The organism is Streptomyces sp. NPDC037126 (assembly GCF_055605965.1).
The window spans coordinates 1-57671 of record NZ_JBVJTD010000007.1; the positions used below are offsets into that span (position 1 = coordinate 1).

45 protein-coding genes and 2 pseudogenes (1 of these 47 running past the window's edge) are annotated in these 57671 nt (G+C 68.7%); 16 read left to right on the top strand and 31 right to left on the bottom strand.

Features of this window, described 5'->3' with window-relative positions:
* Positions 1-92 precede the first annotated feature (92 nt).
* Positions 93-269, bottom strand: a pseudogene (locus ACZ7FF_RS17570) (IS5/IS1182 family transposase); the annotation flags it as partial.
* Between the two features lie 140 nt (positions 270-409).
* Here ACZ7FF_RS17570 and ACZ7FF_RS17575 point away from each other — a divergent pair.
* Positions 410-613, top strand: a complete 204-nt coding sequence (locus ACZ7FF_RS17575; RefSeq protein ID WP_470813098.1) for a hypothetical protein — start codon at positions 410-412, stop codon at positions 611-613.
* A gap of 129 nt (positions 614-742) precedes the next feature.
* Here the strand turns inward: ACZ7FF_RS17575 and ACZ7FF_RS17580 are convergent.
* Positions 743-898, bottom strand: a pseudogene (locus tag ACZ7FF_RS17580) (IS5/IS1182 family transposase); the annotation flags it as partial.
* Between the two features lie 850 nt (positions 899-1748).
* On the opposite strand from ACZ7FF_RS17580, the gene ACZ7FF_RS17585 reads away from it, so the two are divergent.
* From ACZ7FF_RS17585 to ACZ7FF_RS17595, 3 genes are all read left to right on the top strand, one after another.
* Positions 1749-1943, top strand: coding sequence for a hypothetical protein (locus ACZ7FF_RS17585; protein ID WP_470813099.1), 195 nt, complete (start codon positions 1749-1751; stop codon positions 1941-1943).
* 391 nt (positions 1944-2334) lie between these two features.
* Entirely contained in the window at positions 2335-4800 is a 2466-nt protein-coding gene (locus tag ACZ7FF_RS17590) for a beta-L-arabinofuranosidase domain-containing protein (RefSeq protein ID WP_470813100.1), read from the top strand.
* 102 nt (positions 4801-4902) lie between these two features.
* Positions 4903-7542, top strand: coding sequence for a PA14 domain-containing protein (locus ACZ7FF_RS17595; protein WP_470813101.1), 2640 nt, complete (start codon positions 4903-4905; stop codon positions 7540-7542).
* A 233-nt stretch (positions 7543-7775) separates the two neighbouring features.
* Here ACZ7FF_RS17595 and ACZ7FF_RS17600 read toward each other — a convergent pair whose 3' ends face one another.
* A complete protein-coding gene (locus ACZ7FF_RS17600) occupies positions 7776-8900 on the bottom strand; it encodes an SMI1/KNR4 family protein (RefSeq protein ID WP_470813102.1) in 1125 nt (374 codons plus the stop codon).
* Positions 8901-9160: 260 nt separating this feature from the next.
* On the opposite strand from ACZ7FF_RS17600, the gene ACZ7FF_RS17605 reads away from it, so the two are divergent.
* Positions 9161-10228, top strand: a complete 1068-nt coding sequence (locus tag ACZ7FF_RS17605; protein ID WP_470813103.1) for a DNA polymerase III subunit beta family protein — start codon at positions 9161-9163, stop codon at positions 10226-10228.
* A 107-nt stretch (positions 10229-10335) separates the two neighbouring features.
* Here the strand turns inward: ACZ7FF_RS17605 and ACZ7FF_RS17610 are convergent, their stop codons facing one another.
* Complete coding sequence (locus ACZ7FF_RS17610; RefSeq protein WP_470813104.1) at positions 10336-11130, bottom strand: 4-hydroxybenzoate octaprenyltransferase; 795 nt, start codon at positions 11128-11130, stop codon at positions 10336-10338.
* Positions 11131-11820: 690 nt separating this feature from the next.
* Here ACZ7FF_RS17610 and ACZ7FF_RS17615 point away from each other — a divergent pair.
* On the top strand, positions 11821-12417 hold the full coding sequence (locus tag ACZ7FF_RS17615; RefSeq protein ID WP_470813105.1) for a GNAT family N-acetyltransferase: 597 nt from the start codon (positions 11821-11823) through the stop codon (positions 12415-12417).
* A 53-nt stretch (positions 12418-12470) separates the two neighbouring features.
* Positions 12471-13478, top strand: coding sequence for a glycosyltransferase family protein (locus ACZ7FF_RS17620; protein WP_470813106.1), 1008 nt, complete (start codon positions 12471-12473; stop codon positions 13476-13478).
* A 277-nt stretch (positions 13479-13755) separates the two neighbouring features.
* Here the strand turns inward: ACZ7FF_RS17620 and ACZ7FF_RS17625 are convergent, their stop codons facing one another.
* Both ACZ7FF_RS17625 and ACZ7FF_RS17630 read right to left on the bottom strand, forming a co-directional pair.
* On the bottom strand, positions 13756-15204 hold the full coding sequence (locus tag ACZ7FF_RS17625) for a pyridoxal phosphate-dependent decarboxylase family protein (protein ID WP_470813107.1): 1449 nt from the start codon (positions 15202-15204) through the stop codon (positions 13756-13758).
* A gap of 229 nt (positions 15205-15433) precedes the next feature.
* The gene (locus ACZ7FF_RS17630; RefSeq protein ID WP_470813108.1) at positions 15434-16180 is read right to left on the bottom strand and encodes an SDR family oxidoreductase; all 747 of its coding nucleotides are present in this window, start codon (positions 16178-16180) and stop codon (positions 15434-15436) included.
* A 99-nt stretch (positions 16181-16279) separates the two neighbouring features.
* Between ACZ7FF_RS17630 and ACZ7FF_RS17635 the strand changes: the two genes are divergently transcribed.
* The 4 genes from ACZ7FF_RS17635 (at position 16280) to ACZ7FF_RS17650 (ending at position 21594) form a co-directional block, all read left to right on the top strand.
* Positions 16280-17200 carry a LysR family transcriptional regulator gene (locus tag ACZ7FF_RS17635; RefSeq protein WP_470813109.1) on the top strand — a complete coding sequence of 307 codons (921 nt, stop codon included), beginning with the start codon at positions 16280-16282 and terminating at the stop codon, positions 17198-17200.
* Between the two features lie 354 nt (positions 17201-17554).
* On the top strand, positions 17555-18553 hold the full coding sequence (locus ACZ7FF_RS17640) for a DUF1259 domain-containing protein (RefSeq protein WP_470813110.1): 999 nt from the start codon (positions 17555-17557) through the stop codon (positions 18551-18553).
* On the top strand, positions 18553-19758 hold the full coding sequence (locus ACZ7FF_RS17645; protein WP_470813111.1) for a cytochrome P450: 1206 nt from the start codon (positions 18553-18555) through the stop codon (positions 19756-19758). Before ACZ7FF_RS17640 ends, ACZ7FF_RS17645 begins: the two co-directional genes overlap by 1 nt.
* 816 nt (positions 19759-20574) lie before the next feature.
* Positions 20575-21594, top strand: a complete 1020-nt coding sequence (locus tag ACZ7FF_RS17650; RefSeq protein ID WP_470813112.1) for a cytochrome P450 — start codon at positions 20575-20577, stop codon at positions 21592-21594.
* 289 nt (positions 21595-21883) lie between these two features.
* Here the strand turns inward: ACZ7FF_RS17650 and ACZ7FF_RS17655 are convergent, their stop codons facing one another.
* From ACZ7FF_RS17655 to ACZ7FF_RS17670, 4 genes are all read right to left on the bottom strand, one after another.
* On the bottom strand, positions 21884-22711 hold the full coding sequence (locus tag ACZ7FF_RS17655; protein ID WP_470813113.1) for a ZIP family metal transporter: 828 nt from the start codon (positions 22709-22711) through the stop codon (positions 21884-21886).
* Positions 22712-23150: 439 nt separating this feature from the next.
* Positions 23151-24101 carry an SDR family NAD(P)-dependent oxidoreductase gene (locus tag ACZ7FF_RS17660; protein WP_470813114.1) on the bottom strand — a complete coding sequence of 317 codons (951 nt, stop codon included), beginning with the start codon at positions 24099-24101 and terminating at the stop codon, positions 23151-23153.
* A 203-nt stretch (positions 24102-24304) separates the two neighbouring features.
* Positions 24305-24742, bottom strand: a complete 438-nt coding sequence (locus ACZ7FF_RS17665; RefSeq protein ID WP_470813115.1) for a DUF2267 domain-containing protein — start codon at positions 24740-24742, stop codon at positions 24305-24307.
* A gap of 326 nt (positions 24743-25068) precedes the next feature.
* Entirely contained in the window at positions 25069-25500 is a 432-nt protein-coding gene (locus tag ACZ7FF_RS17670) for an Hsp20/alpha crystallin family protein (RefSeq protein WP_470813116.1), read from the bottom strand.
* A 124-nt stretch (positions 25501-25624) separates the two neighbouring features.
* Between ACZ7FF_RS17670 and ACZ7FF_RS17675 the strand changes: the two genes are divergently transcribed.
* The 3 genes from ACZ7FF_RS17675 to ACZ7FF_RS17685 all read left to right on the top strand — a co-directional run bounded on the left by ACZ7FF_RS17675 (position 25625) and on the right by ACZ7FF_RS17685 (position 29441).
* Entirely contained in the window at positions 25625-26281 is a 657-nt protein-coding gene (locus ACZ7FF_RS17675; protein ID WP_470813117.1) for a type III effector protein, read from the top strand.
* Between the two features lie 225 nt (positions 26282-26506).
* Entirely contained in the window at positions 26507-28417 is a 1911-nt protein-coding gene (gene htpG, locus ACZ7FF_RS17680) for a molecular chaperone HtpG (RefSeq protein WP_470813118.1), read from the top strand.
* Between the two features lie 877 nt (positions 28418-29294).
* Entirely contained in the window at positions 29295-29441 is a 147-nt protein-coding gene (locus tag ACZ7FF_RS17685; RefSeq protein WP_470813119.1) for a hypothetical protein, read from the top strand.
* A 214-nt stretch (positions 29442-29655) separates the two neighbouring features.
* On the opposite strand, the gene ACZ7FF_RS17690 is transcribed toward ACZ7FF_RS17685, so the two are convergent.
* Complete coding sequence (locus ACZ7FF_RS17690) at positions 29656-30234, bottom strand: TetR/AcrR family transcriptional regulator (RefSeq protein WP_470813120.1); 579 nt, start codon at positions 30232-30234, stop codon at positions 29656-29658.
* A gap of 130 nt (positions 30235-30364) precedes the next feature.
* Between ACZ7FF_RS17690 and ACZ7FF_RS17695 the strand changes: the two genes are divergently transcribed.
* Positions 30365-31324 carry an NAD(P)H-quinone oxidoreductase gene (locus ACZ7FF_RS17695; protein WP_470813121.1) on the top strand — a complete coding sequence of 320 codons (960 nt, stop codon included), beginning with the start codon at positions 30365-30367 and terminating at the stop codon, positions 31322-31324.
* Positions 31325-31370: 46 nt separating this feature from the next.
* On the opposite strand, the gene ACZ7FF_RS17700 is transcribed toward ACZ7FF_RS17695, so the two are convergent.
* The 14 genes from ACZ7FF_RS17700 to gap all read right to left on the bottom strand — a co-directional run bounded on the left by ACZ7FF_RS17700 (position 31371) and on the right by gap (position 50941).
* On the bottom strand, positions 31371-31853 hold the full coding sequence (locus tag ACZ7FF_RS17700; RefSeq protein WP_470813122.1) for a hypothetical protein: 483 nt from the start codon (positions 31851-31853) through the stop codon (positions 31371-31373).
* A 285-nt stretch (positions 31854-32138) separates the two neighbouring features.
* The gene (locus ACZ7FF_RS17705; protein WP_470813123.1) at positions 32139-33113 is read right to left on the bottom strand and encodes a hypothetical protein; all 975 of its coding nucleotides are present in this window, start codon (positions 33111-33113) and stop codon (positions 32139-32141) included.
* 212 nt (positions 33114-33325) lie between these two features.
* A complete protein-coding gene (locus tag ACZ7FF_RS17710; protein WP_470813124.1) occupies positions 33326-33685 on the bottom strand; it encodes a DUF6300 family protein in 360 nt (119 codons plus the stop codon).
* A complete protein-coding gene (gene dnaE, locus ACZ7FF_RS17715) occupies positions 33682-37281 on the bottom strand; it encodes a DNA polymerase III subunit alpha (RefSeq protein WP_470813125.1) in 3600 nt (1199 codons plus the stop codon). Before dnaE ends, ACZ7FF_RS17710 begins: the two co-directional genes overlap by 4 nt.
* Positions 37282-38864: 1583 nt before the next feature.
* On the bottom strand, positions 38865-40259 hold the full coding sequence (ptlI, locus tag ACZ7FF_RS17720) for a pentalenene oxygenase (protein WP_470813126.1): 1395 nt from the start codon (positions 40257-40259) through the stop codon (positions 38865-38867).
* Positions 40260-40314: 55 nt separating this feature from the next.
* Positions 40315-41328 carry a pentalenene synthase gene (gene ptlA, locus ACZ7FF_RS17725; protein ID WP_470813127.1) on the bottom strand — a complete coding sequence of 338 codons (1014 nt, stop codon included), beginning with the start codon at positions 41326-41328 and terminating at the stop codon, positions 40315-40317.
* A gap of 124 nt (positions 41329-41452) precedes the next feature.
* Complete coding sequence (locus tag ACZ7FF_RS17730; RefSeq protein WP_470813128.1) at positions 41453-42466, bottom strand: polyprenyl synthetase family protein; 1014 nt, start codon at positions 42464-42466, stop codon at positions 41453-41455.
* Positions 42463-43362, bottom strand: coding sequence for a neopentalenolactone/pentalenolactone F synthase (gene ptlD, locus ACZ7FF_RS17735; protein WP_470813129.1), 900 nt, complete (start codon positions 43360-43362; stop codon positions 42463-42465). The genes ACZ7FF_RS17730 and ptlD overlap by 4 nt, the downstream gene beginning before the upstream one ends.
* A gap of 44 nt (positions 43363-43406) precedes the next feature.
* On the bottom strand, positions 43407-45161 hold the full coding sequence (gene ptlE / locus ACZ7FF_RS17740) for a neopentalenolactone/pentalenolactone D synthase (protein ID WP_470813390.1): 1755 nt from the start codon (positions 45159-45161) through the stop codon (positions 43407-43409).
* A 17-nt stretch (positions 45162-45178) separates the two neighbouring features.
* Complete coding sequence (gene ptlF / locus ACZ7FF_RS17745) at positions 45179-45979, bottom strand: 1-deoxy-11-beta-hydroxypentalenate dehydrogenase (RefSeq protein ID WP_470813130.1); 801 nt, start codon at positions 45977-45979, stop codon at positions 45179-45181.
* 128 nt (positions 45980-46107) lie between these two features.
* Complete coding sequence (locus ACZ7FF_RS17750; RefSeq protein ID WP_470813131.1) at positions 46108-47562, bottom strand: MFS transporter; 1455 nt, start codon at positions 47560-47562, stop codon at positions 46108-46110.
* Between the two features lie 57 nt (positions 47563-47619).
* Positions 47620-48471 carry a 1-deoxypentalenic acid 11-beta-hydroxylase gene (ptlH, locus tag ACZ7FF_RS17755; protein WP_470813132.1) on the bottom strand — a complete coding sequence of 284 codons (852 nt, stop codon included), beginning with the start codon at positions 48469-48471 and terminating at the stop codon, positions 47620-47622.
* A gap of 76 nt (positions 48472-48547) precedes the next feature.
* Complete coding sequence (gene penM, locus ACZ7FF_RS17760; protein WP_470813133.1) at positions 48548-49786, bottom strand: pentalenolactone synthase; 1239 nt, start codon at positions 49784-49786, stop codon at positions 48548-48550.
* Between the two features lie 150 nt (positions 49787-49936).
* Positions 49937-50941, bottom strand: coding sequence for a type I glyceraldehyde-3-phosphate dehydrogenase (gene gap, locus ACZ7FF_RS17765; protein ID WP_470813134.1), 1005 nt, complete (start codon positions 50939-50941; stop codon positions 49937-49939).
* Positions 50942-51079: 138 nt separating this feature from the next.
* Between gap and ACZ7FF_RS17770 the strand changes: the two genes are divergently transcribed.
* Entirely contained in the window at positions 51080-51541 is a 462-nt protein-coding gene (locus ACZ7FF_RS17770; RefSeq protein WP_470813135.1) for a MarR family winged helix-turn-helix transcriptional regulator, read from the top strand.
* Between the two features lie 126 nt (positions 51542-51667).
* Here ACZ7FF_RS17770 and ACZ7FF_RS17775 read toward each other — a convergent pair whose 3' ends face one another.
* From ACZ7FF_RS17775 to ACZ7FF_RS17800, 6 genes are all read right to left on the bottom strand, one after another.
* Positions 51668-52084, bottom strand: a complete 417-nt coding sequence (locus ACZ7FF_RS17775) for a hypothetical protein (protein ID WP_470813136.1) — start codon at positions 52082-52084, stop codon at positions 51668-51670.
* Between the two features lie 195 nt (positions 52085-52279).
* Positions 52280-52945: a hypothetical protein gene (locus ACZ7FF_RS17780; protein ID WP_470813137.1), complete on the bottom strand. Its 666-nt coding sequence runs from the start codon at positions 52943-52945 to the stop codon at positions 52280-52282.
* Positions 52946-53173: 228 nt separating this feature from the next.
* Complete coding sequence (locus ACZ7FF_RS17785) at positions 53174-54028, bottom strand: SDR family oxidoreductase (protein WP_470813138.1); 855 nt, start codon at positions 54026-54028, stop codon at positions 53174-53176.
* 417 nt (positions 54029-54445) lie between these two features.
* The gene (locus ACZ7FF_RS17790; protein ID WP_470813139.1) at positions 54446-55825 is read right to left on the bottom strand and encodes a glycosyltransferase 87 family protein; all 1380 of its coding nucleotides are present in this window, start codon (positions 55823-55825) and stop codon (positions 54446-54448) included.
* 501 nt (positions 55826-56326) lie between these two features.
* Positions 56327-57373, bottom strand: a complete 1047-nt coding sequence (locus tag ACZ7FF_RS17795; RefSeq protein WP_470813140.1) for an ABC transporter permease — start codon at positions 57371-57373, stop codon at positions 56327-56329.
* On the bottom strand, positions 57370-57671 hold the 3' end of the coding sequence (locus ACZ7FF_RS17800) for an ABC transporter ATP-binding protein (protein WP_470813141.1). Its footprint extends 622 nt past the window's final position; 302 of the gene's 924 nt are visible here — the last part of the coding sequence; its start codon lies off the right edge, out of view — the gene reads right to left on this strand; it ends in the stop codon at positions 57370-57372. The genes ACZ7FF_RS17795 and ACZ7FF_RS17800 overlap by 4 nt, the downstream gene beginning before the upstream one ends.

Below are 57671 nucleotides of genomic sequence, written 5' to 3' on the forward strand. Positions count from 1 at the left end.
GACGTGCACACACCCAAGAAGACGCAGCCAGCACAGGGACAAAAGAAGAGGTCAACAACCCCGAAACCCCGCCGCACAGGTTAAAGATCAAGCTATGGCTTGTCCCGTAAATGACCTATGACTGGTACGGACGTAGTGGTGATCAATCCAACCGCTCGCCTGTCGGGCGAACTTGAGGGGTACAGCCGGGCGATGCCGAGCATGGCGTAGTGAACGCCATCCCCCTCGAGGCGGAAGTCACGGAGGATCTTCCAGGCCTTCATTCGGGCTAAAGCTCGTCACAGAATGAGCCGTTCGCAACCGGCCCGGTTCCCCAGCCTCGTCCTTCTCTTCCAGGTCCGGCAACCTACCCATCGCCGAGCGCCAGCCGCTTGGATAGGCTCCGCGGGAGCCCTTCCGAGGAGGTGTCATGGCGAAGGTCACCATCAGCCTGGACAGCGATCTGGCCATCGAGGTCATGCTGCTGGCTGGTACCAGGAGCCCGCAGGACGCTGTCGAGTTGATCGTGCGGGACTACCTGGAACGGGGTCACCGCACCGAGGCTCGTACTGGTAACGCCGCCGACCAGGATCGCCTCGCCGACCGGCGGTCAGCGCCGGAAGAGGGCCGATGAGCACTTGAGGTGAGATCGGCGTGTCGACTGGTGGTTGAAAGGCCTTCTGGGCAGGGTCCGGCTGGTGTCTACCGATCTTGTCTCCGACGACCCGTGGGAGCGAATAGCTCCACCCCTGCCAGAGCGGCCGGCGTCGATGACGGCCTGGTGGTTCGTGGAGTACCGGTGATTCTTGGACTGCTCAGCGATGACGAGGTCGCGGGTGGGCACCGGGGTGCCGTCCGCAATGAGCATGGTGTCCCTACGGAACCGCCTGCGGGGCCATAGGGCAAGTGCGGGACCAAGGGTGGCCGCGCGCATGGTCGCCCGCCGCCGGGACTCGTGGCCCGAACATGCCCCGGTACTGCGATCAACTACGGGCTCTCCCCCAGCGACCACCCTGATCGGCATCACGGGCGGGCGTAACGCACGCCGCTCTCCCGGGGCGGTTGGGTCTCGCAGTTCAGCCCTCCCGCTCAACGGGAGCCGCTATGGCGCCACGGCGGTGCCGCCGGTGGAAGGACCACCCCCGGCACGATTCGAGACGGCTCGTTACGGGCGCAGGCCCAGCAGAGCCCGCCTGGCCGGCCTTGTCGCTTCTCAGGGTCATTCGGTTCTCCTGGAGAGCCGCCCAGGAAAGCGGTGAAGGGCAGGGAAGCCGCGCGCGCTGGACAACTGCCGGAGGAGCCATGGGGGACGTGCGGAGGCCCGGCATCGACCACACGACAGATTCGAAGGCTGTTCCTACAACGATGGAAATCGGAGCCAGGACGATGACAGCACAGCCGTGATGTCATGTCCACCCTCCGGAGCCCACGTCTTTCCAGGACGCTTCAGACCCCTCCCAAGACGATTCGCACCATCGAAAAGCCCTTATGGCCTGCGCATTTGTGACGGACGAGGCGCCCAGCCGACCCGCTGGCGTCAGTCTCAGAGACCCATTTCCCGCCGCACGCACGTGACTTACGCATCTGCCACCCAAGTCGTCCTCCTCGAAGACCGTCTGATCCCTTGACAGCTTTCACGACCGTCATCCACTGTGCTTCTACATCGTTGTACGAACCCGTCAGGCCAGGTCGCCCCCAAGTCCGTCCGGTCGGTTCCCTCTTCGCTCTTCAGCCGGAGCTCCGTGTGCCCAGACTTTTTCGACGAAGATGTGATCGGCCAGAACGTCGCCGCCGGCCGGGCCGTCGCCGACATCGAGACCAACCCCCGCTTCGGGCCCCTCGCCTTCCAGTCCCTGCAGGACTTCTACGGCACCACCGGCGTCCAGCCCAAGGTCATCATCAAGGACGGTCACTTCACGTCCGACAACGCCGAGCAGGCCCTGTCCCAGGGCCTGGTGCACTGACCGAGCCGCCAGGTCCGGCGGGCCGCGGGCCCACACCCCGCGGCCCCCGGACCCGCCGCACCGGCTGCCGCCCCGCACCCCGCCCCCGGCAGCCCCCTTCGAGGAGGCAGACGTGGTCCAGCAGGACCCGCACCCCGACGCCCACCCCAGCCCCGTCCTGGAGGTCAACTTCGTCCCAAGCTGACGGACCGACACCAGCCCATCCAGGCACGGGCCGATCATCGGTCGCGCCTTCGTCCCGCTCCCACCCACGCCTGACGCGAGCGAACGGCAGAACCACACCTCCGCGCGACTTCACGGCCCCCCGCGACTCCTCGTACCAACCGCCTCATGCCCCTGCACTGTTCCGCACGACCGCTGGACGCGGTCCTTGACCAGGAGGGACACCCCCGTGGAACGCCGCACGTTCCTGACCAGATCCATGACTGCCGCCGGTGCCGTCGCACTGACCGGCACCGCCGCGCCCGCGCAGGCCTCGTCGTCCCCGGGGCCGGTCGCCCCGGCTGCCGGCTCCCTCCCCCACTACACGGCCAACCGCGCCCCCCTGCAGCGAGAGGCGTTCCTGCGGCTGCCGCCCGGCAGCATCACCCCGAAGGGCTGGCTGCGTGCCCAACTGGACCTGCAGCTCGACGGTCTGAACGGGCGCATGCCCGAGATCTCCGACTACCTGGACGACAAGACCAGCGGGTGGGCCGTTCCGGAGCGGGAGGGATGGGAGGAACTCCCCTACTGGCTAAGGGGGTTCGGCGACCTGGGCTACGTCACCCAGGACAGCCGTACCCTCGAACTCACCCGCACCTGGATCGACCGCATCCTCGCCACCCGACAGCCCGACGGCTTCTTCGGCCCCGTCGGCCTGCGCACCTCACTCGACGGCGGACCGGACTTCTGGCCCTACATGCCGGTCCTGGATGCGCTGCGCACCTGGCAGGAGTACAGCGGCGACGATCGCGTCGTACCGGCTCTGACCGACTGGCTGAAGTACCTCCACGCCCAGCCCGGCACGCTCTTCGGGCGGGGCTGGGGCTCGGCCCGCGTCGGAGACACCATCGACACCGCCTACTGGCTCTACAACCGCACCGGCGACGACTGGCTGCTGGACCTGGTCCGCACGATGCACACCCACAGTGCCGACTACACACACACGATCCCGACCTGGCACAACGTCAACCTCGCCCAAGGCTTCCGGGAGCCCGCCCAGTACGGCGTCCTCGCCGGCGACCCCTCCTTCCTCGCGGCCACCCACCGCGTCTACGACACCGTCATGGGCGGCTACGGGCAGTTCCCCGGCGGTGGCTTCGCCGCGGACGAGAACGCACGCCCCGGCTGCCACGACCCCCGCCAGGGCTTCGAGACGTGCGGCATCGTCGAGTACATGCACAGCCACCAGATACTCACCCGTATCACCGGTGACACCCTGTGGGCCGACCGCTGCGAGGACCTGGCCCTCAACATGCTGCCCGCCGCCTTCGACCCGCGACAGAAGGGCACCCACTACGTGACAGCGGCCAACAGCGTCCAACTGGACAACGTTGCCAAGTCACACGGCCAGTTCAACAACTCCTTCGCCATGCAGGCGTACATGCCCGGCATCCACCAGTACCGGTGCTGTCCCCACAACTACGGGATGGGGTGGCCGTACTACGCCGAGGAGATGTGGCTCGCGAGCATCGACGGCGGTCTGTGCGCCTCCCTGTACGCCGAGTCCTCCGTACGTGCCAAGGTGGGTGACGGCACCACGGTCTCCGTCACCGAGCGCACGGACTACCCCTTCGACGACACCGTCACCCTGACGGTGTCCACTCCGCGAGCCGTCGACTTCCCGCTCTACCTGCGGGTTCCAGGATGGTGCGAGGAGCCCTCGGTCCGGCTGGGCGGGCGTCCCGTGCCCGTCCGGCGCAGCGGCGGCCACCTCGTGCTCGACCGCCGGTGGCACGACCGCGACCAAGTGGTCCTGCGGTTGCCGATGCGCACGACGGTGCGCACCTGGAGCGGCAACGAGGATTCCGTCTCGGTCTACCACGGCCCTGTCAACTACTCCCTGCGCATCGACGAGGAGTGGCAGCAGTCCGGCGGCAGCAGCACTTGGCCGGAGTACGAGGTGCGCCCCGCCTCGCCGTGGAACTACGCGCTGGAACTGGACCGACAGAATCCTGCCCGATCCTTCACCGTGGAACGCACTCGCGCTCGCGCCGCCAACCCCTTCACCCATTCCGGCACTCCGGTGTCCATGCGGGCCAAGGGCCGGCGCCTGACCGGCTGGGTGAGCGACGACCAGGACGTCGTGGCACCGTTGCAGCAGAGCCCGGCCCACACCAGGGAGCCGGTCGAACAGCTCACGCTGGTCCCGGCGGCCGCCGCGCGGCTGCGCATCACGTCCTTCCCGGTCGCCTCCGCCTCCGGCAGGGCACTGGAGTGGGCGGCGGTCACCGCCTCCTTCAGCGGCGTCGACAGTCCTCAGGCACTGCTCATGAACTCCGTCGCCGAGCCGTCGAGTTCCTACGACCAGACGATTCCGCGCTTCACATGGTGGGGCCACACCGGGAGCGAGGAGTGGGTCCGGTACAGCTATGCCGAGCCCGTCCGCGTCAACGCGGTGTCGGTGTACTGGTACGACGACACCGGCCACGGTGCCTGTCGCATCCCCGAGTCCTGGCGGCTGGAGTACCTCTCCACGGACGGCCAGTGGCACCCCGTGGACGGCGCCCCCGACTACGGCGTCGCCACGGACCGGTTCAACCAGGTCTCCTTCCCCGCCGTCTCGACCACGGCGCTGCGCATCACAGCGCGGCTCCGCACCGGGTTCTCCGGCGGCCTGCTGGCCTGGCGCACCGAGCCGGACGGCCCGCGCGCCTGACAGCCGGCAGAACCCGAAGGGCAGCCACCGACGCCGTGAACGGACGGCGGGCGTGCCGAATGCATCACTGCAACGCAACCCCAATGAAAGGTGAGGACCCCCTTGAGTCCCGGAAGACACCGCATGACCCTCCTGCGCAGACTGGCGGCCGTGGCTCCGCTGCTGCTCGGCGGCGCACTTCTCGCGCCGGCCTCCCTCGCCCACGCCGAACCGACGAGCGAGGCCGCTTCCACCGTCACCCCGCAGGGGCTGCGCAGCGACTGCTACCTCAGCTCCGACAGCACGTCGCTGGACTTCGCCACCTACGGCAGCACCGGGGTGCAGTCCTCCCTCAGCGTCAAGGACCTGCTCCCTACGCTGCGCGACTGCGCCGGGTCCACCCTGAACGACGCCGTGCACTGGACGGGCATGCTGGACGTGCCCACCAGCGGTTCGTACACGTTCTACATCAAGGGCGACAACGGCTTCCGCATGTCGCTCGACGGTACGAGCGTCATCAACCACTGGACCACCGACTGGGACGTCCAGACCACCTCGCAGCCGATCACGCTGACGGCCGGAATGCACCAGCTGTCCTTCGACTACAACCAGGGCAACGGCGGCGCCTACATCCAGACCGAGTGGTCGGGCCCGGGCATCGCCCGGCAGCCCGTCCCCGACTCCGCCCTGCACGAGCCGGCCGGCTTCGCGCCCCTCGACCTGCACAGCATCGTGGACTCCACGGGCCGAAAGGCCGTCGTACAGCTGCCCGCCGCGGTGGACTCCGTGCCGGCGGACGTGACGAAGCACCTGTCGGTGATCGCCGGTGGCCACCGCTGGACCCCGACCGTGACCACCGACCCGGCCGATCACTCCAAGCTGGTCTTCACCGCGGCGGCGTCGGACACCCCGGCGGCCATGAAGTCCCAGGTGCGCATCAGCTACGACGGACAGGGCGGCCTGAACACCGCCACCGGCCCGCTGGACGTGTTCTCCAGCGTTGCCCAGAACAACTCCACCTGGTACTTCGCCACCAAGTGGGCCAAGGACGTCTCGCCGTCCAACGCCTTGCCCGACTACCCGCGTCCGCAGCAGACGCGCAAGCAGTGGGCCAACCTCAACGGAACCTGGCAGTTCCAGGGAACTACACAGGACGCCGCGCTGCCGACGAGCAGACTGAGCGGGAAGATCCTCGTCCCGTACCCGATGGAGGCGCCGCTGTCCGGCGTCGCCGAGCACCACGACTGGTCGCTGTACCAGCGTACGTTCAAGGTGCCGGCCGGCTGGCGGGTCGGCTCGGCCAACCGTCTCCACCTGAACTTCGGCGCGGTGGACTACGAGGCCTGGGTCTACGTCAACGGCAAGCAGGTGGCCCACCACACCGGCGGCTACCAGGCGTTCACGGCGGACATCACGGACGCCGTCACGGGCAAGGGCGACCAGACCGTCCTGCTGAAGGTCAAGGACACCACCGACTCCTCGCAGCAGGCGACCGGCAAGCAGTCGCGCGACCCGAGCGGCATCTGGTACACCCCCACCTCGGGTATCTGGCAGACGGTCTGGATGGAGCCGGTTCCCGAGGAGAGCGTCGACTCCCTTGTCCTCACCCCTGACCTCAAGGACGACTCCCTGTCGGTCACCGTGCGCCCCAGGGCCGGAACGAACGCCTCGGCCCGCGTGACCGCCACCGCGTTCGACGGCGACGAGCGGGTCGGTTCCGTCACCGGCGCCGCGGGCGTCCCCCTGCGGCTGCACATTCCGCACCCCAAGCTGTGGAGCCCGGACCACCCGTTCCTCTACAACCTGAAGGTCACCCTGGCCGACGGTCGCTCGCACGACAGCGTGGGCTCCTACTTCGGCATGCGATCGATATCCGTCGCCAAGGTCGGCGGGGTGAACAAGATCGAACTCAACGGCAAGCCCACCTTCCTCCTCGCCACTCTCGACCAGGGCTTCTGGCCCGACGGCATCTACACGGCCCCGACGGACGCCGCGCTGAAGTCGGACCTGCAGCTGCACAAGCAGCTGGGCTTCAACGCCGTGCGCAAGCACATCAAGGTGGAGCCGGCCCGCTGGTACTACTGGGCCGACAGGCTCGGGCTGATGGTCTGGCAGGACATGCCCAGCCGCAACACCGGCTCCGCCAGTGCCGCGAGCAACGCGGAGTTCGACAAGGAGGTCCACGAGATCGTGGACCAGCACATCAGCAGCCCCTCCGTGATCATGTGGACCATGATGAACGAGGGCTGGGGCGAGCAGAGCAAGCAGTCCACCGGTGAGCTCGCCGACGCGGTGAAGAGGCAGGATCCCTCGCGCCTGGTCGATGCGCACTCGGGAGTCAACTGCTGTGCCTCCAAGGGCGATTCCGGCCGCGGTGACGTCATCGACTACCACCTCTACCACGGCCCGGCGAACCCCGCGCCCGACGCCACTCGCGCAGCCGTCGACGGAGAGCACGGCGGCTACTCGCTGACGATCCCCGGGCACATCGCCGGCGTCGCGGGCGGACAGGACTACGGTGGCGGCCCCGCCGACATCGCCGAGATGACCAAGACGTACGTGGACAACACGAGCCAGCTCCTCGCGAACGCGTCCACCACGCTTTCCGGCTCGGTCTTCACCCAGATCAGCGACGTCGAGGGTGAGCTGAACGGTCTGGTGACCTACGACCGGGCGGTCCTGAAGGTCGACCCCGACCAGGTCAGGGAGATCAACCGCAAGGTCATCGCGGCCGGCGCCGCAGCCGGCGACACCACTCACTGACGGCAAGCCTGGTACCACCAGTACCGCGCAACCTCGGCTCTCTCAGGCCCGGCCACCCCGGACCTGAGAGGGCCGCCGCCTGCACCGCGATCACCCGACAGCACGGGACGATGAACCTCGGCCGGCCTGGGGGACGGCACCGACCTGCGCGCCAAAACCCAGGCAGCCCCAATGCCTAGGGTGAGTCGGCTGATGGAGTCGGTCATCTCGAACTCCACCGGCAACGCGCCGAGTCAGTGGTCATCAGCGGGCTGTTCTGCGTTGCAGGGCTCGAAATCGATGTAGTCGAGCGGGTCCTCGTCGCGACGTCCCAGTGAGGGCAGGCCCTCGGTGGCGAACCGGCCGCGCAGCCACTCCAGCAGGGTGTCGGTGAGACCGGTGCCCAGCGGTGGGCCCTGGTCGGCATGGCGCGGTAGGACGATCAGTGGCCACTCCTCCGGCGTGGCGCCTTCGGTCAGCCAGCAGAGTTGGTCGCCGTCGACGGAGTCGGCGAAGGAAAGGAATCCCCCGGTCTCGGGGTAGACAGCCAGGGGATAATTTTCCGGGAACTTGGCTCGCCTCCCCCGGTAGGTGTCCGCGTACCACTCGGCCCAGGGTGCGAGCGCGTACGGGTCCTCGCCGAGTGGACTCTTGAAGCGCAGCCAGCCGACCCAGGAGCCGGCTCCGTACCGCTCCATCAGTCGCACGTACTCGTCGGGCAGCCGTGTACCCAGCCGTCCGTACAACCAGTCCCAGTCGTGCTCACCAAGCGCGGGCGCCTTGGGCGGTGGCACGAGTACGGTCGGCGCCTCCAGCCCGCCGCCTGTGGTGAGCGCCGCCCGCTGCCGAGCGGTCGGCTCCGGTCGCCGAGGCGGTGGTGTCCACGGGGTGCGCTCCAGTTCTGTTTGCATACCACTTCGCGCGGCCACCGGGCGCATGCCGTCGGCCACGAACTGGGCCAGCGTCGGCACGAGCGGGGTCGCGAAGCGCCGCCAGGGGTCGCGACCCGCGTTCTCGTCGTCCTGACAGCGCATGACGACCGGCCATTGGTCGGGGTTGTCGGACGCTGTGGTGTCCCAGTAGAGGGTGTCGGCGGTACGGGTGGCGCCGAAGGGAAGGACGCCAGGGGCGTCACGCCGAGCCTGCTGCACCCAGGCCCCGTAGTCGAACCACCCGCGGTTGACGCATGGCATGTGGAGCCAGAGCCACCCGCCGATGTCGAGGGGGCCGTACGCAGCGGTGACGGCCTTGTAGTCAGCGGGCAGACTCATCCCCGACCGGGTCTCGACCGCTGCCCAGTCGACAGGCACGGCGAAGTCGGCCGGCGGTTCGCCGAAGATCTCGGCGAAGGCGTTGACGTGTGGGTCTGCAGCATTCACGGGTCTCTAGACCTTTGCCGCGAGCGAACGGTTGCGCTCGGACGACGGCCCCGGCTCAGCAAGCACGGAGGTAGCTTTTCCCAACCTGCACTGCAGGCTGGCGGTCGAGCTGCCTGGTGGGACAGCTCCCTCTGCCAACAGTCTCGCTTCAGCGCCGTCGAACCGCAGCACCCGCCCTCCGCTGTCGCGAGATTCGCCTCAGGACCCGGGTTGACCCTCGACCTGGTGCAGGGCCCAGAGTGCTGGGTGTGGAGAACGACATGCACAGCATTGGCGAGATGGCCCGCGACAGTGGCCTGGGCGTGAGCGCCCTGCGGTTCTACGACCGTGCCGGTGTGCTGGTCCCGGCCTGGGTGGATCCGGTGAGCGGATACCGGTGGTACGAACCCCAACAGCTCGAAGAGGCCCGGCTGCTGGCCCGCTTGCGTCGGGCGGGAATGCCACTGCCGGACATCAGGCTGGTGCTGGCCAGCTGGTCCGGCGCGGACACCGATCTGGTCCGAAAACTGCTCAAGGCGCACCTGTGCCGTCTCGAACAGGGACTGTCCGATGCCCGCAGCCAGTTCTCCGCACTCCGAGCACAACTCGATCACCGGGAGAACGCCATGACTTCGCTCCGCACCGCCACCGTCCGGGTGCCCAGCGCCGCACCCGAGTTGGCAGCCGCGCTGGACGCGGTCCGTTTCGCCGCGAGTACCGACCCCGAACTGCCGATGCTCGGCGGGGTCCTGTTCGACATCGAGGGCGAGAGACTCCACCTCGTGGCCACTGACCGGTACCGAATGGCTGTCGCGCAGACCGGGATCGCCGGGCACGACGGGAGCCGCGTGCAGGTCATCGTGCCCACCCCGCTCGCCGACGCGATGCGGGCGCTGTTGGACAGCGAGGGACCCGTGCGGCTGTCCGTCGACGGTGACCGCGTGACGCTGGAGGTGGGGGACGGGCAGGCAGCCGGCCGGTGCCTCGACCACGACTTCCCCGACTACCGTCGCCTCCTCCCCCAGGCCGCAGGGCGCCGCGCCGTCGTCGAGGTGGCGGCCTTTCGCAAGGCCCTGGAGACCGGCCCTGTCCGTTCCGGAGAGGCCGGAGCGCCCGCCCTCAGCGTGCTCAGGGTAGAGGATGACGGCACGGCGACCCTTTGCCCAGACGGTGACGCAGACCCGAACCGCGTCGCCGTCAACCGTGAGTTCCTGCTGGACGCGCTGGCCGCCGGGTCCCGGGACCGACTGATCCTCGAGCTCGACACGCCCACCGTGCCGATCGCTATCCGCCGGCCCGACGACCAGGGCACCTTCTCGATCCTGATGCCGGTCCGCCTGGAGGACTGACGCTCCACCCCCCTGATCCGGCCCGCCCAGACCGATCGGACGCAGCCGGCTCAGGGGGGTGCTGGCGAACCATCGATGGAGACGGACGCGCAGGCGAACACCGAAGTTCACAGACGATCTCCCCCGTTTCCGGTGCCGTTCGCGCGCCCACCGCAGGAGGCATGGACACTGTGCACTGCACACCAGGCCGCGTGCGCAACCTTGCGCTCCCCCTGCCGTACCCGCCCGTCGGGCTTTGGGCCGGCGAGCACCACACACCCCGCGTACACGACGCCCACCAGCACCCGGCTACGGCGCCCCAGCAGCACGGCGGCCGACCGCGCCCCGGCCTCCCGGTCCTGGCAGGCGTAGATCACGTCCGTACCCACGGCCCAGCAGATCAGCGCCCCGTACAGCACACCGCCCCCGAGCCCGAGCCCTCCGGCGAGCAGGCCGTACACCAAGGGCAGCGTCCAGTGGATGGTGATCCCCAGCCACACATGCGGCCAGTGGGTGACCCGCTTCATGGAGGGATACACCGCCGCGAGGGGCGCCCCGGCCGCCGCCCACAGCACGGCCTCCATGCTCCAGAACCCCATCACCAGCGGAGCGAGGGCCCCCACGACGACGCACAGCACCAGTGCCCGACCGGCCGACAGCCGCCCGGAGGCGACCGGCCGCCCCGCCGTGCGCGGTACCTGCGCGTCGAACCGCGCGTCCAGCACATCGTTGAGCCCGCAGGCCGCCCCTCTCGACAGCACCGAGTACACCGGGAGCAGCAGCGCAAGCAGGCCCCCGTCCCGGGGCCCGGCGATCGCTCCCAGGGCGATCCATCCGGGCACCACCAGCAGCCAGGCCCCCACCGGCCGGTCCAGCCGCAGCAACTCCAGACAGGGCCGCACCCCGACGGGGGCCCGCCCCACCAACCGGGCGCCGCGCCCATGGGCGGGGACTTGAGTCGAGACTTGGGCCGGGGCTGGTAAGGCGACGGTCATACCGATTCATGTCCCTTTCCAGGGAGGTTGCACGCCGATCGGTCCAACGCAGCTCCGGTCAGGTCGAGTTACCTGTCCCTCAGGGGCCGTCCCCGCGTGCTCATGGGCAAGGGGAATGGCCCATAAGTGCAGGCCGGGTGGTGCCCGCGATCAGTTCCGTGGTCGTCACGACCCGTGCGAGGCCTCCGCCGTGCAGGAATACGTCCGACGCCCGCACCAGGTCCATGGCTGTTACAGGTCCCTGACACTTTTCCATGAACGCCCCTCCTACGAAGGCACGTCCTACGGGCCGTACGAAGCACCCGTCACGGTGAGCACCGGTGCGATAGCCCGGTGTCGGCAGAAGGGGAACCATGACCGTCACGCTGAACCGCGCCGTCCATCGCACCGACGCCGCCAACGCCTTTTCGCCGCCAACCATCTCTCCCTGCATCCCGGCTACTACAGCCTCGAGGCCTTCGTAAATCCCATCGGCCTGCGCTGACAAACCCAGCTTTCCCACACTCCGCACTTGCTCTTCATGTCCGCCTCGAACGGCTCGCAGAGGGCGTGCAGATCGCCCGATCTCCTGCCCCATGCCGCCCAACCACGACGACAGGACCAACTCAGGTGAATTCCATGCCTAATTCAGACTCCGTCGAGACCATCGACGACATCCGCCGTCGCTACTTCCCCGTACGGCTCCCGGGCGCGAGCAGCGGAGTCGGCCGGTGCGTCGACGAAGCGACGTTCCGGGAGGCGGTCGGCCAGATCTACGCGTCCGTCTTCCCCGATCGCGACGCCTACCCGTACCACCCCAAGTCCCAGGAACTGGCCGGGGAATACCAGAAGCTCCACCAGGAACGGATCCTGATCGAGGACGCGGACGGCAAGCTGATGGGGTGGCTGAAGGGCCGAATGGCGGACCCCGACACCTTCTATCTCGGCACGAGCGGAATGCTGCCCGAATACCGCGCGCAGCGCATCGCCGCCCTCTGCTACGTCAAGCTGCTCGAATACCTGCGGGCGCTCGGATACGAGCGTGTGACCTCCGAACATCACCCGAGCAACCGCACCGCGATGATCTTCCAGCTCAAGCACGGATTCAGCATCGAGGGTATGAGCCTGGAAGAGCGCTGGGGGCCGATGGTCAAGATGGTGCGCTTCTTCGACGAGGAACGCCAGGCCGAGTTCGACCGGCGCTTCGGCTTCGAGCAGTACCCGAAAGGCATCTGACCGCGCTCATTTGTCCTCGCGTCACACATCTCGCCCCGACCCGATGAGGAAGCGTGCACATCACCTACCTGCTCGCCACCAGCAGCAACACGCTCTACGACGGAAAGTACAGTCACCGCGGGCGCTACCACACATACGGCCAGCAAAGCTTCGTGTTGGACCTGATAGGGACGATGAGCAGAGCAGGTCACTCCGTACGGCTCACCGTCGACGATCTCTCCAGGTTCGCCCTGACCTCGACATTCCAGACCATGGACTCCGTCACCGTGACGGAGGAGATCGACCCCTCGGAGAAGACCGATCTGATCCTGGTCGACGATGTACCTGACGAGATGCTGATGCGATTAGACGAGCACATACCGGCGTTCAGGATCGTCCATCACGCGGGTCGCCGCTCGTCCGACTACCTCGTCTCGCGCTGCGAGCGTTTTCTGTGCATGACGGAGAACGCGCTGTCGCTGCAAAGGAGGTACCTTCCCCACGACCGGGCGGTCCTCGTACACCAGGGCGTGGACCTGCAACGCTTCCCCGCCATCCTCAGCAAGAGCCGCCACCGGCGACCGCGGGTGCTCCTCTACTGCCGGCTGGACTCGGGGCGCGAGGCCCTCCTCGGCCAGATCATCGACAGCATCGACCGCGAAGAGGTCCTCGTCTACGTGGCGGGCGAAGGCCCCGGGTTCTGGGAGACCAGCGATCGCTTCGGCAGCGAGATCGTCCTCATCAACCACGTGCCGTGCCAGTCGATACCCCACTTGCTCAGCGAGATGGACGTGGTCATCTCGCTCGGCCGCGGTGCGATGGAGGCCATGGCGACCGGGATACCGACCCTCTGCGCGGGCTACCGCTATGCCGGCCCCATCACGGCGGACAACATCGCCTCCCTCATGCGGTACAACCTCACCGGCGTCGGCAGCGACCGAGACCCGTCACTCGTCATGGCGGACATCCGCGAGGCCCTCGACAGTGACCGGCACGGCGTGCGGGCCCTGGCGGAGGCGCGGCTGTCGGCCGGCTCCTTCGTGGAGAGCGTGTCCGACCTGTACACACAGCTCTCCGGATGACGGACACCACAACGGGCGTGCTGGCGTCGGCTTGATCTCTCCCAAGTCGACGCCAGCATGTGGCTCGTGATGCTGGGCTGGCACACGTGTCGGCCCAGCCACCCGTGAGCCTCTTCGCCAGCCTGCTTTCCTCTCGCCGACTGCGTCGCCGTCGCCGCGTTGCGCTGAGCCGTGCGTTGATGCCGTTGCCGGCAGCAGCGTGCTCGTTGTGGTGCCGAGCGTGATCAGCGGGCGGGTCCGACAGCAGCGTCAGGAGGTCCGCGAATGTCAGGGCCGCCTACACGGTGTGGCGCTTGACCTCAGCAGCGATGATGTCCAGCGCCTCGGTGATGCGGTCGAGGTGGGTGCGGTGGGAGACCACGCAGATGCGCAGCGTGTAGCGGCCGTCGACGGCTGTGCTGGAGAGCACGATGCGGCGGTGGCCGTTGATTCGCTCCAGCAGACGGCGACTGGCCTCGTCGGCCCGCTCGGCGGCGACCCGGCTGCTGTCGGAGGGACGAACCCGGAAGATCACGGTGGACAGGTCCGGACGTAGCGGAACCTCCAGCTCCGCGACGCCGGACAGCACGTCGTGGACGTGGTCGGCCAGGTCGAGCTTCTCGTCCAGGGCCGCGCGGAAGGCGTCCACACCATGCAGGTGCAGGGGAAGCCAGGCCCGCAGACCGCGGATCTCGTGGGTCAACTCGGGGCCGAGGCGAACAGAATCAGGAACGCTCCCCGCCGTACCCATGTCCTGGAGATAGCTACCCGTACCGTCGTGCGCGGCATGCAGAGCGGTGATGTCACGGACGACCAGGGCTCCGGTGCCGAACGGCAGGAACAGGGTCTTGTGCGGGTCGAGGGTGATCGAGTCGGCTTCCTCCAGACCGGCGAGGCGTTCCTGACCGCGCGCGGTGAGGCGGAAGAAGCCTCCGTAGGCCGCGTCGACGTGGAACCACATGTCCTCGCGGCGAGCGAGACCGGCCAGCTGCGGCAGCGGGTCGATGGTGCCGGTGTCGGTGGTCCCGGCGGTGGCTACCAGCAGGAACGGCCGCAGCCCGGCATCCCGGTCCGCGCGGATCATCGCCGCGGCGACGCCGGGGTCCATCCGCAGGTCCCGTGTGTGTGGCACGGTGCGTATGTGGGCGGCGCGTATGCCGGCGAGCCGGGCGGCCTTGGCGACGGAGTGGTGGGCGAAGGCGGTGGTGTAGACGGTGCCGTCGGCGAGATCCTCGCCGAGCCTGTCATGGCGGGCGGCGACCGTCGCTGAGAAGGTGGCCATCGAGCCGCCGCTGGTGAACAGGCCGCCGCCGCCCTCCGGGAGTCCGCACACATCGCGGGCCATCCAGCGGATCACGCTCTCCTCCAGCGCGGCGAAGGCGGGGGCGACCGAAGCCAGGCCGCCGTAACGGTTGACAGCACGGTTGTAGAACTCGGCGAGCGCGGCCGAGTACAGGCCGCTGCCCGGGATGTACGCCAGGTGGCCGGGCCCTGCCGTCTCCAGGGCGCAGTCGGCGGCCTCGTCCAGGCGCGTGAGCAGAGTCTTCAGGTCGCCGCCCCTGGCCGGTGGTGGCGTCAGGAAGGACGCCACCAGTTCGGTCTCGGCCTGCCGGGTCAGAGGACTGGTCGCGGGGCGGGCGGCGAGCTCTTCGGTGCGGTCCACGACCCGGCCCAGGACGAGATGGCCCATCTCGGTCATCGGCCCGGTTCGTGACGCCCGCAGCACCTTCTGCATCCGCACCGTCATCGACCGCGGCCCCCTCCCCCTCAACTCCTGGCGCGCCCCGCATCCGTGACCGGACGACACGGCTCAACCTGCCTGCGAAACACCGCTGGCTACCCTCGCCATCCCGGCGTGCTGACCGCTCAACGTCGCGAGCGCGCCCGCATCCGCGGCGAGAGGGGGCATCCACTGGGGCGGTCGCCCCCTCTCCACCGCGCCCTGGCGCCCCGGCGAACCTGTGCGGTCAGAGCACCTAGAGTTGCGAAGCCCCTCCGTCGACAGGGAACTCCGTTCCCGTCGAGAAGGTCGCATCGAACGCCAAGTACGCCACTGCGGCGGCCACTTCCTCGGACGTTCCCAGCCGCTGCATCGGGTTGGTGCTCCGGTAGGTGTCCTTCGTCGCCTCGACGACGTCGGCGGGCAGCGAGGAGCGGTCCAGGATGCCCGTGTCGATCGGGCCGGGGCTCACGGCATTGACGCGCACCTTGCGCGGAAGTAGCTCGCGGGCCAGGGTGCGCGTCATCGACCGCAGGGCTGCTTTGCTCGCCGAGTAGACACTGAGCGCGTCGATGCCCCGGACGTTCACCACCGACGTGGTGAGGACCACGCCGCTTCCTTCGCGCAGCAGCGGCGCCAACGCCTGCACTGTGAAGTACGGGCCCTTGGCGTTGATGCCGAACAGCTCGTCGTACATCTCCTCCGTCGTCGAGTCGAACGGCGCGGACGCAGTGACACCGGCGTTGACGAACAGCGCGTCCACAGCGCCGAACCGCTCCTGGACCGTGCCGGCCAGCGCCTTGATGTCCTTCAGGGACGCGGCGTCGCTACGGACGGCGATCGCCTTGTTCCCCAACTGCTCCAGCGCGGCGTCCAGGGTGGACCTGGTGCGGCCGGTGATCAGTACGTGCGCCCCACCGTCCGCGAACAACCGGGCCGCAGCCAGGCCGATACCGCTGCTTCCGCCCGTGATCACGATCTTCTTGCCGTCATAAGTGGTCATGCCCTCCAGCCAAATATGCACCCGCACACCCTGTCCAAGACCTGTTTCGTATGCCGTCATGTCCCAGGCGTATGGCGGCGCGCAACGTACCCTGGGCGAATGGACGTTGATCTGCGGCTCGTGCGCTATTTCACGGTCGTGGCGGAGTACGGCAACTTCGGCCGGGCCGCCACCCAGCTGCACCTGGCGCAGCCGTCGCTGAGCCGCCAGATCCAGCGACTGGAAGCTCAGCTCGGTGTCCGGCTTCTCGACCGTTCGCCGCAGGGCAGCAGCCTCACCGACGCCGGTCAGGCCTTCCTTCCCAGGGCCCGGATGCTGCTCCAAGAGGCCGAGCAAGCCGCTCACATGGCCAGAGCCGCCGTCCAGCCCCGTACCATCACCGTCGGCTACGCCGAAGGACTGGTCATCACCGCCTGTGTGCAGGAACTGCGCCGCCGGCACCCCGACGGCCAGGTCCGCACCCGGCACCTTGACTGGCGGGACACGCACGCCCTCGCCGAGGGGCGGCTCGACGCCCTCGTCGCGTACAGACCCCTGCCCTGGCCCACGGACGGCTTCCGGGTGACCAAGCTCCATGAGGAGTCGCGGGTACTCGTCACGTCGGCGAGTCATCATCTGGCGAACGAGAAACCCGTCAGCCTGCGGGCTCTGTCGGACGAGGAACTGATGGCCTGCGTCAGCACTCCGGTTGTCTGGAGCACCCCCAAGCCGGTCGGCGACCGCCCGGCACCACCCCCGCCCTCAATCGACGACAGCTACGAGGACAAGCTGGAACTCATCGCCACCGGCCACTGTGTCGCGATCTTCCCTGCCGGCGATCGACGCGCTGCTGTGCGCGAGGACATCGCCCTGGTGCCCGTCATCGACATCGATCCCTGCGAAGTCGTGCTCGTCACACGCGCTGACGACCCCAACCCGCTGCTCGGATCACTGGAAGACGTCGCACGTACATTGCTCGGTCTTACTCGGTCCGTCAGCCGTACATCGCCACCCGGTACGGACGCGCGAGCGCGCCACTGAGTGGGAAGGGGGTGGGGCTTACGGCCGCCCTCGCCGTCACTCGTCTGCGCCATCTCTGATCCGCCGCTGTACGGCCCGTACACGAGATCGAGTGACTGCCTGCCTGGCTCCCTGCCGGGAGCCGAACAAGGTCCACCCTGCGGACACGCCGGAAAAGCCCTGGTCCGGTTGGGGACGGCCGCCGTGCCCACACGGGGGACCCGTCGTACAGCCGCGGCCCGAAGGCGGCAGTCGCGAGCCTCGTCGGCTTGGCCACGCCCTCACTCGCGTGTTAGTCCACCTGCGGGACGTGGCTGCGTCGATCACCGGGCGAGACGGATTCCGGTGTTTCGATCGGGTCAGGAGGCATATGACATGGCTGACGACCGACAGCAGGACTCCCGATCCCCCCTCACGACCTCCCGGCGCCGGCTGCTGGCCACGGCCGCCCTCGCGCCCGTTCTCAGCGCCGTGCCGGCCCGGGCCAGCGCCCTGTCCGCCCCGCGGGAGGGCCACGCCCTGGTCGAACCGGTGATGACCAAGCTCGCGGACTGGGCAGCCGTGGGCGCAGCACTCGGCCGGCCAGGTGACATGAGGCGATTCATGTACCACACGGCCTTTCCACGCCGGGACCTCAAAGTCTGCTCCCGAGGCGTGCTGATCGATCCCGCGCTCGCCCTGGGCACGCACGTGTCCTTCGTCCGCTACGCGGACGGCAGCACGCTCCTGATGGGCGACGTCGTGATCACCGAAGGCGAACTGCAGCACTTCTGCGACGACCTGCAGAAGCACGACATCATGCTGTCCGCCATTCACAAACACCTGCTCGCCCACGAGCCGGCCGTCTGGTGGGTACACGTGCACGCACACGGCCACGACCCGGTCGCCGTTGCTCGCGGCCTGCACACCGCGTTCGAACGCACCGGCACCCCGCCCGCCGAGCCCGCCACTTCCTCGCCACCCGTCGACCTGGACACCGCCGCCATCGACGCCGCGATGGGCGTCAAGGGCACCACCGATGGCGTGATCTACAAGAGCACCTATGTCCGTCGCGAGACCGTCGCCGACGGCCATCTGGTGCTGCCTCCAGGCCTGGGCTCCACCACCTCCGTCAACTTCCAGCCGCTCGGCGGCGGAAGGGCTGCCCTCAGCGGCGACCTCGTCATGATCGCCAGTGAGGTCCAGCCCGTCCTCACGGCTTTGCGGCGCGGCGGCATCGACCTCGTCGAACTGCACCACCACAACCTCGATGACGACCCACGCCTGTTCTTCGTCCACTACTGGGCCGTCGGCAACGCGGTCAGGCTGGCCGGAGCCGTTCGGAAGGCCGTGGACACCACCAACGTCGTACCCATGCCCGGAGGAGTCGGCTAGTGACTGCGGACAACGAGACACCCACCTGCCCGTTCGACTACAGCAGAGCCCTGGATTTCGATCCCACGCTCCAGTCCTTGATGCAGCGCGGTTCGCCCGCGCGCATCCGGCTTCCCTACGGCGACGCCGAAGCCTGGCTGATCACGGGTTTCGACGCCGTCAAGCAGGTGGTCACCGACCAGCGGTTCAGCAGGGCGGGCATCATCGGCCAGGACTACCCCCGGATGACGCCGGAGCCCATCGTCTCACCAGAGTCGATCAACGTGATGGACCCGCCGCACAGCACTCGCGTCCGTCACCTGGCCTCGCAGGCCTTCACGCAGCAACAGGTCGACGGTATGCGGCACCGGATCGTCCAGCTCGCGGACCGTCTGCTGGACGACATGGAGAAGCAAGGACCGCCGGCCGACGTGGTCGAGCACCTGTCGGACAAACTCCCCCAACATGCGGTCCTGGACCTCCTCGGTATCGAACGGGAGGAGTGGCCCTGGATCGAGAATGCCGTGCACCAACTGCTTGTCGTCGGTGCGGGGAACAAAGAGGCCGCCACGAAGGCCAAGGCCGATCTGCTGCGGTACTTCGCCGAATTGGTCGAACAGCGCCGGAAGTCACCTGGCCCGGACCTCATCAGCGCGATGGCCGCGGCGCAGGAAGGCGACGAACAGCTCGACGACAGGGAACTGGCGGTCATGACCCTGACGTTGGCGCTCAGCGGTCAGGACACGGCAACCTGCCAGATCAGCAATATCACGTATCTGCTCCTGACCCGTCCCGTGCTGTTGCAGCACCTCAGGAGCCGGCCCGAGACCCTGACCGACGTTTTGCACGAGATGCTCCGCTGCATCCCGTTCCGCAAGGGTGTCGGTATCCCCCGGGTGGCCCTTGAGGACGTGGAACTTGACGGCGCGCGGATTCGGGCGGGCGACTTCGTTCACGTGTCGTACCTGACCGCCAACCGCGACCCGGAGCGCTACCCGGACCCGAACGTCATCGACCTCGACCGTCCCAGCGCCCCGCACATGACCTTCGGCTGGGGCGGACACCGATGCATCGCGATGCCTTTGGCCATGGCAGAGCTCGAAGTGGCCATCGGCAGGCTGGTGGAGAGATTCCCCCGTCTGAGGCTCGCGGTGGCGCCGGAGGACGTGCGGTGGGACACGAAGACCATCAGGAGGTTCCCACTCGAGTTGCCAGTGGCTTGGTAGACGCCTCGTAGCGCAACAGCCCCGCACGCCCTGCGCGAACACCTCGGACAGGGCGCACGGAGACGGCTCCCAGACGGCCGTAGCGCTCGCGCACCCACCACCCCGATCCGGTCAACGAGGCGGCGGCCGTGCCGTCTCGTTGACCCGCACGGTCATGTGCGCCGCATCGGGCTCGTCATTCCACTCAACTTCGACTACTCACCGCCACAAGCTGGTCACATTCCGAGACCATTTTCATGCGTGGCCCCCACTACACCGCAAGCGGTCCCCGTATCACGTACGGAATATATGTGGCAATATGGCATCTGTGGCATTGGTGCTGAAGACAGGTGAGAGGAGTGCACCATGATTGCCAAGCTACTCGGCAGGCTCTTCTTCACCCGCCACTACGGTGCGTACGGCGAACACGAATGGGATGCATACGCCGGCGACCGCTGAGTCTGACCGCATTGCCGGCGGGCGCCCCCGGGCGTCCGCCGACGCCCAGCCACGGTGCCGACGAGACAGGCCTGGACAGGTACGAGAGCCCGGGACGATCTCATGGGCCGAATGAATGAGCCACCGCGGTTGCCCGGTTGCAGTTTCACGGCTTGGAGCCGCGACCGGCTCGCACTGGCGCGCCGCGGCGCTGCGGAGTGCGGGGACGTCTGGCAGCTGGAACCGGGGGTGTACGTAGCCGCTGCGGCCGGGCCGTGTGAAGCAGTCCTGCGCCGCTCTCAGGATTTCCCCAAGGCGCCTTCTCCCCTCTTCCCGCCGTTGAAGCGGTCCAGCGGAGAACCGACCCCTGAGGAGCGCGCGCGTGCTCACGCCGCCCGCATGCGCGGCCTTCGCTCGCAGGCGGTCGCAGCCCGCATCGGTGAGGTGGCGCCCCAAACCGCTCGATTCGCTGACCAGTGGCCCCCGGATCAGGACGTCGAAATCCTCCCCCTGGTCCGGCACGTCCTGGCAGAGATCGGCATGAGCTACCTCTTCTCCGAAGACGCTCCCACCCTGCTGCCCTTTGCCGCACAGCTCTTCCTGGCCCGGGAGATCCTCGTACGCCCCTCGCGCTGGGTATGGCCGCGCTGGATCCCCACACCGGCACGGCGATTCCGCACACGGCAGCAAGTCGCCTTCACCGACGCTTTGCGGCCCATCGTGCGCCGGCGCCGTTCAACGGGCCGGCTCGGCGACGACATGCTGGGGCAGATGCTCCGCCCCTCCTCCCGCTACGGCCTACTGCCGGAAGAGGCTGTACTCGACACTCTCCCGGGAATCACCGTCGCCACCTTCGAGACACCTTCCCGGGCAGCCGGATGGATTCTGCTCCACCTGGCGCGGCACCCGCGGGCAGCGGACCGCGTCGCGGCCGAATCCGCCTTGCTGCCTGCCGATCCGGCCACGACGACCAGCACGCACCTCGGCAGCCTGCAATACACCCAGGCATTGGTGCGCGAGGTGCTCCGGCTGTACCCCCCGAGCTGGCTCCTGACCCGGTGCGCCCCGCGACAGACTCAGCTGGCCGGCTACACCATCGACGCCGGCTCCACCGTTCTCGTCTGCCCCTACACCGCCCACCGCGACGCGCGGGAACACACCGATCCAGACCGCTTCCAGCCCGAACGCTGGCTCGATGATTCGAGTTCGCCGGAGGAACCCGGGGCCTTCCTCTCCTTCGGTACCGGCCCTCATGGCTGCGAGGGAGCCGCTCTGGCCATGACGATGCTGACGCTCCTCACCGCACAGACCGCCCGCCGTTATCACTTGAGCGAGCCGGCCGGACCCAGTTACCAGGTCTCCACCTTCGAAGGCCTCACAACCGCAGGACTCCGCCTGCGCGCCACCCTCCGCGGATGAGGGCAGCCCTGGTTGTGCAGGCGCCGTCCCGTACCGGCCGCCCGCGAGCGGCGTCGAGTGGGGCGGCGGCAGCGGACCCGCGAGCGACTCCGCCCAGCACGCGCGAACGTGCTCCATCGCTCGTGGTTCCTATCGATGGAGTCGTCCGTTTCCGGTCTCAGTTCGTGGGCTCAGCGGTTGGGCTGTGACCCGGTGCCGGTGCTCGCCCCTCCGAGGGGGCAAAGGTGCTGCTCCGGCTCGGCACCGACTTGCCAACGTCTGCCGCGGTGGGGGGACGACTGCCGAAGTGTCAGGCGCCGGCGGCCGTGACGACGGCATCGGTGGCGAAGCCGAGCAGCAGACCAAGGAGGATGCACCAGGTGGTGAGCGTCTTGAGTCCGGCCTTGCGAGCGACAGCCAGCAGTTCGATGACGACGTAGAGAATGGATCCGGCGGCAAGGCCGAGGAATGCGATCGACAAGGTGTCGTTGACCAGGTGCTGGCCGACGAGGGTGCCGAGGAAGGTGGGTCCGCCGCCGATGAGGCCGAGCAGGAGCAACGTGGACCAGGACGGGCGTTCGCCTTCGGCGGCCAGCGGGGCGACGATGCCGAATCCCTCGGTGGCGTTGTGCAGGCCAAAGCCGATGATCAGCAGGAGGGCGAGGGACAGCTCGCCCTGGGCTGCGGAGTTGCCGATGGCCAGGCCCTCGGCAAAGTTGTGCAGGCCGATGCCGGTGGCGATCATCAGTGCCAGCGACCCGGCCTGACTACGGCTCTTCGGCGCGAGTTCGGCGCTTGCGGCAGCACCGGGGCCGACGTGCCGCGATCCGGCGGCACGGCGACGGGCGATCCAGCCGTCGTAATGGACGAGTCCGGCCAGCCCGAGGGTCAGGCCGGCGGCCAACGTGGCAGAGCCTGAGGCGACGGTCGCCCAGTCATGCTTGCTCAGCGCCTCGTCGGTCGGCTCCCAGGCGTGGGTGAGAACGTCCCATATGAGGAAGACCAGGATGCCGATGGCCACAGCGTTGAGTCCGGCGCGAAGGCGCGGGGTGGGGTTACGGAGGCGGCCGAGCGGGAGGCCGAGGTAGATGGTGAAGCCTGCGATGGCGCCGAGCAGGGCGATGTTGGCGCTGGACATGGGGACTCTCCGGTCTGACGTGCACAGGAAGCTCCCAGACGTTAAGCCAGGGAAGGCTTACCTAACAACATCCGGGGGCTTGGCGCGGGAAAGCTTGGCCAAGTCATTGCCCAGCTGTACCGCCGTTCCAGTGCGGGGGTTATTTGCCTTTCTTGACGGATACGCCGGGTAAGTGTGAGGGGTTGAGCGCGAGCACGGCGGGCAGTTCGGTTGGTCCGGAACCCGCCGGCTTGCGCTCGGGAGGCGATCTCGTTTACGGCCTCACGGTCATCGACAAGGCGAGCAGGCCGGATGGCCTCCCACCGCCCGGTGCGCGGCGGCGGGTTGGACCACACTCGCGGCACACCCGGGGCTGGGGAGCGCTGCGGCCTTTGGTCCGGCGTTCCAGGGCAGCCGGCGGCCTCCTCAATCGTGGCGGAGGACGGTTCGGGCTCCGCGCCTACCGAAAGCCGAGGTGCGGATCGGTGCCAGTCAACTCACCGCTGACGGTCCACAAGTGAGCGGCGGCGGCCGGGTCGGCCATATGAGGGGGGACGGGCTCACGCCTAGGTATGCCACGCAGGCCGAAGACCCTCGGCCCCCACAGCTGCCCTCCCTGCACCTCCGAGTCGAGGACGGCACGGACGACGGGCCATGCACCGGCGTCCTTGCCCTGCACCAAGAGCGCGGAGGGCAGGGCGCGTAGCCGCTCGCCGCGGGTGGTCACGACCACCGGCGGGCGGGACGGGGTGAGGGAGTCCAGCGCACCGCCGGGGTGCGCCGCCACACTGAGCACCGTGCTGCCGACGGCACGCAGGCGACGATCGAGTTCGAAGGCGAAGCACATCTGCGCCAGCTTCGAACGGCCGTAGGTGCGCTTGGGTCGGTAGTCCTGGGTCGACTGCAGATCGCCGAGGTCCAGCCGCTCGGACCGCGCCGCGAAGCTTCCCACCGTCACGATGCGCCCCGCCGGCGCCGCGGACAGCAGAGGGGCCAACCACTGGGTCAGCGCGAAGTGACCGAGGTGGTTGGTGCCGATCATCAACTCGTGGCCGTCCACGGTCTCTCGACGCGGCGGGTCGTCCAGCGCGACCCCCGCGTTGTAGACCACCGCGTCGAGACGATCGAGGTCCAGCGTGTCGACGGCTGTCTTCAGAGACGACAGGTCGGCGAGGTCCAGTTGAAGGTGGCGCACCTGCGCGCCGGGGACGCGTGAACGAATCGTGGCCATGGCGGCTTCGGCCTTCGCGCGGTCCCGGCTGCCGAGTACGACGACAGCGCCGGTGGCTGCGAGTTGCTCCGCGGCGAAGTAGCCGATCCCGGCGTTACCACCGGTGACCAGGAAGATCCTGCCCTCGGCGGACGGCAGCCGGTGAACGTCCCACGGTCGGCTCGGGGATGGGGAAGACACGATGACAGGCTCCTTGCAATCTGGGCGAGCGTGCTCATAGGGAGCAGCACCAACCCGCCCAAGGTCGCAACCTTCACCGACATACCGCCGACAGATCACGCTCGCCACCGACAGATCTCCGGCACCCTTCCACAGAGCCGCACCGACAACGTGCGCACATCACGGTCGACGTCGTGTTGTCGCGCCGGAAAGACCCGGCCCACTCATGCGGCTGGGGTGAGTTCGGCTCGGCCGAACAACAACGCCCACCCGGAGGGAAGTTGGTGCAGGACGCGGGTGAGGAGGTCGGAGCCGGCCAGAGTGGCGACGGCACACAGCACGGAGCCGGTGTCCCAGCGGGTGGTGGCCAGGGTGCCGCCGGTGCGGGCGGCGAGGTCTTTGACGAAGGCCCAGCCGGTGAGCGGTTGGAGGTCGGGGACCTGTGCGGTGAGGATGCGTGCGGCTTCGAAGGGAAGGCGGGTGGCGAGTTCGACGCGTTCGTCGCCCGTCAGTTGACGGCCGAGGCCTGCGAGGACCAGGCGGACGGCTTCCTCGGCCCGGTTCCGGGTGGGGAAGGCGCCTTCGTAGCGGACCTTCTCCAGCAGCTGCTCGTACGTCGTCACAGGCGTGTGCTGGAGGGGTGCACGCTGGTCGGTGATCATTGTAGGTGCCTTTCGATGGCCGAAGTCGTGGTGGTCAAGCGCCGGAGGGTGGCCGAAGCGCAGGTGGTGACCCTTGGAGAGCTGGCACAGGATCTCTGTGAGCAGGTCATGGGCCCTGCCCACCAAGTCCGCGCCGGGGAGGACGAGCAGACGCGTCGCCCGCCCTGCCCCCTGCAGGCCGGGCGTCTGCGCTCACCGTGGTCCCTCTTCGTGTCGCGAGGTCACGTCGGCCGCCCTCTGCTTTGTTGTCCGCTCCGTGGGGCGGAGGACGGGTGGGGGAAGCTCAGGTGCCGTCCTCCGCCGCTGACCGGTGCGTGTCGCCGGACTCAGCCGGAGATCTCCTTGCGCTCGGATGCTCCGCTGATGGCGATCTTGCGGGGCTTGGCGCGCTCGGCGATCGGAATGCGCAGGGTGAGCACCCCGGCGTCGTAGTCGGCGGTGATGTGCTCGGTGTCCAGCGTGTCGGCCAGCACGATCTGGCGGGAGAAGACGCCCAGCGGCCGCTCGGACAGTTCCATCTGCACGCTGTCGGACTTCGTCACGGGCCGGCGCTCGGCCTTGACGGTCAGCATGTTGCGTTCGACGTCGATGTCGATCGCCTCCGGGCTCACGCCGGGAAGGTCGAAGGCCACCACGTACTCGTCGCCCTCGCGATAGGCGTCCATGGCCATCGCGGTCGGCCGCGACCAGGTGCCCGGAGCCGTCAGCTGCTGAGCCCGGCGGTCGAGTTCACGGAAGGGGTCAGTGCGCATCAACATCGGAAGAACACCTCCAGCAGAGTCAGGCAGTGGCTGCCAATGCGCTCACGTAGACGTTGTAACATGTCATCCAATGGATGACAATCACTGAGTCATCCAGGCGATGACATCGAAGGAGGTGCTCATGACGACAGCGGATCAGCCGGCTTCTTCCGTCACCACGGAGCTCGCCACCGATCAGAGCCCGGCGTCCTTCCTCGCAGCCGCGGCAGCCCTCGAGGCCATAGACCAGGCCCTGAGAACGGCCCAGCAGCAGACCCTCGACGCACCCGATGTCGTCCCGGAACAGGCCCTGGCCTCCTTGCTGCTGCTGCGCCAGGTCCGCGAGCAGCTTGCGGGCTGGGAGACCGGCCTGATCGAAACCGCCCGCCACGCGGGAGCCAGCTGGGCCGACCTCGCCCACCCGCTCGGCGTCGCGAGCCGCCAGGCCGCCGAACGCCGCTACCTGCGTGGTCGGCCCGGCCCCGCCGGAACCACCGGCGAGCAACGCGTCCAGGCCACGCGAGAACGGCGCGCCGCCGACCGCGCCACCGTCATCTGGGCCCGCCGCAACGCCGCCGGCCTACGCCGCATCGCCGGCCAGATCACCGCCCTCACCGACCTTCCCCCCACCGCCCGCCAACCACTGAGCCAGCTCGACGAGGCCCTCGCCCGGGACGACGCCGCCGCCCTCCTCACTCCACTGAACGCCACCCGCCCCCACCTGGCGGCCCACCCCGACCTCGCTGCACGACTCGACACGCTCACGATGTCCGCGCCGACCGCAATGCATCCCGAATGACTTCCGCGGCCACGACAGCAAGGTGCCCGATAGGCGATGTTCGGCGGGCCAGAACCGACCGGGCACCGCATGGGTCACCCTGCGTGGCTGCGGGCACAGCTGCCGCAGGCAGCCCCCGAACACGACCCATGCGCCCCATCCGCGGCGACCTGGACCTTCACGTCTACGTTCTTTCCGTGCCTGAGCAAGATTCCCAATGACATGATCTGCGAGGTATACCCGACCATGCCCATCGAGACCTTCGAGTTCCAGGTCGAGGCCCGTCAGCTGCTCCAGCTGATGATCCACTCCGTCTACTCGAACAAGGATGTCTTCCTGCGCGAGCTCGTCTCCAACGCCTCCGACGCACTGGACAAGCTGCGCCTGGAGAAGCTGCGGCACGACTCCCTCGACGCCGACGTGTCCGATCTGCACATCGAGATCGACGTCGACAAGGACGCCCGCAGCCTGACCGTGCGGGACAACGGCATCGGCATGTCCTACGACGAGGTCGGACAACTCATCGGCACGATCGCCCACTCCGGCACCGCACAGTTCCTCCAGGAGCTGCGCGAAGCCAAGGACGAGGCCGAGGAGGGACTCATCGGCCAGTTCGGCGTCGGCTTCTACTCCGGCTTCATGGTGGCGGACGAGATGACCCTGCTGACCCGGCGCGCCGGTGAGAGTGAGGGCACCCGGTGGACGTCACGCGGTGAAGGCACGTATTCGCTGGAGACGGTTTCTGACGCACCGCAGGGCACCTCGGTCACGCTCCACCTCAAGCCGGCCGACCCCGACAACCAGCTTTACGACTACACCTCCCCCATCAAGGTCCGGGAAATCATCAAGCGGTACTCGGACTTCATCACCTGGCCCATCCGCATGGCCCCCCAAGCCACGCCCGCCGAGGGCGGCAAGGCCGACGAGACACCCGTACTCGAGACGCTGAACTCCATGAAGGCGCTGTGGGCGCGGTCCCGCGACGAGGTGTCCGAGGAGGAGTACCACGAGCTGTACAAGCACGTCGGCCACGACTGGCGTGACCCGATGGAGACGATCCGGCTCCAGGCGGAGGGCACCTTCGAGTACCAGGCCCTGCTGTTCCTGCCCGCTCACGCTCCCTTCGACCTGTTCACCCGTGACTACAAGCGGGGCCTGCAGCTCTACGTCAAGCGGGTCCTCATCATGGAGGACTGCGAAGCGCTGCTTCCGCCGTACCTGCGCTTCGTCAAGGGCGTCGTCGACGCGGCAGACCTCTCGCTCAACGTCTCCCGCGAGATCCTCCAGCAGGACCGCCACATCGAGATGATGCGCCGACGCCTGACGAAGAAGGTGCTGTCCACGGTCAAGGACATGATGACCAAGGACCCCGACCGCTACGCCACGCTCTGGCGGGAGTTCGGCACGGTTCTGAAGGAAGGACTGGTCACTGACGCCGAGAACCGTGACGCCCTCCTCGCCGTCGCCTCCTTCGCGAGCACACACCACGAAACCGAGCAGACAACGCTCAAGCAGTACCTGGAACGGATGAAGGACGGACAGGAGACTGTCTACTACCTGACCGGCGAGTCCCGGCACAGCATCGAGGGCTCCCCGCACATGGAGGCGTTCCGGGATCGCGGCATCGAGGTGCTGCTGCTCACCGATCCGGTCGACGAGGTATGGGCCGACACCGTCGGCGAGTATCAGGGCAAGAAGCTGCGGTCCGTCGCCAAGGGCCAGATCGACCTCGACCCCAACGACGCCGCCACCGCCGACGACGAACAGCAGAAGCAGAGCGAGGAGTACTCCGGGCTCCTCGACTGGATGACCAAACAGTTGCAGGAGGAGGTCAAGGAGGTGCGCCTGTCCTCCCGCCTGACCGTCTCCCCTGCCTGCATGGTCTCCGACGCCGACGACCTGACGCCGGCCCTGGAGAACATGTACCGCGCCATGGGCCAAGAAGTACCGGCCACCAAGCGAATCCTCGAGCTGAACCCGCGTCACCAGCTGGTAAAGGCTCTCAACCAGGCTTATACGGAACGCGAGGACAGCACGGACCTCGGCGAAAGCGTCGAACTCCTGCACGGCCTGGCAGAACTCGCGGAAGGCGGCCAGCCGAAGGACCCGGCACGATTCGTCAAGCTGATGGCGGACCGTCTGGAACGCGCTCTGTAAACAGCCTCGCCGTTCAGGCGTCGCTGCGGTACGGCAAAACTACGTACGCGGCTACTCACCGGAATGATCCGATTCACAGGGCTGGTTCCCGCCCTTCCGTGAAGGCAACGCCCGGTGTGCCCACCCGCTGTGCGACCGACGGTCACCGGAACTTCTTGTTTCGGTGACCGTCGCCCTGCGAACTCCCACATCCCGCCGTACTCGGCTCCCCTCCGGGCGGCTGGGTCGAGCGCGAGCCCCCGGACACGCGGTGGTGCGCGGCACCGGCGGCCTAGACGACGGCATCGCCACATACACCTGCCACGCTGCCAGCGGGCCTGCTTCAGCACAGCGCCTCCGCGTGGGCGCGGGTACACCGAACGGCCGCAACTGGGGTGACGGCGGCATAGCTGATGTGATCTCCGTTCGAGTGGAGCGGAGCCGCAGTTGGTGTCGGCGTAGGGCGCGTGCAAAAGTGCCCCGGTGACTGGTAGCGCGCAGAGTTCCGAAGAGGGCGACGGCGACCTGGCCCGACTCCTGGCCGCCATGCCCGGGCTCACCCAACTGGCCCGCACGGTCGTCGGGCTGCGCCCTCGCCGCGGGGCGCCATTGACGTTCCCGAGATCGCCTTCCCCGAGGGTACCGATCTGGTGCAGATCCTCTGGTGCCCCGAGGTGCACGGCCTGCCGGAACCGCAGTTCCAGGGCAAGCGGTGCAGGGTCCTCTGGCGGCGCTCCGACGAAGTCGTGCACGGGCCGGGGGTGCAGCCTGATCCCTGGGAGCACTGAGACGCGGAGTGGGACGAGGTCCCCCGGCCGTGCACCGTACATCCAGAACGGGTCACCGAGTACCCCTGGCGGGAGGAAAATCGGAGGACCCGCACACGTACCTGGACACCGTGACGGGAAAGCATGTGGTCTGGGGGACGGAGGAGTGCACACTCGTCCGGGAGGCGACCGGCTTCCGTGTGGACGATGTCGCCGACGCCGGGATCTACGTCTGCTCGGCCGATCCGCGGCACCCGGCCCTGTACTTCACCCAATAACGGAGCCAGGAGCGAACTTGTCATGAGCCCCAGGCCGATGGAGTCAGCCTGGCGGGAGAGGTCTACGGTCGGTGCCGGGAGACCTCGTCGGCGCCTGCAAGGGGTAACAGGCCGCCGTCGCGCTCGCGCTGCCGCTCGGCTCGCGGCGGGCGCTGCGCGGTGGGCTCCCAGGGGTGAGGGAACCGCGGAACCCGGTGAAGCCCACGGCGCCGGGCTACGGGCGGCACATCGCGGTGACCGCGCCTCGTACCAGCTCGTCGATCTCCGCGGCGTCACCGCCCCGGGGCAGCTTTCCGTAGAGGGCCAGTGATGCGAGGCCGTGGACCAGCGACCACCAGCCGGCCAGACGTGCTTCCTGCAACTCCCGAGGCTCGTCCTTGCCGGCTCGCGCCGAGATGACGGCGTAGGCCGCATCGCCGGCCGCCTTCACCTCCGGGTGGGCGGGATCGCACGGCCGGCTGAACATGAGCCGGAACAGGGCTGGGTGATCAAGGGCGTAGTGCACGTACGCCTGGGCCAGCGCCACGGTCTCCTCGTCTGCGGCCGCCGCCTCCTGCACCTGCAGGAGCGTCCTGCGCAGTTCGTGGAAGCCGTGCTCGGCGAGGGCGGCGAGCAGGGCCTCCTTGTCCGGGTAGTGCCGGTACGGCGCGTTGGGCGACACGCCGGCCCGACGGGCGACGGCGCGCAGGGAAAGGGCGGCCTCGTCGCTCTCCTCCAGCAGGTCCAGAGCCGCACGCAGACACTCGGCCCGCAGATCGCCGTGGTGGTAGCGGCCGACGCTCGATGTTGACACTGCATACTCCCGTCTCCTAGTGTGCGCAGTGTACACATCGGGCTTCCTGGTGATCCAGCTCCGAGGGCGCGTCCCGGCCCCTCGCCCCAGCCCTGTGACCCCCCAACCCCTGCCGTGTGAACGGAGCACCATGAAGGCGATATCGATCAAGGAACCCGGTGGTCCCGAGGTCCTGGAATGGATCGAGGTCGAGGATCCGAGGCCCGCACCGGGCGAAGTCGTCGTCGACGTGGTGGCGAGCGCACTGAACCGGGCCGACGTCGCACAACGGATGGGCCTCTACCCCGTGCCGCCGGGGGCGTCGCCGTACCCGGGGCTGGAGGTCTCGGGCCGTATCAGCGCCCTCGGCGAGGGCGTGACCGGCCGGCAGGTGGGCGACGAGGTCTGCGCCCTGCTGGCAGGCGGCGGGTACACGCAGAAAGTCGCCGTCCCCGCAGGGCAGTTGCTCACGATTCCCAAGGGAATCGGCCTGGTCGAGGCCGCAGCGCTGCCCGAAGCGGTCACCACGGTGTGGTCCAACATCGTCATGACCGGCAGACTGAAAGCGGGCGAGACCTTTCTCATGCATGGCGGGGCCGGAGGCGTCGGCACCATGGCCATCCAGATCGCCAAGGCGCTGGGCGCCCGTGTCGTGACCACCGTGGGCGGGGCCGAGAAGGCCGCCCGAGCCCGGGAGCTCGGCGCCGACCTCGCGATCGACTACCGCACGCAGGACTTCACCGAGCACGGCCCCTACGACGTGATCCTCGACGTCATCGGCGGCCAGTATCTTGAACGCAACGTCCGGTCCCTGGCCGCCGACGGACGCTTGATCGTCATCGGCCTTCAAGACGGCCTGGAAGCCCAACTCAACCTCGCCGAGCTGGTGTTCAAACGCGCCTCCGTACATGGCACCACCCTGCGCTCCCGGCCCACGGCGCAGAAGGCCGCCATCGTGGCCGAGGTGCAGAACGAGGTCTGGCCGCTGATCGAGAACAAGGCCGTTCAGCCGGTCATCGACCGCACCCTGCCCATGGCCGAGGCCGCCGAGGCGCATCGGCTCATGGACACCGGCCGGCACATCGGCAAGATCCTGCTGGTCAACGGCTAGGGGTTCGTTCGCCGACGTCCCAGCAGCGTTCGCAGGCAGTGCCCGGTCAGATGCAGGTGCCGCGCATCCCGTCTCCCCAGTTCGTGCCGTCGGCGTAGTCGTACCACGAGCCGTAGCCGATCGCGCACACGGATTCGGCGGATGCCTGATAGGTGCCCAGGCCCTTGCTGCGGACGTCCGCCCAGGGCGTGTCCGCGGTCGGGCCGTCGCCAGTGAGTCGGACGACCGAGGCCACGGATTCGCCCTTCGCCGTGTAGAGATTCACGTGGATTTCGTCGCCGGGGAACGCGTTCCTGTGTCGGTCGTCCCACTGGAAGTGTGCGCGGGCGGTGCCGTCACAGGTGTTGTAGACCTGCTGGACCTGGCCGACTAACCAGTCCCCGGCCCCGACGTTCCCGGGTTTGCCGACGTTGATCGGGCCGCAGTTCGCCGGGGCGGCGTGAGCGGAGCCCGCGGTGGTGACGCCGAGTCCCGCAGTCAGGCACACGGCAGCGGCGGTGGTCGCGAGCCGGCGCTTGAGAGTGCTCACAATGGTGTCCCTCCCGTTGAAGACGCGCACCGGGAGGAAGACGGTGCGTTGCGCGTTCTTCCTGGCGCGCGGTGTTTCGGCGAGGCTATGTCAACGCGCTGACACACAACTGATGTAGTACGCATCGGCAGTCGACGATCTCGCGCCGGCCACAGTGCGGATCTCCCGGCCGAGTCAGGTGAGAGCCTGACGTGGGGGAACGCGGACGTCGCGGCGAACGCTGCGGCTCGAAAGTCTCCGTTCCAGTCTGGAATTCGTCCTTGTGGAACTTTTTTGAAGACGGCCTCAAAGGCTTCCACGAATGCGCTCAGAAATGTCAGGGCCGGCACGCGGGCCGACACCAGCGCCTTCCCGCGTACTGGGATCCAGGGCGGATTGGAGGAAGAAGTCCGGGTCTCTTACGGCCACCGTGGACGCCAGGGTGCGTAGTTCGCGGTCAGTGATGTGCGTTCCGTACGATGCGAGCACGGTCACGGCGTCATTCCGGCGCACGAAGTAGAAGACTGCGTACTTCCTGACGGTGCGCCAGGTGTTCGGGGCCACTGGCTCGCACGGCATGTGATACAAGGGGCCGCTGTCGGCTTGCGCCTCGCAGACCGGTGGGTGGAAGCCGGACTCCACCGGTGCCACGGTCACATGGACGGCCCAGCCGTTCGGGTCGTCGGCGTCGACGCCCGCCCGCTCGGGCCACAGGCGGTAGGCGAGCTCATGACCGTGGCGAGTGGCCCATGGATGGTCGAGGCGGTAACCGGTGAGGTCGGGCGCAAGCAGGGGAACGCCGGCATCCACGAGTTCACTGCGCTCGCTCGCTTCCGCGTGGTGGTCGCCTACGAGTCCCGAAAGCGGCCACATCAGAGCAAGGGCAATGAGCAGCACGATCCGGGGCCACCAGAAGGCGGGACGGGGCGCGGTCAGGGCAGCGGCCAGTGCGAACAGGGCGGCCGAGGCCAGCGGGAGGACGGCTGTCGGGAGGTTCCCGTAGAGCGCCCGGTCGCTCAGCTCGGTTCCGAACCAGAAGAGCAGGATGGTGAGCACGGCAACCCGCCAGGCCGGCCGGACACCCGCCAGGCGCAGCAGAAGCCCGCTCGTCAGGAAGCCGACCACCGCTGCCACTTTGAGCAGCAGTAGTGCCAACCCGAGGCAGCCCCACTCTTGCTGACCGCACGGGAGGATGTCGTCCAAGGGCCAGGCCGACAGCGCGGCGACCAGCACAACCGCAGCGATTCCGAATCCGGCTCCGACCAGCGACGCCCTGGCCACACGGGTTCCCAGCAACGGGCGCCACTGGGTGCGTCTCCGATCCCCTCCAGCTCGTACGGATGTCATCTTCTCTTGCCGTCCCCTCTTCGAGCCCGCTTCGAAGATCGATCATGGGCGTGCGAGAGAAGGCGGGGCATGAGTACTCGTACTCAACTGGCTCGCGGACTGAGTACGTTGGCCAGGTGAGCGGTTGCGTCGATGATGCCGGTGCGTCAGAGCTCGCCGCGGTGCCACCGTTCATGTTCGTTCGCGAGAAGGGCGAGATCGACGGATTCCTGGCGCAAGGACTCGACCCACGTGGCGACCAGCCCTCCGAAGAACTCACAGGTGATGGCGTCGGTTTGATCGCGAGCCATGAGGATCTGCACCAGGGCTGCGACGTCCCGCCCACCGCGGTCACAGACCGGGCACAGCATGCTCTCACGCAAGCCGTCGATTCTCAGCCCCGCACTGTTCGTCCACGAGTGCCGGAAGCGCGCGGCCGCGAGGGTTGGTCCCTCGCACCGTGAGCAGGGCGGCGGGGTGTCGACCCGGAGGTGGATTTCCTCGTACTCGGGGTTCTGGTCGTTCATGCGACACCCTGCCATGCGTCGGGGCCGAACGAACCCTTGATCTCGGAGGCGATGGACGTCGCGTTCACGGTGGCCTGCAGTCGGTACACGACCGTCTTCTGTACTCCGCGAACGGAGAGGTGGACCGGGTTCTCGCCGGGGTGGGCCTTCACGATCCGCCGGAGTTCCGTGACCGCCGGCTCGTTGATGCGGTGGTACGGCAATGCGAGACCGACCGGTGCCGCGCCGGGACGCTCTGCCGACGTGACGTCGAGGACCTGCAGCTCCTGTCCGAAGATGCTGAGGGAGCCGTCTCGGTCGTTGATACGGCCCTGGACGGACACCACGCTGTCTTCGACCAGGGCTCCTGAGACGAGCTGGTACGTGGCGGGGAAGAAGAGGACTTCGATCGTGCCGTCCCGATCGGCAAGGTCGACGATCGCCCAGCTGTTGCCCTGCTTGGTCATCTTCAGTTGGACGCCGGTGATCAGGCCCGAAAGGCGCACGACGCCCTCGGTGCGGCCGGAGGACAGCAGGTCGACGATCGTGGTGTCGCGGTGGGCGGAGAGGATGTTCTCCGTGCCGTCCAGTGGATGCGCGGAGACGTACATGCCGAGCATCTCGCGCTCGGTGGAGAGGAGTTGCCTGCGCGGCCATTCCTCCTCCCCGATCTTCATGTCGACGCCGAACCCGGAGTCGTCGCCGCTGTCGGCGCCGCCGAGGCCCGCGAACAGGTCGTCTTGCCCGTACGCGGCGGCCTTCTTCAGCGGTACGACCGCGTCGACCGCCATTTCGTGCACGGAGGCCAGTCCCTTGCGGGTGTGCCCGAGCGAGTCGAACGCGCCGGCCTTGATGAGCGAGTCGATGGCCCGCTTGTTCAGTGCGGGCAGGTCGACCTTGTCGAGGAAGTCCTGGAACGAGGTGAACTTCCCCCTGGCCTTCCGGGCGACCCTGATGGACTCGATGACGTTCTCGCCGACGTTGCGTACCGAGAGCAGGCCGAAGCGTACGTCGTCGCCGACGGCCGCGAACTCGGCCAGGGATTCGTTCACGTCCGGTGGGAGGACGGTGACACCGAGTTTGCGGGCGTCGGCCAGGTAGACGCCGGCCTTGTCCTTGTCGTCGCCGACGGAGGTGAGCAGGGCGGCCATGTACTCGGCGGGGTAGTTGGCCTTCAGGTACGCGGTCCAGTAGGAGACGAGCCCGTACCCGGCGGTGTGGGACTTGTTGAAGGCGTACCCGGAGAAGGGGAGCATGACGTCCCAGATCGCCTTGGTGGCTTCTTCCGAGTAGCCGTTTCCCTTCATACCGGAGTGGAAGTTCTGCCACTCGGCGGCCAGGACCTCGGGCTTCTTCTTGCCCATCGCGCGACGCAGCATGTCGGCGCCGCCGAGGGTGTATCCGGCGAGGGTCCGGGCGATCGCCATGATCTGTTCTTGGAAGATGAGCAGGTGGTGGGTGCTGCCCAGGATGGGGTCGAGGACGTCCTTCAGTTCCGGGTGGATGGGGTCGGGTTCCTGTTTGCCGTTCTGTCGCAGCGCGTAGTTGGTGTGCGCGTTGGCGGCCATCGGGCCGGGCCGGTACAGGGCCAGGGCTGCCGCGATGTCCTCGAACCGGGTCGGTTCCATCAGCTTGAGGAGCGCGCGCATGCCGCCGCCGTCGAGCTGGAAGACGCCGAAGGTGTCGCCCCGGCCCAGCAGTTCGAAGGTCTTCTTGTCGTCCAGGGGGATGACGATGGTGTCCTGGTCGCCACTCATGGGGTCGACGGTAGCGAGCTGGACGCCTCGGTTCTCCCGGATGTTCCTCAGGGCGTGGTCGATGACGCCCAGGTTCCGCAGGCCCAGGAAGTCCATCTTGATCAGGCCCATGGATTCGCACGACGGATAGTCGAAGCCGGTGATCTTCACGCCGTCGGAGGCCCGCATGTGCAGCGGGATGCGGTCCGTCAGCCTGGTCTTGGACAGGATGACCGCGGCCGCGTGGACACCGGTGCCCCGGGTCAGTCCCTCGACGCCCTTGGCGGTGTCCATGACCTTCTGCACGTCCGGCTCGTTCTCGTACATCTGGCGGATCTCGCCGGCCTCGCCGTAGCGGGGGTGCGCCGGGTCGAAGATGCCGTCGAGCGGGATCGACTTGCCCATGATGTCCGGCGGCAGCGCCTTCGTGATGCGCTCGCCGTGGGAGAAGGGGTAGCCGAGAATCCGGGAGGAGTCCTTGATCGCGTTCTTGGCTTTGATCTTGCCGAACGTGTTCACCATGGCGGTGTAGGCGTCGCCGTACTTCTCGGTGACGTAGCGCACCATCTTGTCGCGCTGGCGGTCGTCGAAGTCGAGGTCGACATCCGGCGGGTTGATCCGCTCAGGGTTGAGGAACCTTTCGAACAGCAGGCCGTGTTCGAGGGGGCACAGCTCGGTGATCCGGGTCGCGTAGGCGACGATCGAGCCGGTGGCCGAACCTCGGCCCGGTCCGACGGGGACGCCGTTGTCGCGGGCGTACTTGCAGATGTCGGCGACCACGAGGAAGTAGGAGGAGAACCCCATGGGGCCGATGACCGACATCTCGGTCTCGAAGCGTTCCAGCACTTCGGCGGGGATCGGGGTGCCGTAGCGCATGGCGAGGCCGTCGAGGACGTCCTTGCGCAGCCAGGACTCCTGCGTCTCCCCCGCCGGCACGTCGGGGAACTGGGGCATCTCGTCGACGTAGTCGAAGACCTCGTCGTACGAGCCCACCCGCTCGGCGATCAGCAGCGTGTTGTCGCACGCCTGCGGCAGTTCGGAGAACAGGGAGCGCATCTCCTGCGCGGTCTTCAGGTAGTAGCCGCTGCCGTGGAAGCGGAACCGCTTCTCGTCGGCCTTGTTCTTGCCGACGCCGATGCACAGCAGATTGTCGTGCGCATCGGCCTGGTCCTCGTGGATGTAGTGCGCGTCGTTCGTGGCCAGGAGCGGCATGCTCAGCTCCTTGGCCAGACGCAGCAGACCGTCCCGGACCTGCCGCTCGATGGACAGCCCGTGGTCCATCAGCTCCAGGAAGTAGTTATCCCTGCCGAAGATGTCCTGGTAGGCCACGGCGACCTCGCGGGCCTCGTCGTACTGGTTCAGCCGAAGCCGGGTCTGGATCGCGCCGGACGGGCAACCGGTCGTCGCGACGATGCCCTCGGCGTGCTCGCTGATCAGTTCCATGTCCATGCGGGGCTTGCCCGACGGGAACTGGCCCGTGTAGCTGGCCTCCGTCGAGAGGCGGAAGAGGTTGCGCAGGCCCTGCGCGCCCGTCGCCCACATCGTCATATGGGTGAAGCGGCCACCGCCGGAGACGTCCTTCGAGCCCTCGCCGTCGTCCGCCATGGCGCGCTGCCCGCCCGGTCCCCAGAATTCTTGTTTGCGATTGCGTCTGGACGAGGGAGCGACGTACGCCTCGATCCCGATGATCGGCTTCACGTTCTCGAAGCCCTTGGCCACCTGATGGAACTCGTACGCGCCGAACATGTTGCCGTGATCACTCATCGCCACCGCCGGCATGCCCTGCTGTGAGACCTCGGCGAACATCGGCTTGAGCTTCTGAGCACCGTCAAGCATCGAGTACTCGGTGTGATTGTGCAGGTGGACAAAGGACCGGGACACCGGGTGCACACCTCCGCGAAGGGTCGAGGGAAGCCCGTACGATACCCCTGCGCGCGGTCGGCCCGACCCGCCCACGCCGCGAACTGATGGTAAAAAAACCGCAGTTCAGGGGCGTCTGCCTAGCACAGAACTCCGACGGTTGTCACCCGAGCGGCCCCGTTTGTGGCGTCCTCCGACGGAGAGAACGGCGTCGGCGATTGGCGGGTGCGTCAGCCGATCAGTGGCGCGTCGGGTTCCGTCGCGACTCGGCAGAGCCCTTCCGGGGGGCCGGTCCGAAACGCCACGGCGGATTCCCATGGCCAGCCGCCATATGACCGGGGTCCTTCGACCTGACGCAGACTGTCCGGCCTTCACGAGCCGCCCCTCCAGGGAGCCGCAGATCCGTCGATAGCGGCGCAGCAACGATTGCAATTGCAATATTCGTCGTGCGCGCTGCGAGCATCCGCTCCACGGCTTCCGAGATCGCAGGGTGCAGCCGGTCTTGCGGGGGCGCTTGCTTGTGCGTGGCGAGAGCCAGGAGTCAGCCACGTCCGTACGACGCTCTTCGTCCCGCGGCACAGGCAGGCAGACGGACCGACTCGGGGCCGGGTGGAGACAGTAGCTTTCAGCGGGCTGCGGGCCGTGGCTAGGGCTTTGATGCGTTCACCCATGGGGCCAGGACCTTCCGGAATGCCCCGAGGGTCGGGCTCAGCCACTCTGTCTTCGTCTTGGGTTCACTCTGCACGAACGACCACTGGGCCGGGCACGTGTCGTCGTCGCCCCCCGTCACCTTCGTGGTGCCGAGCTTTCGGCCGGTCTTCGCCTCGTACACCGTGACGTCGTACTGACCCTGCCGGAAGTAGCGGACGTAGTCGTCGCTGTAGCGGCACGTTGACAGCAGCCTGGTAGGCCGGCTGGCCCGACAAGAGGGTGGCGGGGCCGCTCTTCTCGCAGTACGCCTCGAGGTCGTAGGTGTCCGTCGCGACAGGGTGCGCGGCGGCCGCGGTGGCGGGCGCGGAGGGCACGGGGGTCACCGATGGCACCGCGTGCGAACCGCCGCCACCGCTGCCGCACGCTGCGGTGAGAAGCGCGATGCCCACGATGACGATCGCCGCTGTGCCACGAGCCCTTGTCACCGCTGCCGCCCCTTGCCCTCTCGTTCGGCGACACGCCGGCCGCGCCGCCGACCCACTATCTTTCCGTGTCGAACAGCCCTCGATCAACGGCACTTGTCGACGTCTCGTGGTGTGTGCCATTGCCCGGTGCCACGCGTCGCCAAGTACCGCCTGTACCCCTGAGCGGTGGGAAGGCGGTGCCGCGTTGACCCCGGTCGTACCCGGGGGGCGGCGCCGCGTTGTGGCTGATCACTGTCAGCCGGAAAAGGGGCGCGGTCACGAAGGCGGGCTCGCCGTGCGGGCAGTTGGGGCTCGGGCGGTCGGCGCGGGTGTGCGGGGCGCCGGCCGCCCGTGGGTGCTCGGTGTCAGCCGACGGGGAGGGAGGCGGTGGCTCCCTGTCCGGGCTGCCTTCCGGAGGGCGCGGTCGCCACCAGCGGGGCGTGGGTGAGGCCGCGGGCCTTCAGTACGTCGGCCCGTGAGCCCCTCCGTTCACGTCGCGTCGCCGCCGGCCGGTGCGGGGACGGCGGAGGCCATGCGGCGTGGGGTGCGTGCGTCCAGCCTCAGGCGCAGCCTGCGCGGGTGGTAGACCGTGGCGAGCGGGACGGGGCGGATGTCCATGCCGGGTTCGCAGGTGATACGCCAACGGCCGAGGATGGTGGCGAGCCCCAGGGTGGCCTCGGTACGTGCGTAGAGGTCGCCGATGCACTTGCGGGCGCCGGTACCGAACGGCACGTAGGCGTGGCGGGCGGCGGGCGCGATACGGTCCGGGAGCCAGCGGTCGGGGTCGAACCTCGCGGGGTTGTCGAAGGCGTCCTCGTACTGGGAGACCGCGGCGGGGCTGAAGACGACGGTGGAGCCGGTGGGCAGCTGCCGGCCCGCGAGTTCGGTCGGTGAGGTGGTGAGGCGGGTGAACAGCCAGGCCGGAGGGTGCAGTCGCAGCGTCTCGGAGATGATCCGGTCGGCCAGGGCGAGGTTCGGCAGGTCGTCCCACTGCGGGGCGCGGCCGTCTAGGACGGTGTCGATCTCGTCGTAGAGCGCGGCCTCGATCTCAGGGTGCTGGGAGAGGAGGTAGAAGACCCAGGTGAGGGTGCCGGCGACGGTTTCGGTGCCGGCCGCCATGACGGTGATGACCTGGTCGTGGATCTCCTTGTCGCCGAGCCGGCCGCCGTCGTCGTCGCGGGAGGCGATCAGGGCGGCGAGCAGGTCGTCGCGCTCGGGGTCGGAGCCGCGGTAGTCGTCGATGAGCCGCTGGGTGGTCGCGTGCAGGAAGTCCAGGTTGCTCCGGTACCGGCGCTGGGAGGGCAGGGGCAGCCGGCGGATCGAGGCCGGCAGGAACATCTGCCGGAACAGGCCGTTGAGCACGACGTCGAAGGAACGTTCCACCTTGGCCGCGAGGCCGGGGCTGACGGGCGTGGAGTACAGGGTGCGGCCGACCGTGCGCAGGGCCATGCCGTACATCTCCTGGAAGGCGTCGACGACCATGCCGTCCTGCCAGCGCGACGCCGTGGCCTCGATCTCGGCCTGCATGGCCTCTGCGTACCGCTTGAGCCTGCCGCGAGTGAACGCCGACTGCATCAGCCGGCGCTGGCGGCGGTGGTCGGCGAACGGGCAGGTGACCAGGCCGTTGCCGGCGATGTCCCGGGCGCGGTCGTAGAAGACGCCGCCCTTGTCGAAGATGCGGTCGTTGGTCAGTACGTGCCGCAGCAGTTCGGGGTGGGTCGGGACGTAGGCCGTGGTGGGGCCGATCCTGATCTCGACCAGGTCGCCGTGGGCCGACAGCGAGGTCATGAAGTTCACGGGGTGACGCATCATCTGGAGGGCGTGTCCCACGACGGGGAGCGCCCCGGGCGCCGCTCCCGCCGAGAAGGTGGTCTGCTCGCTCATGTGATTCTCAACTTCCCGTCATTGCTGGTCGGTTGACAGCCGATCCGGCCTGTCTCTAGTGCGCGGTGCTGCCGAGTTCCTCCAGGTAGCCCTGGGCACCGGCGGCCAGCGCGAACTCGGCGTCGTAGCGGCCCGAGGAGCGGTGCCAGTCGTAGGAACCGCGGATCACGGTGCGCACGGCGTCCTTGCGGTAGCGCTCCAGGGCCTCGCGCTCGGCCTCGTCGAGCCGGTAGATGTCGCCGACCTGTGGCACGAAGGACTCCAGCAGGAGGTACTGCTCCAGGCGGACGCGCACCTCGCTCTGGATGTGGGCGACGCTTCGGTCCTTGGACCAGCCGTGCTCCCGGCGAAGGATCATGACCATGTTGTTCTGCTCGCCGCGGGCCTCTTCCTTCTCCAGCGAGGCGATGTCGTTGAGCAGCAGATTGACGTCGACGGCGATCTGGAGCATCGCGGAGACCACGGCGCTGTCGAAGACCCGGTGCGGCACCTCGAAGCGGCCCGCGCGCTCGGCGAGGTCGACCGTCGGCTGCACTCCGATGGTCCGCCGACGCACAACCAGGTACTGGGCGGCGGAGTCGTACGGCGTGTCCCAGAAGCGGCTCTCCGCCTCGTCGACGTAGCCGTCGAAGTAGCTGCGCCAGTGCCGGGCGCTGCGCGCGCGCCATGCGGGTGTCATGCCCGCGCAGCTGCGCCGCCAGATGTCGGCGAAGCCGTGGGCGATGGGCGGCGCGCTGTCGGGGAGGGGACCGTCCAGGGCCGCCGCGACCGCGTCGGTGAGCTGTTTGGTCTCTTCCGGGTTCTCGCCGCGGGGCCCGTCGAAGAGGTCGTCGAAGAGGAAGAACCACGACATCAGGTCGACGCCCAGGTCCAGGTCGGCGCCGGTGGCATGGGGGTAGAAGCGGGAGGCCAGGTCGGCGTAGCCGCCGCGCAGATGGCGCTCGGCCGCCGCCTCGGACCTGATCAGCCCGAGCGACCGCGGCCAGGCGAGCTGCTCGGCGTCGGCCCGTGCGTGATCCGGGCTCTGCCGACCCGGCAGGGGTATGTGGAAGTCGATGTCCTGGGGCATGGGGGATTCCTCGGGAGTGGGGTGCGAAAGGAGTGGCGGGTACGGTGGTGCCCTCGTGGGCGTGCTGCGCTGATCGGAGAGTCGGAGTCGGAAGGGGGAATGCGGGTAGGGGGCCGGACCCCTCTCAGACCTCGCGGTCGACGACGAACCGCCCGAGCGCGAGGAGTTCGTCCCGCGCGCCGGAGTCCAGTTCGACACCGCGCAGCGCGTCCTCGGCCAGTGCCAGCCGCCGGGTCGCCTCGGACAGTGCCCAGTCCCGGCCGCCGGCGCGCTCGATCAGGGCGGCCACCCGCCGCAGTTCCTCCTCGTCGGGTTCGCCGGGGGCTGCGAGCCAGGCGGCCAGCTCTTCGCCGAGCGGGCCGTCCTGGTTCAGGGCGTGGCTCACCGGCAGGGACTTCTTGCGGGAACGCAGGTCGGAGTGGGCCGACTTGCCGGTGACGGCCGGGTCGCCCCAGATGCCGAGGACGTCGTCGACGAGCTGGAAGGCCACGCCGACCTGGTCGCCGTAGAGCGCCAGCGCGTCCACGGCCGCCTCCGGTGCCCCGGCGAGGACGGCGCCGATCGCGGCGCTCGCCGACAGCAGCGCGCCGGTCTTTCCGGCGGCCATGTCGACGCACTCCTCGACCGTGACGTGTGAGCGCTGTTCGAAGGCCAGGTCCTGGACCTGGCCGCGGATCAGGTGCCGGGTGGTGCGCGCCAGCAGCCGGGCGGCGGGCGCCGCCGTCGGCAGCCCGGTGTCCAGCAGCACCTCCTGGGCGAGCGCCAGCATCGCGTCACCGGTCAGGATGGCGCTGGAGGGACCCCACAGCTTCCACACCGTGCGCCGGTGGCGGCGTTCCTCGTCGCCGTCCATCAGGTCGTCGTGCACCAGGGAGAAGTTGTGCACGAGTTCCACGGCGACGGCGCCGGGCAGGGCGACCTCCGGCGGTGCGCCGACCGCCTCGGCCGACAGCAGCGCGAGCGCCGGGCGTACGGCCTTGCCGGCGTCGGCGCTGGTGGGCGCGCCGCCGGCGGTGATCCAGCCGAAGTGGTAGGCCGCCTGGTGACGTGTGCGGTGGTCGAGCCGGTCGACGGCGGCACGCAGCGCCGGGGTGATCGTGACCCTGCTGTGGCTGAGGCGGGCCGGGGCGGTGCTCATGCGGCGACCTCCGCGCGCCAGGGGCCGGCCGGGTCGTCGAAGATGCTCACGACCTGGCGCATGACGCGCCGTTCGGCCGGGTCGAAGGCCTGCTTGGCGTGGACGGTGCCGAGCTGGTCCCACATGACGATGTCCCCGGGCTGCCAGGTGTGGGCGTAGGTGTACTCGGGGTTGCCCGCGTGCGACAGCAGTTCGTCGAGCAGCTTGCGGCTGTCGTCGGGGGCGAGGTCCAGGATCCGCTTGGTGTTCAGGGTGCTGATGTACACCGCCTGGCGGCCGGTGCGCGGATTGCGGGCGATGAGGGGGTGGATGGTGGAGGTGCCGTCCTCGGGCAGGATCCGTGCGGCGCTGTCGCCGAGGGACACCTCGCCCTGGAGTTCCTCCTCGATGGTCTCCTCGTACCCGGTGCGCAGGGCGTGGCGGACCCGGTAGGAGTGCAGGCGCCGGCGCTCTTCGGGCGACAGCGACTCGTACAGCGCGTACATGTCGGTGAAGAGGGTCTCCCCGCCACCGGAGGAAGGCACTTCCACGGCTTCCAGGAAGCCGACCTGGGAGACGCGGGGGCGGAAGGAGTAGTCGGTGTGCCAGCTCATCCAGTCGGCGTCGCCGACGCCGATCTTGCGGCCGTCCTGCACCAGGTTGGAGACGATCAGGATCTCGTTGTGGTCGGGGTGGGCGCCGCTGGTCAGTCCGGTCTTCGGGATGTACCCGAAGCGGCGGCCGAAGGCCAGGAACTCCCCGTAGGAGGGGGGCTCGTGGCCACGGAAGACGAGGACGAGGTGCGCGTCGAGCGCCGCCCAGATCTCCTCCGACTGGGTCGTGTCCATGTCGCCGCTGACATGGGCGCCGTGCACGACGGCGCCGAGAGCGGCGTCGGGTATCGGCGATACGTCCATGGGCATGGCCGCCTTTCGCAGACGGGATGGGGGGGGTGGGGTGGTCAGCGCAGTTCGAGGCCGGCGAGGTCGCCCGCCTCACGCCAGCGCCTGAGGATGTTCACGAACTCCACCGAGCCGCCGCCGTAACTGGAGTTGAGCAGGGGCAGTCCGCTCGGGTCGCCCTCGTTGTTGTAGAGGCCGGGCGTGCAGTTCTCGAGGAAGTCGATGTCGTTGGCGGCGAGCCGGAGGATCTCCTCGACCCACTCCTTCTCGCCGGCCTCGGAGGCCTCCACGACCTGGTGGCCGCGGTCCTCGACGGACTTGACGATGTGCGCGAGGTGCCGGGTCTGCTCGCCCAGCATGTAGGCGATGTTGACGTGCCGGCCGGCCTGGATCTTGGACAGGATGAAGCAGTTGGGAAAGCCATTCACCTGGAGTCCGTGCAGGGAGTGCGCTCCGTTCGCCCACTTCTCCGACAGCCTCACCCCGCCCCGTCCGACGATGTCGTAGCCGGCGCGGTCGGTGTACGGGACGGCGAACTCGTGCTCGTAGCCGGTGGCGAAGACCAGGCAGTCGATCGGGTACTCCCGGCCGTTCGCGACCACCCCGACCGGGGTGAGCCGCTCCACGCCCCGTCCCTGGGTGTCGACCAGGGTCACGTTGGGCCGGTTGAAGGTCTGGAGGTAGCCGTCGTGGAAGCAGGGCCGCTTGCAGTACACGCGGTAGTACGGCTTGAGGGCGGCGGCGGTCGCCGGGTCGGTGACGACGCTGTCGATGCGGGCGCGCAGTTCCTCCATCTTGAGGAAGTCCGCCCGCTCGGCCGCGAGCGCCCGCTCCTTCGGGTCTCCCCCGGTGTCGCCGGTGGGCAGGATGGCGGCGGCCAGCTTGGCCGTGGTCTGGGTCCAGCGGTCCTGGACCAGGTCCTCGTCCTGCGGGACCCCGGAGGTCAGGGCATGGAAGTTCTCCATCCGCCCCTGCTGCCAGCCCGGTTCGAGGCTGTCGGCCCAGTCGGGCGGGGTGGGCCGGTTCCCGCGGACGTCGACCGCGGCCGGGGTGCGCTGGAAGACGACGAGCTGCTCGGCCCAGTCCGCGAGGTGCGGGGCCAGCTGGACGGTCGTCGAGCCGGTGCCGATGACGCCGACTCTCTTGTCCCTCAGCTTGGTCAGGCCGCCGGTGCTGTCGCCGCCGGTGTATCCGAAGTCCCACCGGCTGGCGTGGAAGGAGTGCCCGGCGAACGTCTCCAGACCCGGCAGAGCGGGGAGTTTGGGGCGGTGCATCAGACCGATCGACATGGCCACGTACCGGGCCCGGATCAGATCACCGCGGTCGGTGCTCACCAGCCAGTTCCCGGCGGCCTCGTCCCAGCGCAGCTCGGTGACGGTGGTCTGGAAGAGGGCGTCGCGGTAGAGGTCGTACTTGTAGGCGATCTTCTGGAGGTGGGCGAAGATCTCCGGCCCGGTGGCGTACTTCTCGGTGGGTGTCGTGCCGATCTCTTCGAGCAGCGGCATGTAGATGTAGCTCTCCACGTCGCACCGGACACCGGGGAAGCGGTTCCAGTACCAGGTGCCGCCGACGTCACCGGCCTCGTCGATCAGCCGGATGCGCTCCAGGCCGGTCTCCTTGCGCAGGTGGGCGCCGGTGAGCAGACCGCCGATACCGGCGCCGACGACGGCGACGTCCACCTCGTCGGTGAGCGGCTCGCGCTCCTGCCGCCCGGTGTAGGGGTCTCGCGCGTAGCGGCTGAAGTCACCGCGCGCGAACTGGTAGGTGCGACCGGAGCTGCGCTTGTCACGTTCCTGCCGGTATTTCTCCCTCACCGCTGCCAGGTCGATGGTCAGTGTTTCATCGCTGCGGTCGTCGCTCTCGGCGCGGGCCACGGTTCCTCCTCGGGGGAAGGGGGCGGAAGGGAGACATGACGCCATATGTCATCGAACTGATCGCGCAACCGCAGCGGGGCGTCGGAGTTGCTGAAGAGGTAGAAGCGGTCGGAGCCGAGGGCCTCCCATACGACTTCGGCGACGTCCTCGGCGCTCACCGTGGTGTCGCCGCCCGCGCCGCGCGGGGCCGTCAGGCCTTGGACCATGGGGGTGTCGACGCGGCCGGGGCACAGCACCGACACCCGGACCCCGGTGCCCTGCAAGTCGGCGCGCAGACTGCGGGCGACCGCCAGGTCGGCGTGCTTGGAGGCGGCATAGGCGGCGCTGCCGGCGCCGACGGCGAAGGCGGACATCGAGGCGGTGTGGATCAGATGGGCGGGCCGGCCTCGCTCCAGCAGCCGGGGGACGAAGGCACGGGCCACCAGGACGTGCGCCCAGTGGTTCACCTCGAACACCTGCCGCATCCGCTCCAGCGGCACCTCCCACAGGGGGTGCCCCACGGGGCCGAGGACGCCTGCGTTGTTGCACACTACGTCGACGTCGCCGAGCAGGTCGAACGCCGTGTCCGCGAGCCGTTCGACGGCGTCCGGGTCGGTCAGGTCGGCGGTCACAGCCGTGACCTGAGCACCCTGTGCGGTGAGTTCGGCGGCCCTGCGGTGCAGTGCGTCGCCTTCGACGTCCGCCATGACCACGCCGCCGCCGGCCCGTGCGAGGCGGGCGCTGAGGGCGAGGCCGATGCCGCTCGCCGCGCCGGTCACCACGGCTGTCCTTGTCTGTAAGTGCACTTGGCTGTCTCCGCTTCTGCGCGCGGGTGCGCCGAAGGACGGCGCGCCGTCGCCGACGAGAAGGTCTGGATCGCACCGCACCGTTCGAGGGGGCACGGGTGTCAGCTGGGGTCGGGGAGCTTCAGGCTGATCACGAGAACGGTCACCGAGAAACACCCCAACAGGGCGAGAACGAGTACGGCCGCCGGCGCCGTCGACAGCCAACCGGCCAGGGACAGATAGAGGGTTCCACCGACGGTCGCCCCCAGCGCGGTCGCCATCTGCTGGCTGGTCACCAGCACACCGCTGCCCATGCCGGCCTGCGCGGGGGGTACGTCGGCGAGGATCATTCGGAACAGGGTCGGGCCGATCAGCGCCGCGCCTACGCCGAAGCAGGCGATCCCGACGAGCACGAGCACCAGGGAGGGGTGCGGCCAGCCCAGCCGGACGACCAGCGCCAGGAGCAGCAGGCCCATGCCCTGGACGAGGGCGCCCAGGGTGACGATCCGGCCGCCCAGTGCCGCCGCGATCCTCGGGGTGAACTGGGCCACCACGAAGAACGCCACGGCGAACGGCGCCAGCACCGCGCCGGAGGTGAGCCCGTCGAAGCCGAAGTGCCCCTGTGCGATCAGCGCGTAGACGAACAGGAAGGCGCCGAAGCCCGCCGAGAACGGCACCACCGCCGCCAGCCCTCTGCGCATCCCCGGCCGGGAAAGCACCGACGGCGACAGCAGCGGGGAGCCGCCCCGTGCCTCCAGTCGGCGTTCGGCTCGCACCAGCGCCAGCGCCCCCACCGCGGCGACCGCGAGCAGCGACCACAGCCACAGCGGCCAGCCCAGGTCGGGACCCGCCACGACCACGGCCAGGACACAGACCATGCTGACACCGAACAGCACGGTGCCCACCGGGTCGAAGCCCGGCTTCGCACCGGCCCTGGTCGCGGGGACACGCCGGACGGCCAGCAGCGCGGCCGCTCCGATCGGCACATTGATCGCGAAGACCGACCGCCAGCCGATCCCGGCGACGTCCAACGAGACCAGCAGCCCGCCCAGGATCTGCCCGACGACCATGCCGAGGGCCGCGGTCGCGCCGTACATGCCGATCGCACGGGCGCGCGCCCGGCCCTCCGTGACCGCCTGGATCGTCGCCAGCACCTGGGGCACGAGCATGGCGGCGGCGGCACCTTGCAGCAGCCTGGCCGTGACGAGGAACTCGATGGTCGGGGCGAGTCCGCACAGCGCCGAGGTGACGGTGAACGCCGCGAGCCCGTAGGCGTACAGGCGCCGTCTGCCGAAGGCGTCGCCCAGCCGTCCGCCCAGCACCAGGCCGAGGGCGTAGGTGAGGCCGTAACCGGACACCACCAACTCCAGTGCGGCGGGGCCGCCGTGGAGGTCGTCACTGATCGAGGTCAGCGCCACATTGACGATGGAGGCGTCCACGATGGACAGGGCGTATCCGGTGAGCACCACCACTAGGGCGATGCCACTCAGCCCCGTGGCGGCCGGTTTCGTGACGGCCGAGGGCTCTGGTGTCGCGCCGGGCCCCTTCAGAGGGGGGATGCCCTCGCGTTGCGTCATGCGCTGCCTACCCAGGCGTTCGTGGGGGACGGTTGAGGTGGATGCGAGGTGACGAGGTCACTCGGTGGTGGTGGGGGTTCCGGTGATCTTCGACATGATTCCCTTGGAGGCGTCCTTGGCGGACTCCGTCCAGGGGGTCAGGGCGTTGAACCCGCGGTGCGAGGAGGCGGGCTGAATGCGCGTGTCCATCGACATGCGCATCCCGGCCGGGTCCACCGAGACGTTCGGGATGGACTTGTGGCACATGAAGGCGTGGAAGATGATCACGTCGCCCGGTTCCATGGGCGAGAACAGCAACTGCTCGTCCGCGCCGAGCTTCTCCACCGGGACACCGCGCACGGCGTGCCCGAAGCGGCGGAAGTTCTCGGTGACGACGTGCTCGCGCGGACCCCTCTTGTGGCTGCCGTCGGCGACGGCGACGCCGCCTGTGCCGCGGGTCGTCGGGAGCAGCGGTATCCAGGCGGTGCGGAAGTCCTTGTTCGGGCCGATGTAGAAGCCGTCCTGGTGCAGCGGCGTCAGGAAGCTCGGCTCCGCGGAGCCCGCGGCGGAGGGGTAGTAGCGGATCGTCGTCGACCTGAACACGAAGACGGGTTCGCCGAAGACCTTCTCCCAGACCTTGAGGGCCGAGGGGTGGTTCCACAGGTCGTCGTACTTGACGTACTCGTGCATGGCCACCTCGTCCACCGCTTCGAAGGACTCGATGGTGAGGGTGTCGAGGGTGGTGCCGGGGGCGGCGTGGCCGAGTGCGATCAGGCCTTCGAGCATCTGCTCGGCGGCGGCCCGCACGAGTTCACGGTCCAGGGCGCCGCGCAGATAGAGGTAGCCGTGCTCGTCGTAGAACCGGTCGAGGGCCTCGCGGTCGTCGAGAAGGGGCGTGCAGTCGACGTAGTCGCTGAAAGTGTCCGTCATGCTTCCTTGTCCTCGTGGCGTCTGTGCGTGGGGGAAGGAGCGTCAAGCATTCGGGCGGGCCGACGGCTTCGGTTTCTCAGAAGGTGACGGGGAGTTCATCGAATCCGCCGGTGATCCGGTGCTCCTGCCAGCACAGCGACTCCTCGGGTACGGCGAGCCGCAGGTCGGGCAGTCTGCGGAACAGCCGCTCGAACACCGCGGTCAGCTCGATCCGGGCCAGCACGCGGCCGATGCAGTGCCGGGTGCCGTGCCCGAACGCCATGTGCGACCTGGGCTTGTCCCGGGTCAGGTCGAGGACGTCGCTGTCGGGGAACGCCCGGTCGTCGATGTTGGCCGCGCCGATGGCCAGCATCACCGCGTCCCCGGTGCGGACCACCGTCTCGCCGACGGTGATGTCACCGTGCGCGTAGCGGGGTATCAGCGCGTTGGATCCCTTGCCGCCGACGGCCAGGCGCAGGATCTCCTCGACCGCGGCCGGCGCGAGTTCGGGTTTCTCGGCCAGCAGGGCACGCTGAGCCGGGTTGCGCAGCATCAGCAGGATGCCCATGTCGATGCGCACGATGGTGGTCTCGTAGCCGAACAGCAGTACCGCGCAACCGAGTCGGGCGATGTACTCGGTGGACAGAGTGCCGTCCTTCTCGGCGATCAACTCGGAAAGGATGTCGTCGCCCGGCTCGGTCCGCTTGCGCACGACCAGTTCCGTCAGGTAGTCGACGACCTGTTGGAAGGTGTTCACCGAGTGCCGGCTGTCGCGCTGGTCGAAGGTGCCGCGGGCCCACTGGCCGATGCGCTCCCGGTCGGCCAACGGCACGCCGAGCAGATCGCAGACCACCATGGTCGGCAGCGGAAACGACAGCGCGCGGTGCAGGTCGACCGGCGCTGTGCCGGCGGCCAACTGGCCGAGCAGCTCGTCCACATGGTGCTCGATCCGGGTTTTCATCAGACGCATCCGGCGCGTGGAGAACCGGGGCACGAGCAGCTCGCGCATCAGCGGATGCTCGGTGGCCTCGGTGCCGTAGTCGTCCCCGGCCATCAGCGCCATCATGGTGATCCTGGCCGTGTTCTTGGCCGCCCGCTCCGGCTTGGGATCGCTGAGCCCGAGTCGACGGTCGGAGAGTAACGCCTTCACCTCGTCGTAGCGGGTGACCAGCCAGGCGTCCTCACCGGCGGTCCGCACCCTGGTGATCGGCCCCTCCTGCTGCAGTGCCCGCATCTGGGGTGCGATGCCGAGTATGGAAGGGTTGTCGAACGGTAACGTCGGGAGTTCGTTCATGTGGTCCGTCCTCGGGGCGTCGTGCAGGGATTCGTCGGGCATCCGGGCACGCCGACGGACTCGGTGGTGCCGGGAGTGCTGCGCGCCGGTTCGCGGGCGCGCCGAAGCGGCGGCCGCCAAAGCGGCGACCGCCGCTTCGGCGGACGACCGTTGCTGACGTGCGGGTGGTGCAGACGCCGGGTCGGCGAGAGGCTACAGAGACGACCCGATGAGCAGTGCCAGGTCGATGAGGCGGTTCGAGTAGCCCCACTCGTTGTCGTACCAGCCGACGACCTTGACCTGCGGGCCGGACACCCGGGTGAGCCCGGCGTCGAAGACACAGGAGGCCGGGTCACCCACGATGTCGGTGCTGACCAACGGTGCGTCCATGTAGGACAGCAGGCCCTTGTACGGTCCCGAGGCCGCCGCCGCGTACGCCTCCTTCACCTCGTCCACCGTGGTGCCGCGGCGGGTGGTGACCGTGAGGTCGGTGACGGAGCCGGTGGGAACGGGCACCCGCAGGGCGAAGGCGTCCAGCCGGCCCGCGAGTTCTGGCAGGGCGAGGCCGATGGCCTTGGCCGCGCCGCTGGAGGTGGGCACGATGTTCAGGGCCGCGGCCCGGGCCCGGCGCAGGTCCTTGTGCGGGGCGTCCTGGAGGTTCTGGTCCTGCGTGTAGGCGTGGACCGTGGTCATCATGCCGGAGTCGATGCCGACGGCGTCGTGCAGCACCTTGGCCAGGACAGCGAGACAGTTGGTGGTGCAGGAGGCATTGGAGATGATGGTGTGGCGCTCGGGATCGTAGGCACCGTCGTTGACGCCCATCACCAGGGTGATGTCCTCGCCGCTGGCCGGAGCGGCGATGATGACCTTCTTCGCCCCGCCTTCGACGTGTGAGCGCGCCCTGGCGGCGTCGGTGAAGATGCCGGTGGACTCGATCACGATGTCCACTCCCAGGTCACCCCAGGGCAGGGCGCCGGGGTCGCGCTCGGCGAGGACCTTGATCGTCCGGTCGCCGACGCGGATCGCGCCCGGCTCGGCGGTGATCTCCTCGGGGAAGCGCCCGAGGATCGAGTCGTAAGCGAGCAGATGGGCCATCGTGGGCACGTCGCCCAGGTCGTTGACGGCGACGATCTCCAGTTCCGAACTCCGCGGGGCCGCCGCGCGGAAGACGTTGCGACCGATGCGCCCGAAGCCGTTGATGCCGATTCGCACAGTCATTGGTGTGTTCCTCACCTAGCGCTCTACAAATCCGATGACGCGCCGTTGCGCCGAGGTGCAATGCGGACCGAGCGCCTGGACGAGGCACCGGCACGCAATCGATCAGGAGCTTATATAAGTCTGCGATACATTTCCAGGGTGACTTCTACTCAGCGCGCCGACCACGACACCGACTTGGACGTCGGTGACCTCACCAGGGCGATCGAGAACTTCAACCGCTACTACATCCGGCTCCCCGCGGTGCAGAAGCTGTCTTTCACGACACTGTCCGTGCTGGACACACTGGCCTGCAGCGGCCCGAAGCGGCTGACCGAACTGGCCAGAACCGAGCAGATCAGCCAGCCGGGGCTCACCCAGCTGGTCACCCGGCTCGAGCGCGACGGTCTCGTGGAACGCCGCCCCGACCCGGCGGACGGACGCGCCGTCCTCATCCAGATCACCGACAGCGGCCGAAGGATCGGCCAGGTCCGGCACGAGGACCGGGGCCGTCATCTGATCCCGCTGATCGCCCAGTTGACGCCCGCCGAACGACAGGCGATCGCCGGGGCCCTGCCCGCCCTGACCCGCCTGGCGGAACTCGGGGCCGAAGCCGGACGGTAGGGTCCGTCCGTCCCTCGAACGCGCCGGCCGCGCCCATGGCCGATCGGACCGGGACTCGACACGCCGAACCGGCCGAAGGATCTTGATGGCCTGCCCTCCGGGCACCCTCCCGCCGGGGCATGGCCACTAAGATCGCTTCGGCTCGTGCACGGCCGCAGCGCGTGCCAGGGCCTTGCGCTGACGAGCGGCTCGGTAGACGGCGATGAGCGCGGTGAGTCGCGGATTGTACCCCTCGGCTTCCTGCAGGGCCGCTTCGGGCATCGGGTCGTCGAGGGCGCAGCCGAGGGCGGGGCGTCCGGTGACGTGCTCGCGCAGGGCGTCCAGGCGATCGAGGAGAGCAGCGCGGCGCGCTTGCTCGGGGTTCAACGAGCGCAGCCACGCAAGGCGTTCCGCGGTCGTCTCGGGGCGCGGCGGCAGGGCGCGGCGGATGTCGTCGGCCCGCTTGGTAAGGATGTTCCACACGGGCATGCGCAGCGTCGCGACCAGGGTGTCGGGTGCGGCTTTCACGGTGGGCGTCATGCTCACCACGGTCGCAGTGTCCACTGACAGCACCCTGCACCCCGGGCACCGGTTCAGTCGTCCGTGGTGCGCTCGATGGTGCAGTCGGATCAGCCCTGCGCCTCGGTGTCCGGGCGCCTCGGTGTCCGGGCGCCCCGGTGCCCCGGCCGGACGGCTCTCCTACCCGTATCGCGTCGCGTCACCTGTCGCAGGAGCCACACGACCGCATCCCAGATCGGATCAGTTGTCCGTTCTCGTGGGTGCCTGTGGCAAGGTGGTGAATCTCCGCCAGAGCGGGGCATCGTGCTCGACGCCGAGGAAGTTCTGGAAGTCCCAGTAGACGCCTCCTTCGAGGCGGCCGTACCCATCGCCCGGGCGGGCGGGGCTGTTGCGAGGGTCGTGCTCACTCTCCCAGTCGACGTCCTCGTACGCGGGGTCGTAGATGCTGTAGTGGGTCAGATAGGCGCGTGCATGCTCGATGTCCAGGCCCAGAGCCGGAAATTGGGCCAGCAGGAGATCGGGGCGCCCCTGACACGGAAGATCGTCGAAGAACGAGCCGATGTTGTCGATCTCCTGCTGGAACTGGTCGATCACCGTGCCATGGTGGAACAGCTCGCAGCCCCAGAAGTCGTCGTCATAGATGAAGACCAGCAGCCCGGGGCAGTCGTAGGCGCGCGAGACGTAGAGCTGGGCGCGTCGACGAAGGTCCCACTCCCAGCCCCGGGTCCATTCCAGTACTGTCCAGTCGCCGCGCCGCTCACGCAGCGCGTAGGAGTCGCGGTTGACGTCGTTGACGTCCTCCAGCTTGAGGGTGTGCTCCTCGCTGCGCCAGAACTCCTCCAGCGCGGTGTAGACCTGCTCGTGGTCGACTCCGTAGAACAGGTTGGTGCGCCGGAATGTGCCCATGCATACCCCCAAGGCATGTGGTTGGCGAACAGCGGGAGGCGCTGTCGCCCGGCAGTATCGCAGCCGCCCCGTCGAGAGCGCCCCATCATTTCGGCGGCGCGCGCTCTGCGCGCCGGATCGATGCCTCATTGCGTGGCATGCCGCACCATGGGGCGAGCACGCCCCACCCATCGTCGGCGGCGTTCGCGAGCGGGCTGCCTGCGCCTTCGTCAACGCCCGATGGGCACTTCACGACTGCGCTTCGGCTTTGCTGCGGAAGTGGTCTGCGAGAAGACGTCGGCCAACCGGAGGAGCGATGACGTCGTGGGTAAGGACGGTCAGGGGAAACTCAATCACGCCGTGGATACGCAGGGGGGTCAGTCGGCGCAGCAGGATCAAGCCGATCTTGAGCGTCCCTAGCGGAAGGTGGGTGATGCGGGCGGCCCTGCCCAGGACCTGGAAGGCTGCTCGTGCGATCTCTTCGTGAGTGAGAATGTCTGGGCCGCCGCATTCGATGCCGTGGTCGTCGGCGGTGACGGCGTCGGCGAGGATGGTCGCGACATCCTCGCCCGCGATGGGGTTGATGCGGAAGTCACCCTTGCCGAAGACGAAAGCCCGGCCTTTGCGCGCCATTCGGAGATAGTCTTCCATGTCCGAGAAATAGCCGTTCGGATACAGGATCGTGTATCTCATCCCTGAGACTTGGAGTTCCTTCTCGAAGGCACGCTTCGCCTGGACGAGTGCCAGGTTCTCCAGCCCCGGCGCGTGGACCACGGAGACGTACACGAACTTGTCGACACGCGCCCGCTGCGCCGCTCGCAGCAGGTTGAGGTTGGCCCCGTAGTCGACGTCCCAGCACGTGAGCTTGGCCGGCTTGCCCACGAGCCCGATGGTGCTGACGACCACGTCGACCCCGTCACAGCAGCCGGCCAGGGCATCGACGTCCGTTGCGTCTGCGGTGACCACCTCGTCCACCGCGTCGCGGAGCGGGCCCAGCCCGTCGGGGTTGCGCACCAGCGCGCGGATCACATGGCCGCGTTCCTTGAGGCACGGGAGGATGTGCCTCCCGAGGTAGCCTGTCGCCCCTGCTACGAGAACCTTCACGACTGCCCCTTTTCCCGGTAGTTGATGGGTGCGCTGCCGGCATCCGGAGCCTGCCTCGGCAGACGTCGTGCGATGTCCGGCTCCCAGCGACGGCAGCAATGGTCAGCGGCGGCCTGCACCCGGCGCGACGGAGGCACTTCGCCATCCCCGCTCCGCGGGAGGGCGAGTACGAAGAGGAGTTCATGCCCAACCCGTGCACGGTGTCGCCTACCCCTGTCGTGGAGGACCCGAACTGTGCCGCAGGACCTTCGGCAAACCCTGCAACCGCGCATCGAGGAACTCGAAGAGCGCTTCGGTATGGAGTACGCCCTGCTGGCATGCGCGCTGCAGGACAAGGTCGGCGGGTCTCCGGCCTGGAACCAGCGGCCCGACTGGCACGCCGGCATCGTGGTCACCGAGGTGCAGGCGACAGGATCATCATGGTCTGGGGCGCTCGCGTGCCGCAGTTCGAACCTCTGCTGGAGAAGGTCCGCTTGCCCCGCATCGGGTCGGGCCCGTCACGCGTCCGCCCCGATCCCGTGCGCGCTGACAGGACGTACACCTCCCGCTGGGAACGCGCCCGTCCCCGTCACCGCGGGATCCGCTGCACAGGCGGCTTTCCAGGGTGCGTTGGTAGCACGGCGGTTCGCTTGCGCGAGGGTGGGAGGTGGGCAGGCTGGTGGAGAGGCGGGCGGTGAAGCGGGGCCAAGTGACCAGGACGACGGGGTAGATGGCGTAGCCGACGCGGGTGGCCGGGGAGAGCAGGATCGCCAGGGTGAGGCCCAGAGCCAGTCGGTCGGCGGCCGCAGTGGTGGTGCGTGGCGGACGGACCACCAGCGATATCCCCGTGCCTACGGCGCTCAACGCGATGAGTGCCATGGTGACGGCCTTGCCGTCGGGAACCAGTGAGACGATCAGGTGCCCGAGCAGAGGGCTTTGGGCAGAAGAGGCGGTCGGGCCGAGTCCGAACGGGTAGAGGACGACGTTCTGGTAGAAGGCTCCGCTGTCCACCAGCGCCACGGGCCCGATGGCGAGCACGGCGATGGCGACGGCCACTGCCGCGCATTTGAGTGCGGCGCGTTTCCCGGCGGTGGCCGCGAACACGGCGACGATCACGGGGAGCGCCGGCCAAGCGGTCCACTTCAGCGCCGCGGCTGCCCCGATGGCCAGGCCCGCGTGAACGGCAGCGTCCCGGTGGGTGAAGGCCAGGGCCAGACAGATCAGCGCGACGACGGGCGGGTCGACACCGCCGATGGTCAGGGGCAGCGCGATGACGGGGCAGGCGGTCAGCCACAGGGCGCCCGTTCCTGCGGTGGAGCGGCGTGCGGTGCCGTCCGCCGGTCCTGTGTCGCTGGTCCGAGGCCTGGTCACGACACGTACGGCGGCGGCCAGAGCCGCGAGGAAGCCCACGAGGAACCACACGCGGGCGCTGGTGAACGGGGTGTCACCGAACAGCATGTGCGGTACTCCGAAGAGCGCCATGCCGGGAAGGTAGGGGTTGAAGTCACGCACGGCGTGAGGTGCCGCGTTGTACGGGGTTCCGGAGGAGAACAGCAGGTCGGTCGCCCGTTCCACCACGCCGACCTCCATCTGCGCCTTGCCGATCGCTGTCAGGTACAGCAGGGGCAGGACGACCGCCCCGGTGACGGCGACGACAGCGGGGGTGCGGGCCCACGGCGTGGCCGACCTCGCCGCGGCCAGGGCGGCGCCTACGTATCCCGCCGCGGCGAACAGGCCCCACGCGTGCTGCGAGGTGTCGGCGGCGGAGAGGAGTCCGACCGTGAGGGCCGATACCGCGCACACCACCAGGATCGGCAAGTCCCACCGCCGTTCGCGGCGCACCGACTTGTCTGCGGGGCAGGCCCGCGAGGCTTGTTTTCGGGCAGCTCGGAGCATCGGACATCAATCCTTGGTGAGGGCTTGATCGATCGTTGAGGGGGCCGACTCGTGGTGTGACGGGGACTCGTGGCGTGACGCGGAGCGGCCGGCGGTGGGCATGGGTCGCTCGGCCCGTGGCCACGGCACGCGGTGCGCGGCACGCGGGTTTCGTGGTTCCGCGGTTCGCGGTTCGCGGTTCGCGGTTTCGCGGTGGACCTCAGGGGGCCACGGGTCTGTAGCTGCGGGGTCCGCGGTGACGGCGCGCGGTCGTCAGGTGGCGGCGCGCCGGTTGTGGTGCGCGGCGTCGGCGCCGGGCGCGGCGTGCACAAGCGCGCGGCGTGTTCCGAGGCGCGGTGGGATCGTTCCCGCGCGAGCCGTCGCCGAAGTGAGGCCCTCGTTCCCGCGGCCCCGGCGGGGCCGCGGGTGAGGTACGGGTTCGGATCAGGTACGGGACTTGCCGCGTGACGGGGTCTTGCCCGTGCTGCGGCCCAGCAGGTGGAACGTGGCGAAGGTCAGCAGGGCGGCGATGGTCAGGGCGAGAGCGGACCCGGTGAGCTGGAGGGGCCAGTAATGGGCGAGGGGGTGGTAGTCGCGGTAGTAGCTGACGGCATCGAGCTTGTCGTACGTGGCGTGACACGGCCTCCAGTCGATGCTGCCGCAGAAGGGGTTGGGCACTCGGGTCCCGTTGGAGGTGAGGACACCCTCGTCCACGGTCATTCCCGAGCCTGCCGGGCCGTCGAGCTTCAGGCTGCTGACCCGGGTCACACTCGGCCACAGGTGCGGCAGGGCCAGCTGTACGAGGCCGCACACACCGGCTGTGGTGAGGACGGCAGTGATCAGGGCGGGCAGGGAGCGTCGCCAGGCCAGGCCGGCCATGGCGCCGGAGGCCAGACCCACGAGGGCCAGGGCGACGGTGAGAGGACCGCCCGCGTAGAAGGTCGGCAGGTCGAACCAGGTCTTGGCGGTGTCGACGCGGCCGTGGCCGGCGGACCACGCGAGGTGGTGCAGTGCGACCAGCAGGCTGGTTCCGGTGGCGGTCAGGGCGGCCGGGACGGCGAGCCTCGTGGCCAGCCAGCGGGTCGGGGAGACCGACTGCGCCCAGATCAGCTGTGCGGTGCCCGTCTCCAGTTCCCTGCTGATCAGCGTGGCACCGGCCCAGGCGGCGACGAGGAAGGGGATGGCGAGGACTGCGGTCGTGACGTACTGGTAGACGTCCTTGTAGTCCAGGATCGCGGGCTGGTCGTAGACGCAGATCGGCCGCATGGCGCAGGCGTCGTAGTGCTTCCATGCCGCGGCGGCGGCATCGGTGAGCGGGCCCCCCAGCCACAGCAGTGCGGCCGAGATCGTGACCACAAGGCCCGTCCAGACGCTCAGCGCGGGGCGGTGCAGGCGCAGCAGCCACCGGGACTGGCGGAGCATGGAGGGTACGGCGGACGTGGTGGGGGTACGCCGGGTGGCCGCGGGGGTCGTGGCGGCGGGGACGGTCATGCGGTCGTCTCCTGGGACAGGGCGGGAGTGGATATGGGATCGAGGGTCAGTGCGGGGGCCGCCGGGCTGCGCAGGTAGGCGAGAACCAGTGCTTCCAGAGACGGTTCCGTGCGCTGCCAGGTGTCGGACAGCGGGCCGGCGGGGCGCACGAGGGCGGTGAGCTGGCGGCCGGTGGTGCGGGACTCCACCACGGTGTGCGGGCCCAGGTCACGGGCGGCGCCGGTGGCGTCGTGCGTGGGGCCGGTGATCAGGGTGTGGGCGGCGAGCAGGTCGTCGATGTCGCCGGCCAGGCGGACCC

Bases quoted from the DNA above. Each gene is read 5' to 3' on its own strand.
- ACZ7FF_RS17575 (WP_470813098.1), top strand. From the start codon at position 410: ATGGCGAAGGTCACCATCAGCCTGGACAGCGATCTGGCCATCGAGGTC.
- ACZ7FF_RS17605 (WP_470813103.1), top strand. From the start codon at position 9,161: ATGCACAGCATTGGCGAGATGGCCCGCGACAGTGGCCTGGGCGTGAGC.
- ACZ7FF_RS17615 (WP_470813105.1), top strand. From the start codon at position 11,821: ATGCCTAATTCAGACTCCGTCGAGACCATCGACGACATCCGCCGTCGC.
- ACZ7FF_RS17625 (WP_470813107.1), bottom strand. From the start codon at position 15,204: ATGACGGTGCGGATGCAGAAGGTGCTGCGGGCGTCACGAACCGGGCCG.
- ACZ7FF_RS17630 (WP_470813108.1), bottom strand. From the start codon at position 16,180: ATGACCACTTATGACGGCAAGAAGATCGTGATCACGGGCGGAAGCAGC.
- ACZ7FF_RS17635 (WP_470813109.1), top strand. From the start codon at position 16,280: ATGGACGTTGATCTGCGGCTCGTGCGCTATTTCACGGTCGTGGCGGAG.
- ACZ7FF_RS17640 (WP_470813110.1), top strand. From the start codon at position 17,555: ATGGCTGACGACCGACAGCAGGACTCCCGATCCCCCCTCACGACCTCC.
- ACZ7FF_RS17650 (WP_470813112.1), top strand. From the start codon at position 20,575: ATGCGCGGCCTTCGCTCGCAGGCGGTCGCAGCCCGCATCGGTGAGGTG.
- ACZ7FF_RS17655 (WP_470813113.1), bottom strand. From the start codon at position 22,711: ATGTCCAGCGCCAACATCGCCCTGCTCGGCGCCATCGCAGGCTTCACC.
- ACZ7FF_RS17665 (WP_470813115.1), bottom strand. From the start codon at position 24,742: ATGATCACCGACCAGCGTGCACCCCTCCAGCACACGCCTGTGACGACG.
- ACZ7FF_RS17670 (WP_470813116.1), bottom strand. From the start codon at position 25,500: ATGTTGATGCGCACTGACCCCTTCCGTGAACTCGACCGCCGGGCTCAG.
- ACZ7FF_RS17675 (WP_470813117.1), top strand. From the start codon at position 25,625: ATGACGACAGCGGATCAGCCGGCTTCTTCCGTCACCACGGAGCTCGCC.
- htpG (WP_470813118.1), top strand. From the start codon at position 26,507: ATGCCCATCGAGACCTTCGAGTTCCAGGTCGAGGCCCGTCAGCTGCTC.
- ACZ7FF_RS17695 (WP_470813121.1), top strand. From the start codon at position 30,365: ATGAAGGCGATATCGATCAAGGAACCCGGTGGTCCCGAGGTCCTGGAA.
- ACZ7FF_RS17710 (WP_470813124.1), bottom strand. From the start codon at position 33,685: ATGAACGACCAGAACCCCGAGTACGAGGAAATCCACCTCCGGGTCGAC.
- ptlI (WP_470813126.1), bottom strand. From the start codon at position 40,259: ATGAGCGAGCAGACCACCTTCTCGGCGGGAGCGGCGCCCGGGGCGCTC.
- ptlA (WP_470813127.1), bottom strand. From the start codon at position 41,328: ATGCCCCAGGACATCGACTTCCACATACCCCTGCCGGGTCGGCAGAGC.
- ACZ7FF_RS17730 (WP_470813128.1), bottom strand. From the start codon at position 42,466: ATGAGCACCGCCCCGGCCCGCCTCAGCCACAGCAGGGTCACGATCACC.
- ptlD (WP_470813129.1), bottom strand. From the start codon at position 43,362: ATGGACGTATCGCCGATACCCGACGCCGCTCTCGGCGCCGTCGTGCAC.
- ACZ7FF_RS17750 (WP_470813131.1), bottom strand. From the start codon at position 47,562: ATGACGCAACGCGAGGGCATCCCCCCTCTGAAGGGGCCCGGCGCGACA.
- ptlH (WP_470813132.1), bottom strand. From the start codon at position 48,471: ATGACGGACACTTTCAGCGACTACGTCGACTGCACGCCCCTTCTCGAC.
- penM (WP_470813133.1), bottom strand. From the start codon at position 49,786: ATGCCCGACGAATCCCTGCACGACGCCCCGAGGACGGACCACATGAAC.
- gap (WP_470813134.1), bottom strand. From the start codon at position 50,941: ATGACTGTGCGAATCGGCATCAACGGCTTCGGGCGCATCGGTCGCAAC.
- ACZ7FF_RS17780 (WP_470813137.1), bottom strand. From the start codon at position 52,945: ATGGGCACATTCCGGCGCACCAACCTGTTCTACGGAGTCGACCACGAG.
- ACZ7FF_RS17795 (WP_470813140.1), bottom strand. From the start codon at position 57,373: ATGACCGTCCCCGCCGCCACGACCCCCGCGGCCACCCGGCGTACCCCC.